Source organism: Thetidibacter halocola (genome assembly GCF_018224955.1).
GTDB lineage: Bacteria > Pseudomonadota > Alphaproteobacteria > Rhodobacterales > Rhodobacteraceae > Thetidibacter > Thetidibacter halocola.
Genome location: NZ_JAGTUU010000002.1, coordinates 344042 through 399673, shown reverse-complemented (window position 1 = coordinate 399673; position 55632 = coordinate 344042). Strand labels below are relative to the sequence as shown.

At 67.0% G+C, this 55632-nt stretch carries 55 protein-coding genes (1 of these 55 running past the window's edge); 29 read left to right on the top strand and 26 right to left on the bottom strand.

What is annotated here, in order from left to right:
- Positions 1–46: 46 nt before the first annotated feature.
- From dctP to KB874_RS06105, 4 genes are read right to left on the bottom strand one after another with little or no spacing between them, the layout of a single operon-like run.
- Positions 47–1045 (bottom strand): TRAP transporter substrate-binding protein DctP, encoded by a 999-nt coding sequence (dctP, locus tag KB874_RS06120; protein WP_212535671.1) that lies wholly within the window; start codon positions 1043–1045, stop codon positions 47–49.
- Between the two features lie 53 nt (positions 1046–1098).
- Positions 1099–1683 (bottom strand): 3-isopropylmalate dehydratase small subunit, encoded by a 585-nt coding sequence (leuD, locus tag KB874_RS06115; protein ID WP_212535670.1) that lies wholly within the window; start codon positions 1681–1683, stop codon positions 1099–1101.
- A complete protein-coding gene (leuC, locus tag KB874_RS06110; protein ID WP_212535669.1) occupies positions 1683–3086 on the bottom strand; it encodes a 3-isopropylmalate dehydratase large subunit in 1404 nt (467 codons plus the stop codon). Before leuC ends, leuD begins: the two co-directional genes overlap by 1 nt.
- Positions 3083–3883 (bottom strand): GntR family transcriptional regulator, encoded by an 801-nt coding sequence (locus tag KB874_RS06105; protein WP_212535668.1) that lies wholly within the window; start codon positions 3881–3883, stop codon positions 3083–3085. The genes leuC and KB874_RS06105 overlap by 4 nt, the downstream gene beginning before the upstream one ends.
- Positions 3884–4024: 141 nt before the next feature.
- Between KB874_RS06105 and KB874_RS06100 the strand changes: the two genes are divergently transcribed.
- The 8 genes from KB874_RS06100 to KB874_RS06065 all read left to right on the top strand — a co-directional run bounded on the left by KB874_RS06100 (position 4025) and on the right by KB874_RS06065 (position 13565).
- Positions 4025–4588: a tautomerase family protein gene (locus tag KB874_RS06100; protein ID WP_212535667.1), complete on the top strand. Its 564-nt coding sequence runs from the start codon at positions 4025–4027 to the stop codon at positions 4586–4588.
- Positions 4585–6279, top strand: coding sequence for a hydantoinase B/oxoprolinase family protein (locus KB874_RS06095; protein ID WP_212535666.1), 1695 nt, complete (start codon positions 4585–4587; stop codon positions 6277–6279). The genes KB874_RS06100 and KB874_RS06095 overlap by 4 nt, the downstream gene beginning before the upstream one ends.
- Positions 6276–8339 (top strand): hydantoinase/oxoprolinase family protein, encoded by a 2064-nt coding sequence (locus KB874_RS06090; protein WP_212535665.1) that lies wholly within the window; start codon positions 6276–6278, stop codon positions 8337–8339. The genes KB874_RS06095 and KB874_RS06090 overlap by 4 nt, the downstream gene beginning before the upstream one ends.
- Positions 8336–8956 carry a cysteine hydrolase family protein gene (locus KB874_RS06085; protein WP_212535664.1) on the top strand — a complete coding sequence of 207 codons (621 nt, stop codon included), beginning with the start codon at positions 8336–8338 and terminating at the stop codon, positions 8954–8956. The genes KB874_RS06090 and KB874_RS06085 overlap by 4 nt, the downstream gene beginning before the upstream one ends.
- Positions 8953–9819, top strand: coding sequence for an isocitrate lyase/PEP mutase family protein (locus KB874_RS06080; RefSeq protein WP_212535663.1), 867 nt, complete (start codon positions 8953–8955; stop codon positions 9817–9819). Before KB874_RS06085 ends, KB874_RS06080 begins: the two co-directional genes overlap by 4 nt.
- Positions 9800–11179 (top strand): FAD-dependent oxidoreductase, encoded by a 1380-nt coding sequence (locus KB874_RS06075; protein ID WP_212535662.1) that lies wholly within the window; start codon positions 9800–9802, stop codon positions 11177–11179. The genes KB874_RS06080 and KB874_RS06075 overlap by 20 nt, the downstream gene beginning before the upstream one ends.
- A gap of 75 nt (positions 11180–11254) precedes the next feature.
- Complete coding sequence (locus tag KB874_RS06070) at positions 11255–12451, top strand: acyl-CoA dehydrogenase family protein (protein WP_212535661.1); 1197 nt, start codon at positions 11255–11257, stop codon at positions 12449–12451.
- A gap of 1 nt (position 12452) precedes the next feature.
- Complete coding sequence (locus KB874_RS06065; protein WP_212535660.1) at positions 12453–13565, top strand: acyl-CoA dehydrogenase family protein; 1113 nt, start codon at positions 12453–12455, stop codon at positions 13563–13565.
- Between the two features lie 233 nt (positions 13566–13798).
- Here KB874_RS06065 and KB874_RS06060 read toward each other — a convergent pair whose 3' ends face one another.
- The 11 genes from KB874_RS06060 to KB874_RS06010 form a co-directional block, all read right to left on the bottom strand.
- Entirely contained in the window at positions 13799–14296 is a 498-nt protein-coding gene (locus KB874_RS06060; RefSeq protein WP_212535659.1) for a hypothetical protein, read from the bottom strand.
- A 305-nt stretch (positions 14297–14601) separates the two neighbouring features.
- Positions 14602–15360, bottom strand: a complete 759-nt coding sequence (locus tag KB874_RS06055; RefSeq protein WP_212535658.1) for a hypothetical protein — start codon at positions 15358–15360, stop codon at positions 14602–14604.
- On the bottom strand, positions 15353–15709 hold the full coding sequence (locus KB874_RS06050; protein WP_212535657.1) for a hypothetical protein: 357 nt from the start codon (positions 15707–15709) through the stop codon (positions 15353–15355). Before KB874_RS06050 ends, KB874_RS06055 begins: the two co-directional genes overlap by 8 nt.
- Positions 15710–15731: 22 nt before the next feature.
- A complete protein-coding gene (locus KB874_RS06045; protein ID WP_212535656.1) occupies positions 15732–16601 on the bottom strand; it encodes a dynamin family protein in 870 nt (289 codons plus the stop codon).
- Positions 16598–18634, bottom strand: coding sequence for a dynamin family protein (locus KB874_RS06040; protein WP_212535655.1), 2037 nt, complete (start codon positions 18632–18634; stop codon positions 16598–16600). Before KB874_RS06040 ends, KB874_RS06045 begins: the two co-directional genes overlap by 4 nt.
- A gap of 44 nt (positions 18635–18678) precedes the next feature.
- Positions 18679–19836: a hypothetical protein gene (locus KB874_RS06035; protein ID WP_212535654.1), complete on the bottom strand. Its 1158-nt coding sequence runs from the start codon at positions 19834–19836 to the stop codon at positions 18679–18681.
- Positions 19833–20744 carry a PP2C family protein-serine/threonine phosphatase gene (locus KB874_RS06030; protein ID WP_212535653.1) on the bottom strand — a complete coding sequence of 304 codons (912 nt, stop codon included), beginning with the start codon at positions 20742–20744 and terminating at the stop codon, positions 19833–19835. The genes KB874_RS06035 and KB874_RS06030 overlap by 4 nt, the downstream gene beginning before the upstream one ends.
- Positions 20737–21741 carry an FHA domain-containing protein gene (locus KB874_RS06025; protein WP_249200289.1) on the bottom strand — a complete coding sequence of 335 codons (1005 nt, stop codon included), beginning with the start codon at positions 21739–21741 and terminating at the stop codon, positions 20737–20739. The genes KB874_RS06030 and KB874_RS06025 overlap by 8 nt, the downstream gene beginning before the upstream one ends.
- A 20-nt stretch (positions 21742–21761) precedes the next feature.
- The gene (locus KB874_RS06020; RefSeq protein WP_212535857.1) at positions 21762–23138 is read right to left on the bottom strand and encodes a serine/threonine-protein kinase; all 1377 of its coding nucleotides are present in this window, start codon (positions 23136–23138) and stop codon (positions 21762–21764) included.
- A 202-nt stretch (positions 23139–23340) separates the two neighbouring features.
- Positions 23341–25839 (bottom strand): sensor histidine kinase, encoded by a 2499-nt coding sequence (locus KB874_RS06015; protein WP_212535652.1) that lies wholly within the window; start codon positions 25837–25839, stop codon positions 23341–23343.
- Positions 25836–26591 (bottom strand): winged helix-turn-helix domain-containing protein, encoded by a 756-nt coding sequence (locus tag KB874_RS06010; protein WP_212535651.1) that lies wholly within the window; start codon positions 26589–26591, stop codon positions 25836–25838. Before KB874_RS06010 ends, KB874_RS06015 begins: the two co-directional genes overlap by 4 nt.
- A gap of 220 nt (positions 26592–26811) precedes the next feature.
- Between KB874_RS06010 and KB874_RS06005 the strand changes: the two genes are divergently transcribed.
- From KB874_RS06005 to KB874_RS05995, 3 genes are all read left to right on the top strand, one after another.
- Positions 26812–27840, top strand: coding sequence for an ABC transporter substrate-binding protein (locus tag KB874_RS06005; protein WP_212535650.1), 1029 nt, complete (start codon positions 26812–26814; stop codon positions 27838–27840).
- A gap of 65 nt (positions 27841–27905) precedes the next feature.
- Entirely contained in the window at positions 27906–30062 is a 2157-nt protein-coding gene (locus KB874_RS06000; RefSeq protein WP_249200288.1) for an ABC transporter permease, read from the top strand.
- 10 nt (positions 30063–30072) lie between these two features.
- The gene (locus KB874_RS05995; RefSeq protein WP_212535648.1) at positions 30073–31134 is read left to right on the top strand and encodes an ABC transporter ATP-binding protein; all 1062 of its coding nucleotides are present in this window, start codon (positions 30073–30075) and stop codon (positions 31132–31134) included.
- A gap of 178 nt (positions 31135–31312) precedes the next feature.
- Here the strand turns inward: KB874_RS05995 and gyrB are convergent, their stop codons facing one another.
- The 5 genes from gyrB to rpsT form a co-directional block, all read right to left on the bottom strand.
- Positions 31313–33742 carry a DNA topoisomerase (ATP-hydrolyzing) subunit B gene (gyrB, locus tag KB874_RS05990; RefSeq protein WP_212535647.1) on the bottom strand — a complete coding sequence of 810 codons (2430 nt, stop codon included), beginning with the start codon at positions 33740–33742 and terminating at the stop codon, positions 31313–31315.
- 73 nt (positions 33743–33815) lie between these two features.
- Positions 33816–34919, bottom strand: a complete 1104-nt coding sequence (gene recF, locus KB874_RS05985; protein WP_212535646.1) for a DNA replication/repair protein RecF — start codon at positions 34917–34919, stop codon at positions 33816–33818.
- Positions 34920–34974: 55 nt separating this feature from the next.
- Positions 34975–36093, bottom strand: a complete 1119-nt coding sequence (gene dnaN, locus KB874_RS05980) for a DNA polymerase III subunit beta (RefSeq protein WP_212535645.1) — start codon at positions 36091–36093, stop codon at positions 34975–34977.
- 156 nt (positions 36094–36249) lie between these two features.
- Positions 36250–37599 (bottom strand): chromosomal replication initiator protein DnaA, encoded by a 1350-nt coding sequence (gene dnaA, locus KB874_RS05975; RefSeq protein ID WP_212535644.1) that lies wholly within the window; start codon positions 37597–37599, stop codon positions 36250–36252.
- Positions 37600–38066: 467 nt separating this feature from the next.
- On the bottom strand, positions 38067–38330 hold the full coding sequence (gene rpsT / locus KB874_RS05970; protein WP_212535643.1) for a 30S ribosomal protein S20: 264 nt from the start codon (positions 38328–38330) through the stop codon (positions 38067–38069).
- A 232-nt stretch (positions 38331–38562) separates the two neighbouring features.
- Between rpsT and KB874_RS05965 the strand changes: the two genes are divergently transcribed.
- On the top strand, positions 38563–38739 hold the full coding sequence (locus tag KB874_RS05965; protein WP_212535642.1) for a hypothetical protein: 177 nt from the start codon (positions 38563–38565) through the stop codon (positions 38737–38739).
- Positions 38740–38745: 6 nt separating this feature from the next.
- Here the strand turns inward: KB874_RS05965 and acuK are convergent, their stop codons facing one another.
- Both acuK and mutM read right to left on the bottom strand, forming a co-directional pair.
- Entirely contained in the window at positions 38746–39522 is a 777-nt protein-coding gene (acuK, locus tag KB874_RS05960) for an acryloyl-CoA hydratase (RefSeq protein WP_212535641.1), read from the bottom strand.
- 64 nt (positions 39523–39586) lie between these two features.
- Positions 39587–40438: a bifunctional DNA-formamidopyrimidine glycosylase/DNA-(apurinic or apyrimidinic site) lyase gene (gene mutM, locus KB874_RS05955; RefSeq protein WP_212535640.1), complete on the bottom strand. Its 852-nt coding sequence runs from the start codon at positions 40436–40438 to the stop codon at positions 39587–39589.
- Between the two features lie 135 nt (positions 40439–40573).
- Between mutM and ubiE the strand changes: the two genes are divergently transcribed.
- Positions 40574–41326 (top strand): bifunctional demethylmenaquinone methyltransferase/2-methoxy-6-polyprenyl-1,4-benzoquinol methylase UbiE, encoded by a 753-nt coding sequence (gene ubiE / locus KB874_RS05950; protein WP_212535639.1) that lies wholly within the window; start codon positions 40574–40576, stop codon positions 41324–41326.
- Positions 41326–42861 (top strand): 2-polyprenylphenol 6-hydroxylase, encoded by a 1536-nt coding sequence (gene ubiB / locus KB874_RS05945; protein ID WP_212535638.1) that lies wholly within the window; start codon positions 41326–41328, stop codon positions 42859–42861. The genes ubiE and ubiB overlap by 1 nt, the downstream gene beginning before the upstream one ends.
- 8 nt (positions 42862–42869) lie before the next feature.
- Here the strand turns inward: ubiB and KB874_RS05940 are convergent, their stop codons facing one another.
- The gene (locus KB874_RS05940; protein ID WP_212535637.1) at positions 42870–43556 is read right to left on the bottom strand and encodes a flagellar hook capping FlgD N-terminal domain-containing protein; all 687 of its coding nucleotides are present in this window, start codon (positions 43554–43556) and stop codon (positions 42870–42872) included.
- Between the two features lie 11 nt (positions 43557–43567).
- Positions 43568–45691 (bottom strand): flagellar hook-length control protein FliK, encoded by a 2124-nt coding sequence (locus KB874_RS05935; RefSeq protein ID WP_212535636.1) that lies wholly within the window; start codon positions 45689–45691, stop codon positions 43568–43570.
- A 111-nt stretch (positions 45692–45802) separates the two neighbouring features.
- On the opposite strand from KB874_RS05935, the gene KB874_RS05930 reads away from it, so the two are divergent.
- The 6 genes from KB874_RS05930 to KB874_RS05905 all read left to right on the top strand — a co-directional run bounded on the left by KB874_RS05930 (position 45803) and on the right by KB874_RS05905 (position 49567).
- Positions 45803–46069 carry a rod-binding protein gene (locus KB874_RS05930; RefSeq protein ID WP_212535635.1) on the top strand — a complete coding sequence of 89 codons (267 nt, stop codon included), beginning with the start codon at positions 45803–45805 and terminating at the stop codon, positions 46067–46069.
- Positions 46066–46407: a hypothetical protein gene (locus tag KB874_RS05925; protein WP_212535634.1), complete on the top strand. Its 342-nt coding sequence runs from the start codon at positions 46066–46068 to the stop codon at positions 46405–46407. The genes KB874_RS05930 and KB874_RS05925 overlap by 4 nt, the downstream gene beginning before the upstream one ends.
- Positions 46408–46609: 202 nt before the next feature.
- Complete coding sequence (locus tag KB874_RS05920; RefSeq protein ID WP_212535633.1) at positions 46610–47902, top strand: flagellin N-terminal helical domain-containing protein; 1293 nt, start codon at positions 46610–46612, stop codon at positions 47900–47902.
- Positions 47903–47979: 77 nt separating this feature from the next.
- Positions 47980–48357 carry a flagellar biosynthesis regulator FlaF gene (gene flaF, locus KB874_RS05915; protein ID WP_212535632.1) on the top strand — a complete coding sequence of 126 codons (378 nt, stop codon included), beginning with the start codon at positions 47980–47982 and terminating at the stop codon, positions 48355–48357.
- Complete coding sequence (flbT, locus tag KB874_RS05910; protein ID WP_212535631.1) at positions 48354–48755, top strand: flagellar biosynthesis repressor FlbT; 402 nt, start codon at positions 48354–48356, stop codon at positions 48753–48755. The genes flaF and flbT overlap by 4 nt, the downstream gene beginning before the upstream one ends.
- On the top strand, positions 48752–49567 hold the full coding sequence (locus KB874_RS05905) for a DUF1217 domain-containing protein (RefSeq protein WP_212535630.1): 816 nt from the start codon (positions 48752–48754) through the stop codon (positions 49565–49567). Before flbT ends, KB874_RS05905 begins: the two co-directional genes overlap by 4 nt.
- On the opposite strand, the gene KB874_RS05900 is transcribed toward KB874_RS05905, so the two are convergent.
- Complete coding sequence (locus KB874_RS05900; protein ID WP_212535629.1) at positions 49564–50955, bottom strand: FliI/YscN family ATPase; 1392 nt, start codon at positions 50953–50955, stop codon at positions 49564–49566. The genes KB874_RS05905 and KB874_RS05900 overlap by 4 nt on opposite strands.
- An 86-nt stretch (positions 50956–51041) precedes the next feature.
- Here KB874_RS05900 and KB874_RS05895 point away from each other — a divergent pair, with 86 nt between their 5' ends.
- From KB874_RS05895 to KB874_RS05855, 9 genes are read left to right on the top strand one after another with little or no spacing between them, the layout of a single operon-like run.
- A complete protein-coding gene (locus KB874_RS05895; protein WP_212535628.1) occupies positions 51042–51419 on the top strand; it encodes a FlgB family protein in 378 nt (125 codons plus the stop codon).
- A gap of 11 nt (positions 51420–51430) precedes the next feature.
- Complete coding sequence (gene flgC / locus KB874_RS05890; RefSeq protein ID WP_212535627.1) at positions 51431–51820, top strand: flagellar basal body rod protein FlgC; 390 nt, start codon at positions 51431–51433, stop codon at positions 51818–51820.
- A gap of 26 nt (positions 51821–51846) precedes the next feature.
- Positions 51847–52140, top strand: a complete 294-nt coding sequence (gene fliE / locus KB874_RS05885) for a flagellar hook-basal body complex protein FliE (RefSeq protein WP_212535626.1) — start codon at positions 51847–51849, stop codon at positions 52138–52140.
- The gene (locus KB874_RS05880) at positions 52140–52409 is read left to right on the top strand and encodes a flagellar biosynthetic protein FliQ (RefSeq protein WP_212535625.1); all 270 of its coding nucleotides are present in this window, start codon (positions 52140–52142) and stop codon (positions 52407–52409) included. Before fliE ends, KB874_RS05880 begins: the two co-directional genes overlap by 1 nt.
- Before the next feature lies 1 nt (position 52410).
- Complete coding sequence (locus KB874_RS05875; protein ID WP_212535624.1) at positions 52411–53124, top strand: flagellar hook-basal body complex protein; 714 nt, start codon at positions 52411–52413, stop codon at positions 53122–53124.
- Between the two features lie 12 nt (positions 53125–53136).
- Positions 53137–53922 (top strand): flagellar basal-body rod protein FlgG, encoded by a 786-nt coding sequence (gene flgG, locus KB874_RS05870; protein ID WP_212535623.1) that lies wholly within the window; start codon positions 53137–53139, stop codon positions 53920–53922.
- Positions 53922–54341: a flagellar basal body P-ring formation chaperone FlgA gene (gene flgA / locus KB874_RS05865; protein WP_212535622.1), complete on the top strand. Its 420-nt coding sequence runs from the start codon at positions 53922–53924 to the stop codon at positions 54339–54341. Before flgG ends, flgA begins: the two co-directional genes overlap by 1 nt.
- 8 nt (positions 54342–54349) lie before the next feature.
- On the top strand, positions 54350–55078 hold the full coding sequence (flgH, locus tag KB874_RS05860; RefSeq protein WP_249200287.1) for a flagellar basal body L-ring protein FlgH: 729 nt from the start codon (positions 54350–54352) through the stop codon (positions 55076–55078).
- 9 nt (positions 55079–55087) lie between these two features.
- Positions 55088–55597: a flagellar basal body-associated FliL family protein gene (locus KB874_RS05855; protein WP_212535620.1), complete on the top strand. Its 510-nt coding sequence runs from the start codon at positions 55088–55090 to the stop codon at positions 55595–55597.
- A gap of 4 nt (positions 55598–55601) precedes the next feature.
- On the opposite strand, the gene KB874_RS05850 is transcribed toward KB874_RS05855, so the two are convergent.
- Positions 55602–55632, bottom strand: partial view of a hypothetical protein gene (locus KB874_RS05850; RefSeq protein WP_212535619.1) — the end only. It continues 395 nt past the right edge of the window; 31 of the gene's 426 nt are visible here — the last part of the coding sequence; its start codon lies off the right edge, out of view; it ends in the stop codon at positions 55602–55604.

Here is a 55632-nt window from a genome sequence, read left to right as displayed (position 1 = left end):
TTCGCAGGTTGCGCGCGGCCCCGCCTTCGGGACCGCGCTGGTCAGGTCACTTGCTGGCGTCGTAGAACAGGTCGACCAGCGTGTCGTAGTTGGCGTCGCCGCCCGGCTGTTCGGCCATCAGGCCCTTCATCCGTTCCAGCGTCTTGTTGCGGGCCTCGGCGAGGTAGTTCGCGGCGGCTTCGCCCTCGAGCGTGACAACCTTCATGCCGCCCGCTTCCAGCGCGGCGAAATCCTCGTCCCGCTTGGCCTGCAGCGCCTCGTAGGACGACTGCTCGTGCTCCAGCGCCACTTCGGTCAGGATCGCGCGGGATTCCTCAGACAGGCTGTTCCACTTGTTGAGGTTCACGATCACGCCGAGGTCGGTCGAGAAGAAGCAGGGCTCGATCCGGTAGTTGAGGAACTCGTTCCACTTGAGGTCGATCAGGCCGATCTGGGTCCAGCCGGTCGCGTCGACCACGCCACGCTCGAGCGCCGAGTAGACGTCGGTCGTCGGCAGGTCGATCACCTGCGCACCCAGATACTCGGTGAAGAAGGCATTGTAGACGGCGTTGCCGCGCAGTTTCAGTCCAGAGACGTCAAGGTTGCCGTTGGCGTCCAGCTGCGGCTCGTCGCGGGTCCAGAGGTTGTAGCAGACACCCGAGTCGAACCAGCCGAGGTATTTCACACCCATCTTGTCCTGGTGGATCTGGTCGATCAGGTCGAGCCCGCCCTTGGCGCGCGCCTCGGGGGCCGACATGTTGGACGTCACCAGCGCGTCCTTTTCCGGCACCGCGCCGCCGTAGAACGAGCCGGGCGTATACACCATGTCGACAACGCCGTCGCGCACCGCGTCCGGCTGCTGGAACATGCCGATCGCCTCGGGGCCGCCGCGCACCTGGATCTGCACCACGCCTGCGCCGCGCTCGTTCACCTTGTCGACGAACTGCAGGAAGCTCTGGGTGTAAATCAAGGTCTCGGGAAAGGCGTGGACCGCGCTCAGCGTGTCCTCGGCCAGCGCCGTGGTGGCCAGCAGCATCGCCGCCCCACCGATCATCGTCATCTTCATCGTGTCTCTCCTTGCTGGGTGCCGGTGGTCCGGCGGTGGGTAATCGGGCCGCGTCAGGTCGACGGAAAGGCCCAGGGGTGGTCGCTCTTCCGTCTGTCGCGGAAGTTGCGGATCTCGCCCGAATGGGCGCGGGTCAGGTCGATGTCGTCCCACCCGTTGATGAGTTTCTCACGCACCGCCTCGGGCAGGGTCAGCGCGATGTCAAAGTCGCCGATGCGCAGCGTGCCGGCTGCAAGATCGGCCGTGCCGGACAGCGTCCCGTCCCCCAGCACCGCCAGGATCGCCCGGGCCTGGTCGGTGGCCACGGTCAGCAACCCGTTGTTCACCGCGTTGCCGGCAAAGATGTCGGCAAAGCTTGGTGCCACGACCACCCGAAACCCGGCGTCGACCAGCGCGTAAACCGCCGCCTCGCGCGACGAGCCACATCCGAAATTCTCGCCCGCGACAAGGATCGATGCCTGCGGGTGCCGGTCCAGCGGGAAATCTGGATCGCCCTCGCGCAGGTCGTGCAGCAGGAAGCGGCCATAGCCCTCGGCCCGGCTGGCGGACATGAAGCGCGCGGGGATCAACTGGTCAGTGTCGACATTGGCGCGCGGCAGCGCGACAGCCTGTCCCTGGTGCCGCGTCCAGCCCGCCATCACACCCGCCCTTCCAGCAGCGGCCGCGCGTCGGTCAGCGTGCCGGTGACAGCGGCGGCGGCGACCATGACCGGGCTCATCAGGTGGGTGCGCGCCCCCTTGCCCTGCCGACCGCGGAAATTGCGGTTGGTGGACGAGGCGCAGCGTTTGCCCGCCGCCACGAGGTCGCCGTTCATGCCGACACACATGGAACAGCCCGCGCCGACCCAGTCGAGTCCCGCCTCGATGAAGATGCGGTCCAGCCCTTCCTGCTCTGCCTGAGCCTTGATCAGCATCGAGCCCGGAGAGACGGTGCCGGGAACCTTGGCCTTGCGCCCCTTCAGCACGGCGGCGGCGGCGCGCAGGTCCTCGATCCTTGCATTGGTGCAGGAGCCGAGGAACACCTGGTCGACTGGCGTTCCGGCCAGCGGTCGGCCGGGGACAAGCCCCATGTAATCCATCGCATCGCGCACCGCCTCGGCCTGCGGGCCGGTCAGGCGGGCGGGATCGGGCAGGGTCGCGTCGATGGGCAGGGCCTGTTCCGGAGTCGTGCCCCACGTAACGGTAGGCGCGACCTCGGCCATGTCAAAGCGCGCCTCGGCGTGGAAATGCGCGCCCGCGTCGGTGGTCAGCGCCGCCCAATCCTCGAGCGCGCGGTCCCAGTCGGCCGCTTTCGGCGCATAGGGACGACCCTGCACATAGGCAAAGGTCGTCTCGTCCGGGGCCACCATGCCAAAGCGCGCGCCGCCCTCGATGGACAGGTTGCACAGCGTCATGCGCCCTTCCATCGACAGCGCGCGCACCGCCGGACCTGCATATTCCACCGCGTGCCCCGTCGCGCCACTTGTGCCCAACCGGGCAATCCAGTGCAGCGCCATGTCCTTGGCGCCCACCGCCGGGCCGGCCTTGCCTTCGAACACCAACCGCATGGCGCGCGGCTTGGCCTGCCAGACCGTCTGCGTCGCCAGCACATGCGCCACCTGCGTCGCCCCGATGCCAAAGGCCAGCGCGCCAAAGGCGCCGTGGGTCGAGGTGTGGCTGTCGCCGCAGGTGATCAGCAGACCGGGCAGGGTCAGCCCCTGTTCGGGCCCCAGCACATGCACGATGCCCTGGCGCGGGTCGTTCAGCCCGAACAGGCGCACGCCATGCTCGGCGGTGTTGGCCTCCAGCCGGTCGATCATCACGCGGATGGAGGCATCCTCGATCCGGTCGCGGTGGCGGGTGGGGGCGTAGTGGTCGACCACGCCAAAGGTCAGGCCGGGTTCCGCCACCGGCAGACCGCGCGCCCGCAACGCGCCGAACGCATGGTGCGAGCCCTCGTGCACCAGGTGCCGGTCAACCCAGAGCAAGGAGGTCCCATCCGCCGCGCGCCGGATCTCGTGCGCGGACCAGAGCTTGTCCAGCAGGGTCGCGGGCGCGCTCATGCCTCGGCCCCCTCGGCGCGACCGATGGCGGGTTCCCAGTGGCGGGTGCTGCCCTCGCCCACGCGCGCCAGCGCCATGTCCAGCCGGAACATGTCGGGCCGGTAAAGGGCTGACAGGAACTCCACCCCGTTGCCGTCCACGTCGCGCACCACGCGGCGCAGCGACAGCAGGGCAGAGCCCACCGCCACCTCCAGCGCCTCGGCCACGTCGGGCCCGGCCAGCGTGGCCGAGACCGATTGCTGCGCCTCGGCGATTCGCACGCCGCTGCGTTCCAGCAGTTTGTAAAGCGGCGAGGTCGCCAGGTCGTTTTCCGAATAGTTCCGCGCGATCGCCTCGGGGACATAGGTAGTCAGGTGCGAGAACGGCCGCCCCTCGGCGCTGCGGACGCGGGTGGCGATCTGCACCCTGTCCTCTGCCATCAGGCCCATCGCGCGCATCACCATCTCGGGCGCGGACCCGTAGGAAAAGGACAGCAGCCGCGCGGTCGTCTGCCCCATTTCGACCAGTTGCGGCATCAGCGTGGTGAAATCCATCGCCACGGGCTTGTCCGCGACACCATTGGCGCGCACCTGCGTGCCGCTGCCCGCGCGGCGTTCGATCAGCCCGTCGGCAGCCAGTGCCTCGAGCGCGCGGCGCACGGTGACGCGGGAGACGCCAAAGGTTTCGGCCAGCTTCTGCTCGCCGGGCAGGTGGTCGCCATCCGACAGGCGGCCTTCGGCGATCTCGTCGCGCAGCGAAAGGTAGACGCGGCGCGCCTTGGCCCCTTCCGGCAGCAGACTGGATCCCCTGATGTTCATGCGTTTCCCCGACCCCGTTGCCCGGATCGTATCGTCGGTTTTTCAGAAATCAAGCTGCTGTATGTTCCAGTCGTGATTTTCTGACTTAACAAACGTCCAAAATCTGTATTACAAAAAATACAGGTTGTGATGGGGGAAGCTGTGCCGATTGTCGAACTCCACCTTCTTCAAGGCTATGACGATGGGGTTAAGGCCCGCCTGGGCAAGGGTCTGACCGATGCCGTGCGATTCGTCCTGCCCGCCGCGCCCGAGGCCGTCACGGTGATGGTTCATGAGATGGCCGCGGCCAACTACTATCGTGGCGGCGAGATGCGCCAGCCCGCGCCCGCCCTGCCCGACCCAACCCGGATCGTGCACGACTATCTTTCCGCGATGGAACGGCGCGACCTGCCCGCAGCGCAGGCGATGCTGGCCGAGGGTTTCACAATGCAGTTCCCAGGCGCGGCCCCGATGACCACGCTCGAGGAACTCATCGCCTGGTCGAAGCCGCGCTATGCCTTCGTGCGCAAGACCTATGAGCGGTTCGATGCGATGCCTGGCAACGGCGGGGCAATCGTCTACTGCTTCGGCACGCTGCACGGCGAATGGCTGGACGGCACCGCGTTCGAGGGCATCCGCTTCATCGACCGGTTCGAGATCGCGGGCGGCAAGCTCATCCGACAGGACGTGTGGAACGACATGGCAGAAGCAAAGGCGCAGGCATGACCGAGATCGACCCGATCACTCTTTCCGTTCTGGCGGGACGGATGGAGCAGATCGCCGACGAGATGGACGCGGCGCTGTTCCGCGCCGCCTTCAACCCGATCATCGCCGAGGCGCATGACGCCAGCCACGGCCTTTATCACCGCGACACCGGCGACACGCTGGTGCAGGGCAAGTCCGGCCTGCCGATCTTTGTCGGCGTCATGTCCTTTGCCGTGAAGGCGGTGATCGAGAAGGCGGCAAGGGATGGCGACCTACAGGACGGCGACATCTACATCTTCAACGACTGCCATATCGGCGGCACGCACCTGTCCGACATGCGGCTGGTGCGGCCTTATTTCCGGGATGGCGCGTTGTTCTGCTACCTCGCCTCGGTCGGCCACTGGCACGACGTGGGCGGCGCGGTTCCCGGCAACTACAACCCCGCCGCGACCGAGGTCTTCCAGGAGGCCTTCGTTCTGCCACCGGTCAAGCTGGCCCGGGCGGGCGTGCTGCAACAGGACATCGTGGACATCCTGCTGCGCAACACCCGCCTGCCGCAATCGGCGCAGGGCGACCTGAACGGCCAGCTGGGCGCGCTGGACCTGGGCGTGCGGCGGATGGACGAGATGCTGGACGAATACGGCGCGGAAACCGTCGCCGCCGCGCTGGAGGCCCTGGGCCATCGGGCCGAGGCGCTGATGCGCGGCGAACTGGCCGAACTGCCCGACGGGCGGTGGGAGGCCGAGGATTTCCTCGACAATGACGGCATCACCGACACGCCCCTGAAGATCAAGGTCGCGCTGGAGATCGCGGGCGACCGGATGGTGCTGGACTTCACCGGTTCTTCGCCGCAATGCGCGGGGCCCGTGAACATCGCCCTGCCGACCACCGTCGCCACAGCCTACGTGGCGATCAAGCACATCTTCCCAATGCTGCCCGCCAACGCGGGCGTGATGCGCCCGATCGATGTGGTGGTGCCCGAAGGCTCGCTTCTGGCAGCGCAGTTCCCGGCGCCCACGGGCGGCTACACCGAGACGATCCTGCGGATGATCGACGTGGTGTTTTCGGCCTTCGCGCAGGCGGCGCCGGGGCGTGTGGTGGCCAATGCCTATGGCACGATCAACGCGCTGTCTCTGGCCGGGCGGCGCAAGGACGGGCGCCCTTGGGTCATGTTCAGCTTCTATGGCGGCGGGCATGGCGGCTCGCCGGAATCGGACGGGTTGAACCACGGCAATGCGCCGATCTCTACCGCGACGATCCCGCCGATGGAGATCCTCGAGGCCGCCTACCCGGTGATGTTCCGGCAATGGGCGCTGCGCCCCGACAGCGCGGGCGCGGGCGCGCATCGCGGCGGCATGGGTGCGGTCTATGAAATCGAGGTGCTCGAGGAAAACGGCGCCGAGGGCTTCCTGTTCGGCGAGCGTGGACGGTTCGCGCCCAAGGGCATCGCGGGCGGCGGTGACGCGGCGCTGAATATCTTCTCCTTCGAGCAGGACAGCGGGTGGGAGCATCCGCCGCTGGCATCCAAGATGCGCGGCATCAAGCTGCGGCAGGGGCAGGCGGTGCGGCTGGAGACGCCGGGGGGCGGCGGCTATGGCACGGCCGCCACGCGGGATGCACGGGCCGTCGCGCGCGACGTGGCGCGCGGCCTGCTGACCGCCGAGACGGCGGACCGCGACTATGGCACGGATTGGCGGGAGGCAGGCGCATGAGCGGGCGCATGATCGGTGTCGACGTGGGCGGCACCTTTACCGATGTCTTCGTCCTGGACGAGGCGACCGGCACCGCAAGCGTGGCCAAGGTGCCGACGACCCGGCCCGATCAGTCTGGCGGCTTCCTCGACGGGATTTCGCGGCAAGTGGACGACCTGTCGACGGTTTCGGTGGTGGTGCATGGCACGACCGCCGGCACGAATGCACTTCTGGAACGCAAGGGCGCCCGCACGGGCGTCATCACCACTCACGGACTGCGCGACGTTCTGGAGATGCGTCGCCGCGACAGGCCCCGCACCTGGGGCCTGCGCGGCGACTTTGAACCTGTGGTCGACCGGCGCGACCGGCTGGAAGTGCCAGAGCGCACGCTGGCCGACGGTACGATCCGCACGCCCGTCGATCTGGACGCAGTGAGCGACGCCGCGCGTCAGTTGCAGGCGCAGGGCTGTGAGGCCGTCGCCATTCTTTTCGCCAACGCCTACGCGAACCCCGCGAACGAGGCTGCGGCGGTAGCCGCGGTGCGGTCGATCTGGCCCAACCCGCATGTCTCGGCCAGCCACGAGATCCTGCCCGAGATCCGCGAATTCGAACGTTTCTCGACCACCGCGCTTAACGCCTACCTGCAACCCGAGGTCTCGGGCTATCTGGGCCGGCTGGAACGCGCCCTGGCGCAAGGCGGTTTTGACGGCGAGTTCATGATCGTGCAGTCGAACGGCGGCGTGATGGCAGTGGATACCGCCTGCCGCCTGCCGGTGCGCACGGCGCTCTCCGGGCCTGCGGCGGGCGTCATCGCAGCGGGCTACATCGCCTCGACCGCCGGGTTCGACAACGTCATCACGGGCGACATGGGCGGCACCAGTTTCGACGTCTCGCTGATCGCCGGCGGGCAGTCGATGCTGTCGCCGCAGACCTCCATCGACTTCGGCATGGTGGTGCGCAACCCGATGATCGAGATCACCACGATCGGCGCGGGCGGCGGTTCCATCGCCTGGGTGGACAAGGGAGGATTGCTGAACATCGGCCCGGAAAGCGCAGGATCGAACCCCGGGCCGGTGGCCTATGGTCTGGGCAACGACCGGCCCACCGTGACGGACGCCAACGTAGTTCTGGGCCGGATCGACCCGGACAATCCCATCGGCGGGAAACTGACCCGGCTGGATGTGGAGGCCGCCGCCAAGGCCATCGACACGCATGTCGGTGCGCCCCTTGACCTGACCACGCTGGAGGCCGCCGAAGCCATCCTGCGGGTCGCCAATTCGCGCATGGCGGGCGCCATCCGCCTTGTCAGCATCGAGCGGGGCTTCGACCCGAAACGCTTTGCCTTCATGCCCTTCGGCGGTGGCGGGGCGCTGCATGCCGGCGCGATGCTGGCCGAGGTGGGCATCGCCCGGGCCATCGTGCCACGCTATCCCGGCGTGACTTCGGCCATGGGCTGCGTGATCGCCGACATGCGGCAGGATTTCGTGCAGACGATCAACGCGCTGGTCGCCAACCTCGACGAGGACGCGCTGGGCCGGTTCATGCAGGACCACGCGGATCAGGGCATGGCCCTGCTCGAGGCCGCCCGAACCCGGTTCGAATCCCGCGACGTGACGTTCGAGCTGGACATGGCCTATGTCGGGCAGACCCACACGGTTCCGGTGCCCGTCACGGTGCGGATCGAGAATGGCCGCGTGACGCCGCCAAACCGCGCTCAGATCGAGGAGGCCTTCGATACGGCCTATGGCGCAGCCTTTGGCCGGCTGCTGAAAGGCGGCGTGCGGCGCATCCTGAACCTGCGCAGCGCCGTGACAGGGCGGCGGCCGAAATTCGACCTGTCGACGCTCGCGCCAACCGCCACAGCGATGCCCGAACCCAAGGCCACACGCCGCGTGCATTTCGGAACCGAATGGCACGACACCGCGATCTACGACCGGCTTTCCCTGCCTGTTGGCGCGGAAATCCGGGGCCCGGCAATCCTCGAACAGCCGGACACGACCGTGCTTATCGAACCGGGGCTGGTCGGCCATGTCGACCGTTTCGGCAACACCATCATCGAACCCGTGGAGGATGCCGCATGACCGCCCCCCAGGACTGGGACCTGTCGCGCACCGCGCTTCTGACCATCGACCTCCAGAACGACTTCATCCATCCCGAGGGCGCCTATGGCCGCGCTGGGCATAGTGCCGCCGCCATCGCCGCCCTGCCCGACCGCATCGCGCCGCTGGTTCGGGCGATCCGGGCACGGGGCGGTCGCTATGTCTCTGCCCAGTTCACGCTGGTCCCCGACCGCGACGGAGAACCACTGATTGCGCCGCATCTGAAACAGCTACGACCCTTCCTGGGCAAGGGCGACTTCGCACCGGGCAGCTTTGGCCACACGCTGGTCGACACGTTGTATCCAGCGGATTTCGTGGTCGAAAAGGTGGCTTATTCCGCCTTCTACCAGACCCGGCTGGAATACCTGATGCGGGCCACCGGGATGAAACACCTCATCGTTGGCGGGATCGTGACCAATGGCGGCGTCGCCTCGACCCTGCGGGACGCACATCTGCGCGACATCGACACGGTGATGCTGACCGACGGCTGCGCCGCCTTCAAGCAAGAGGTGCACGACGCCACGATCCTGTCGCTGGGCACCGTCACGCACCAGATGACCTGCGCGCAGGCGCTGGACTGGCTGGAGGGCGCGGCATGACCCTGCGAGAGCGACTTGCCGCGAAAGAGATCCTTGTCGCCCCCGGTATCTATGACGGGCTGACCGCCGCGCTGGCCTCGCAGGCCGGGTTCGAGGCACTGTATCTGTCCGGCGCGGCTGTGGCCTACACGCGCCTTGGCCGCCCCGATATCGGCCTGACCACCGCCAGCGAGATGGCCGACACGATGGCGCTGATCGCGGATCGCGTCGGCCTGCCGGTCATCATCGACGCCGACACGGGCTTTGGCAACGCGCTGAACGCCCAGCGCACGATGCGCACCTATGAGCGCGCCGGGGCCGCCGCGTTGCAGATCGAGGACCAGACCTATCCGAAACGCTGCGGCCACCTGAAGGACAAGGCGTTGATCCCCGCCGCGGAGATGGCCGGCAAGGTCGCCGCGATGGCGGACGCGCGGGCCTCGGACGAGACACTCATCATCGCCCGGACCGATGCTATCGCTGTCGAGGGGTTCTCCGCCGCCATCGACCGGGCCGAAATGTATCTCGAGGCCGGGGCCGATGCGCTGTTCGTCGAAGCGCCGCAGGATCGCGCGCAGCTGGAAGCGATCACCGCCCATTTCGCCGGGCGCGCGCCGCTGCTCGCCAACATGGTCGAGGGCGGCGCCACGCCGATCACCGGGGCCGATGACCTCGAGCGACTGGGCTATTCCATTGTGATCTTTCCCGGCGGGATCGTCCGGGCGCTGGCCCGCACCGCGCAGGACTATTACCAGAGCCTGCGGCAGAACGGCTCGAACCGGCCCTTTGCCGAGCGGATGTTCGACTTCAACGGTCTGAACGAGGTGATCGGCACCGACGACATGCTGGCCGAAGGCGCGCGCTATGACGGCAGCAAGCGTTAGCGTTGCGCCGCCCCCCAGGGGCGGGTTCGACATCGACTGCCAGACGCTGATCGTCGGCGCCGGGGCCTGCGGCCTGATCGCAGCGCTATCGGCGCAGGAGGCGGGCGAAGAGGTGCTGGTGATCGAGGCCGATCCCCTGCCCTCGGGGTCGACCGCGCTCAGCGCCGGGCTGATCCCGGCGGCGGGAACCGCGATCCAGCGCAAGGCGGGGATCGAGGACGACGCGGCGCTGTTTTCCGCCGACATTCAGGCCAAGGCCAAGGGCGAGAACGACCCCGCGCTGGTCGGCCTTCTGGCAGTCAACGCCGCAGAGGTAATCGACTGGCTGTCGGATCGCTACGCCCTGCCCTTTTCCGTGGTGACGGATTTCGACTATCCCGGCCATTCGCGGCGGCGGATGCACGGGCTTCCGACCCGATCCGGCGCGGAACTGGTCGACGCGCTGCGCAGCGCCTGCGAGACGGCGGGGATCGACATCGTCTGCAACCGCCGCGCCACGGTGCTGCACCACGAGGGGCGGACACTCCGAGGCGTCACCGTGACCCGTGCCGATGGCGGGACCGAGAGCATCGGCTGCGGGAGGCTGATCCTGGCCTGCAACGGGTTCGGCGGCAACCGCGCGCTGGTCGCCCGGCACATGCCCGAGATCGAGAACGGCCTGTGGTTCGGCCATGACGGTAACCGCGGAGAGGCGGTGCTCTGGGCCGAAAGCTTGGGCGCGCAGACACGGCACCTGGGCGCCTACCAGGGCCATGGCAACGTCGCGCACCCGCATGGCATCCTGATCACCTGGGCCGTCATCACCGAGGGCGGCGTTCAGGTGAACCGCGAGGGGCGGCGCTTCTGGAACGAGGCGCAGGGCTATTCCGAGGCGGCGCGCGCTGTGCTGGCTCAACCGGGGGCCGAGGCATTCGCCATCTTCGACGACCGCATCGCCGGGATCGCCCGCCAGTTCGAGGATTTCAAGCGGGCCGAGGCAGTGGGCGCGATCCGCCGCGCCAACACACCCGAGGATCTGGCGCAGGCGCTGGGCCTGCCGCCCGAAACCCTGGCCGAGACGCTAGCGGACCTGCCCTGGGGCGGCACCGACGGGTTCGGGCGGCGGTTCGGCGCGACGCCCCTGGCCGCGCCCTATTGCGGCGTGCGCGTCACCGGTGCGCTGTTCCACACCCAGGGCGGGCTGGTTGTGAACGACCGCGCCCAGGTGCTGCATCATGACGGCACGCCCTTTGCCAACCTGTTCGCCGGGGGCGGCGCGGCCTGTGGCGTGTCGGGATCCGGGGATGCCGGATATCTCTCGGGCAATGGCCTGCTTGCTGCCGCCGTGCTGGGGCGGATCGCCGGGCGCTCCGGCTCCTGACGGCGCGCGGGCTGTGGATGCCCGCCTGCTTTGCCGCTACCACTGGGAATGGTTCCGGCATGGCGGGAGGGAAACATGGACCTGACCTATACCAAGGCGCAGATCGCCTTTCGTGACGAATTGCGCGGCTTTCTGGCTGACAAGCTGCCGCAAGCCCTGTCGGAAAAGGTGGCCCGTGGGTTGCGGCTGACGAAATCCGACTACGAGACATGGCACGCGATCCTGAACGCCCGCGGCTGGCTGGGCGTGACCTGGCCGCGAGAGCATGGCGGCACCGGCTGGGACGCCGTGCAGCGCCACATCTTCGAGGAAGAGGTGACCGCCGCCCATGCCCCGCGCATCGTTCCCTTCGGCGTCAACATGCTGGGGCCCGTGCTGATGAAGTTCGGCAGCGACGCGCAAAAGGCCCTCTACCTGCCGCGCATCCTGAACGGCGACGACTGGTGGTGCCAGGGCTACTCGGAACCGGGTGCGGGATCCGACCTGGCATCGCTGCGGACAGAGGCGGTGCGCGATGGCGACCACTATGTCGTGAACGGGCAAAAGACCTGGACGACGCTGGGCCAATACGCCAACCGCATCTTCTGCCTTGTCCGCACCTCGAAAGAGGGCAAGCCACAACAGGGCATCTCGTTCCTGCTGATCGACATGGACACGCCCGGGGTCGAGGTTCGACCCATCGTGCTGCTCGACGGCGAGGCCGAGGTGAATGAGGTCTGGTTCCAGGACGTGCGCGTGCCGGTGGAAAACCTGGTGGGGCCGGAAAACGCGGGCTGGACCTGCGCCAAGTATCTGCTGACGCATGAGCGCACGAACATCGCCGGCATCGGCTTCGCCCGCGCGGGGCTTGCGGCGCTGAAACGCATCGCGAGCGCCGAGATGCAGGGCGGGCGCCCCCTGATCGAGAACCCGCTGTTCGCCGCCAAGGTGGCGCAGGTGGAAATCGACCTGATGGCGATGGCCACCACGAACCTGCGCACCGTCGCCGCCGCCGCCGAGGGACAGGCACCGGGGCCGGAAAGCTCGATGCTGAAGGTCAAGGGAACGATCCTGCGCCAGCAGATCAACGCGCTGGCCCGGCAGGCGGTCGGCCCCTATGCGCAGCCTTTCGTCTCCGAGGCGCTGGAGGCGGGCGCAAACCTGGACCCGGTCGGTCCGGATTACGCCCTGCCCGCCACGCAGGCCTATTTCAACAACCGCAAATTGTCGATCTACGGCGGCTCGAACGAGGTTCAGCGGCAGATCATTTCCAAGACGATCCTGGAGCTCTGAGATGGAATTCCGACTGACCGAGGAACGCCGGATGTTGCAGGATAGCCTGCGAAGGTTCCTGGCCGAAAGCGTCACGCCCGCCCGCATCGCCGCCACCACGGACGATGCCGCCGGGCACGACCCGGACCTGTGGCGGCGGCTGACCGACCTTGGCCTGCCCGGCGCGATGGTCTCCGAGGCGCGGGGCGGGTTCGGCGGCGACGGATTCGACCTGATGGTGGTGTTCGAGGAATTGGGCCGCGCAGGTCTGCCCACGCCGCTGCTGGACAGTGCCGTTCTGGCGGGCGGGCTGCTGGCCGAGACGGGGCGAGACGACCTGCTGGCCAGGGTGATCGAAGGACAGGTCATCGCCTTTGCCCATGCCGAGCCAGGCAGCCGCTATGACCTGTCCCGCGTCGCCACCCGGGCTCAGCGACGGGCCGATGGCTGGCATGTCGCGGGCCACAAGGCGGTGGTGCACGCCGCACCCGCCGCCGAAGCGCTGATCGTCTCGGCCCGCACCGGCGGCGCGGTGGCGGACGAGGATGGGCTGTCGCTGTTCCTTGTGCCGCGCGATGCCGTGACGATGCGGGACTACCCGCTTCAGGGTGGTGGGCGCGCCGCCGAGGTGCATGTGGACGCGACCCTGCCCGCCGACGCCCTGCTGATGCCCGAGGGCACAGCCCTTGCCGCCATCGAACGCGCGCAGGCCCGCGCCACCGCCGCCCAATGTGCCGAGGCGCTGGGCCTGATGGAGGCGATCAAGACGCTGACCGTCGACTACCTGCGCACCCGCAAGCAGTTCGGCCAGCCCATCGGCAAGTTCCAGGCCTTGCAGCACCGCATGGCGGATGTGCTGATCGAGATCGAGCAGGCCCGCAGCGCCGTCATCAACCTGTGTGGCCATATGGACGCCGAACGCCCGCTGCGCGAACGCCATGTCAGCGCGACCAAGAACCTGGTGGGCCGCGCCGCGCGGCTGGTGGTCGAGGAGTCGATCCAGATGCATGGCGGCATCGGCATGACGCGCGACTATGCGCTGGGCCACCTGGCCAAGCGGCTGACCATGGTCGATCACCGGTTCGGCGACGCGGATTTCCACCTCGAACGCTTCGTCGCGCTGGGCGCGGCCTGATCCGGTTTGCGAACCATCCGGCCAGCCGCCACCGGCAGCCTCAGGTCCAAGCCGTTCAGCTGGATCGGGTTGATAACCCCGGCCTTGCAAGCTTCGGCCGCGTCTGCGGTCAAGTTCCCGGGCGCGTCATTCCCCAAGGTCCGCTTCGTGCCTGTTCCGTCCCACAGCCGCGTCAACCCTGTGACGGGCGCGTTTGCCCCGCCCTTTCCCCTCGGTGTGTGGCACGGGCACGGTCAGGCGATGCGCCGCTCCGGGGCTTCCTCAGGGCTGATGGGATGCGGCGTCGGCACCGGCAATAGCGGCAGGGGCTGCGATGGGGCTGCATTCGCAGGGCCACAGGCATCGAGGATCGCACGGCACGCGGCTGCAAGCCCGTCCCGGTCGAACCGGACTGGCACAGGGCGCAGGTCCATGCCCTGCCGTCGCGCCTGCTCGGACGGTTCCGGCCAGGAGTGTTCCGCAGCCAGCGCAAACACCGGCACCGCCGATAGTTCGCGCCGCGCCGCGATGCATTCACCGAGGCATGTCTCGACCCACGAATCGCGCCCGTCGACAAGGATCAGCGCATCGGGAATGGCGCTGGCCCGGCAGCGCAGAAGGGCCGCGCCCGCGTCGACGACACAGCGAAAGCGCCAGGCCCGCGCGTCGGGATGGTCGTCGACAAGGATTTCGGTCAGCAGGGCGCAGCTGTCTGCGTCCCTTCCGATGAGGAACAGGCGTCTGGATGTCATGTCTTTACCGCTCGATCGCATTGATGCGTTTCTTGTTGATGCGGCCATCTTGTCGCCACCGTGGTTAATGCAAGGTTACGGGCCGGACGAATTCCGTGCGGCATCCGCGACAATGGTCGCGGCGACACCATGCGGAACAGCGGAAACGCAAGGTCGCGCAGCACCCCGTCCGCAAGGATGTTCCGGGTCAACCGGCCGGCGCCGACCAGATCTCCCGGGCTGGGCCCATATCCGGCGCCCCGGAACGGAAGGCCGACGACGACAAGGGCCGATGCGAATGGATCCTGGCGCATCGCGCCGACAGGTCACGTTGCCTTGTCCGGGCAAGAGCCCGCTTGGGGATGTTCGGCAATCGCGGCGATGACGGCGACAATCGCCCCGTCCCGCAAGGTGAGACAGCCGAAGACACCGGGCGCCAGTTCAAGCCGAAGCGACGACCCGGCATCGAGGAGCGAGGCGAGGCGCGGCGCATCGGCGAGACAGGTCTCCATCGTTGCGACCCAATCTTCGACCGCGGGATCTCGATCCGGTTCGATGCGCCATCCGTCGGTCGCGCCGTGTTCCGCCAGTATGGCATCCGGAGGGATGTCGGCGAATGGCGCGGGTGCCGCCTCCGTCTCTGGCAGGCCAAGCGCATTGCGCAACCGGGGCACAGGGATTCCGCTGCCGGTGCCCGGGGGCGCTTCCGGCATCGACCCGGACCGGACGGAAACGCGGCGGCAGTCGGAGCAGAGGGCGGTCAGCCAGTCCGCGATCCCCTCCACCTGAGAGGCGTCAGCCGCGGAAAGCAGCATGCCGGTCAGATCGGGCCGAGCGTCATTGGCGCAGGACACCTGCAACAGCCGGCGCCCGGAGACATCCATCACGATCCGCGTCGAGCCATTCACCTCGACCGTTAGCCGGCGCCCCAACACGCAACTGTCGATCCGGTCGAGAATGAAGGCCAGCGCCTCGTCCGGCGATGCGGTGTCACGCTGCCGTTCCGATGCCAGTCCGGCCGCCGCCGCCCGCGCAAGAATCCGGCGCAGTGCCCCAGTTGACGGATCCTGTCCGAGGTCACGCACCGGCAGCCCCCGGCAAGGCCGCCGCGGCAAAGCGGCGCGCCGCCTCGGTGAAACCGGCGGCGTCGCCCCCCGGCGCAAAGACGCCGCAAAGGATTTCAGGCGTCTCGGCACCAGCGCGGGCGAAGACGCGCAACCCCGTCGGCCGGACCAGCCGCGCGGACAAGATCGAGGGCCCGCAAGACAGGCCGAAGACGGCGGCAGCAAGGGCGCATTCCCGGTCGAAATGCTCTTGCCCCAGCTTGATCGCACTGTCTGCGGCAAGAACGGTCCCGGTCGAGAGATCGGCCAGCACGACAAGCTCGCACCCGGCGAAGCCCGCCCTCAGATCGGTGATGTCATGCCCCGCCATGCCGTCCTGCCATGTCCTTGTCCTAGGCCCTGCCACCAGCCTCGTGCCGGGGACGCTGCGTGCGGGCGCCGTCCATGACGACGCGCCGCGGCATCACGCGCATTTCCTGTCCAGCCCCTGATTCCGGAGCATCCTGCACCAGCGAGGGTTCCGTTCGGGTTAACGGTTGCGCGGCGGCCTCGACAAGCCGCACGGTCTGCTGCCGTGCTGCCGCATCCGCGTCGATCACCTCGGCCAGCCGATCTATCAGCGCGGAAACGCCTGTTTCCTCAAGCACCTGGGGGTCGTCCGCGGCCTTCAGCGCCGGCAAAAGCATGGCGGGCAACACGTCGAGAAAGAGGCCGTCGACCGATTGCTGCACCCGGCGCAGCACCCGCAACCGGTCGCGCTCGGTCAGGATCTTGTCCATGCGGGTGACCACCAGCAGGCTGCGGTCGCGCAGCGGCTGGGCGACGCGTTCCCAAAGTGCGGCCTCGGACTGACGCCAGGCCTGCGTCGCGGGTGTGCACCACAGGACGCAATCGACCTCCGGCAACAGGCTGTCCCAGGTATCCGCCGGCATGTTCGGATCGGACGTGCCCGGCATGTCGACCAGGTCGCAGGCCCGCAGGAAGTCGGCCTCGGCCTGGATGGTGATCATCTTTGTCGTGCCGGGTGTCGCGCTGCGCAGGTCGCCCGGGTCCAGCGGCTCTTGCGTGCCGTCCAGGCGGGTGCGAAAGGCGGCGGCCTCGCCGTGGCGATAGAGGATCGGCGGCACCTGGGTGGCCGTCGCCTGGATCGGCGACAGGGCTTCGCCCAGCAGCAGGTTAGCCAGCGTGCTCTTGCCTGCGCTGAACTCTCCCATCAGGGCGACCAGCGGTTTGCGTGATCGGCTCTTGTTGGTCAGGGTCATGTTCCGGTCCTTGCTTGTGCTTCTGTCAGGCTGTCCCGCCTTGCCTCGGAGGCCAGGCGTTCCGTCCGGCGGGGCGGTGTCGACTCGTCGGCCAGGCCGGTAACGATGCCGCGCTGCGTGGCCAGGAAACCGAACAGTTCGGCCCGGACGGCGGCGGCAAAGGCCTCGGCATTGTCGCGGCGCAGGGTTTCGACAATGGGGGCGGTTTCCTCGTGGATCAGCCGGGCGAAATCGTCGCAAAGCGCCTGGTGCCCACGCCGCTTGCGCCAGAACCGTGTCCACCAGGTGCCGCGCAGGTCCAGCGCGATGGTCTGGCCAAGGGCAATAGGCGGATCGGCCGAGGGCAGCGGCGGCGGCAGGATTGCCGGAGCCCGGCCCCCCATGCCGAACTGGTCGCGGTATAGCCCCGAAATCTCTTGCGCCGCGGCATGCAGGGCCGCCTCGCCCGCCTCGGCCGTCGCCCGGACGAAGACCTGGTAAGCCGAGCGCAGCAGCATCCGCAGACCGGTGGGATCATAGGTCCAGATGTCGTCCTGCCCCCAAGCGTCCAGGTGCTGCACAAGCGCGGCTGTCGCTCGATCCAGGAAGGTGCGATGTGCGCGGTCGACCCGCGACAGAAAGGCGGCATGGCCCGCCGCGATCCGCGCATCGAGATCGGCGGCAAGACGTGTTTCCGCCTCTCGGAACCATGCGGCCAGGTCCTGCGGCGCCGGCAATTTCGCCGGGACGCCCGCCTTGATGTCGATGGCCAGGCCGGCGCCGGCCTCCTGGCTGCGCAACAGGTTGTCGCGCGCGGCGCAGGTGCGTTCGACCAGGCGCGCCCCGGCGCCATGCGCGATCCTCTGGGCGATCGCATCGCCCAGCGCCGGCAGCCCGGACAGGTGCCAGACGGTTTCCAGCGGATCCAGCCCCTCACGGCTGTCCGGCAACTGCGCCTCGGCCCAGTCGAGCAGCGCCTCGGCGCTATCCTCGCCGAGGTCGTGCAGCGTGTCTTCGATGGCGTGTTGCGCCCAGTAGCCGCTGCCGAACAGGATCTCGGCCTCGGTCGGGGCGTCGAACTTGCGCAGGGTCGCGCGGATGCTGGCCTCGATCTGCGGCACCTCGCGCACCGGGTCGGCCAGTTCGTCGATGCGGTTGACGAAGATGACCAGGTCGCGCGACCTCACATTCGAGACCAGTCGGATGAGGCCCATGTCGACCGAGGACAGCGCCTGTTGCGCCGACAGCACCATCACGCAGAGCTTGGCCCCGCGCAGAGCGTTGATGGTGATCTGCTCGCGGATCATGAAGGTGTCGTTGACGCCCGGCGTGTCCTGGATGCACAGGTTCACCGGCAGGTCCGGCTTGCCGATCCACAGGTCCGCCGACCGGGTGATGTCGGCATAGCGACCCTGGTCGACACCGTTCGCATCGTCCTCCCAGAAATCGTCGCCCATACAGACATAGCGCTCAATCAACGCCTCGGTCATCATGTCGTACTCATGGGTCTGGCCGAGCAGCATCTCGAACTTGCGGCCAAGACGGCGGCGGGACTTGGCGCGCATCTCGTCCAGCTGGGCGCGAACCTTTGCCAGCTCGTCCTCGGCCCCGGCGCGGTTCGCCAGTTCTCCGACCCGCCCGCCCCGGGTAATCAGCCGATCCCATTCCTCGTTGCTGAAGAACCGGAAGGCCGAGCGCTGCTCGGACGGCCGGAGATCGGGTTGCAGGTGCAGCGCGGTCACCACCGACGTCCAGGGATTGACGTCGGCGGGCAGCAGGCCCGGACTCCCGACCATCGCGTTGACCAGCGTCGTCTTGCCCGCCTTGACCTGGCCGATCATCGTCACGGTCGGCTCGAACGCGCGCAGGTCCTGGCGCAGGTCCAGAACCGCTGCGGCAATGGCGGGGTGAGCGCCGTCGCCGATCCCGGCCAAGTCGTCGTCCAGGTCGTCGATGCGCGCCGCCAGGTCGTCGAGCCCGGCAAACATGTCGAAGATCGACGCGCCCGGCTCTGCCGGTGCGTCTGGATCAAGGGGTTGCGCTGCCTGTGTCATGTCGTCATGCCTCTTGTCCTGCCTGGCCAGTGTCGGGTCGCGCATCATGCCGCCAGCCGGGTTTCCATCTCCTCGCGCAGCTGCACCAGCAGCATCGCCGCATCCTCGAACCCCTGCGCGCCACCCTCGATCCGAAGCAGAAGCGCCAGGTCGCGGGCCTCGGCGACATCGGCACACAGCTCGGGCCATGCGCGTTCGAGGCTCTGCTCGCCGCAGATCCGATCCGCGAGGGTCTCGAACAGTCCTTCCAGCACCTCGCGGCCATCCTCCAGCGCGGCCAGGTCGCCCGGATCCTCGGGAAGGGCCAGACGCAGCGCATCGGCCGACCCGCGCAAGTGCTGAAACGCACGCCCCAGAGCCTGCCGCGCGGCGGGGTCCATCGCGGCAGGGGTCGGGTGCTGCAAGGCCCCGTGCACGGGTACAGCAGGCGGTGCCGCCGCAACCTCCGGTGCCTCGACCGGACCGCCATGCCGATGCAGGAAGGCCTCGGCGGCCAGAACATCCTGTACGGTCGCCTCGTCGATCGTGGCTGCCAGTGCGTCGGCAATCACAGAAGCCCGTTCTTCGCCCAATCCGTCGGCGCCCATTGCCGCCGCCACAACGGTTTCGAACAGCGGTGGGGCCGAGCGTTCCGCCGTGCCGTCACCAGTCAGCAGCAGGATCGCATGGTTGCGCAGGCTGTCCGGCGCGGCCTGCCAGACCGCCTGTTCGAACCCGGTCCAGTCGCGGGAGCACCAGATCGACACGTCGACCTGCCCGGCGGCCCAATCCAGCGCCGCCGACAGGTCGTCGCGCGATGCCTCGGCTGCGACCAGCAGAACCCGGCAGCCGGCAAGGCGGGGCACGGGTGCACCGATCTCCAGAAACAGCGGGTTCAGAGCGGCGAGACACGCGTCGGGATAGCCATCGATCTCGACCGTATTGCCATCCGGCAGGACGGCCTCGGTGCGGGGCCGGGTGGCGTGCCGCAAGGCAAAGCTGGGCAGGGCCAGTCCGCGCGGCGCGACGTCCGGCCCGACCAGCGCCTCGACCAGCTGCCGCTTGCCGGAGCCCGGCATGCCGAACACGCCGATCCCGACCGGGCTGCGCAACCGCGCCAGAAGCGACTGCCGGGACTGCGCGGCACGTGGAGACAGGCCCTGGGCCGGGCAGGCTTCGAGCTGCGCCAGCGCCCGGGTCTTGTCGCTGCGCATCCCGGTCATGGCCGCGCCTGCCTTGCCCCGGACCGCGCCGGAGCGCGCAGGGCATCGACCAGCCGGCCCAGCACGGCACCGAACCCCTGGCGGCAGGGGCGGGCGGCGGCGGGGGCCGGGCGCGGCTGCGGGTCTTCGGCGGCACGCAAGGTGATCGCCACGACCGAAACATTGTCCTGATCGGGGGCGCTGGCCTCGCGGACCGCCTCGATCAGCGCCTGCGCGGTGCGCTGGCTGCCGACGTCGCGATTGCGCCGGATCACCTCGCCGATCCGCTCGTCCGGCAGGGTGTTCAGCCCATCGCTGGCCAGGATGACGACATCGCCGGGTTGCAGCGCCAGGGCGGATTTCGGACAGTCGACCGCCTGAATGGCGGCGCCCGTCACCGCCGAGGTCAGCCAGTGCCGTTGCGGATGGGTGCGGCCCTCTTCGGGGTCCAGCGCGCCCGCCCGCACCATCAGGTCGATCTGCGCCGCCATGGAATGCGCCTCGTTCAGGCGCAACAGCAGCCCGTCGCGCCAGAGATACAGCGGACTGTCGCCCACCGAGATCCAGTGCAGCGCCCCGTTCACCACGGCGACCGCGATCACCGTCCCGCCCGACCCGTCGCTGACCACGCCCTCGCGGGCATGGGTGCGCAGCCGCCGGTTGGCGATCTCGAGAGCCGAGGGGAAAAGCTGCGGCGCCTCGCGGATCAGCGCGTCAGGTTGCGCACCGGAAAAGAACAGTTCCGAGAACATCTCGGCGGCGATCACCCGGCTGGCAAGGTCGCCGTCCTCGTGCCCGCCCATCCCGTCCGACAGGACCGCAAGACCCAGACGGGCCCCTTGCGAGAAATCGGCGATCACCGAATCCTCCTGCCGGTCGCGACGGCCGACATCCGCAAGCGCCGTCGCTTCGGGGATCAACTCAGCCATGCCGGGTGTCCTCGTCCTCGACCGCATCGCCCCAGTCGAACGTCGCATCGCACAGGGCAACATAGCGCAACGACGTCTTGCCGACCCGGATCAGGTCGCCGTGGTTGAGTTCCTCCGTCGACAGCAGGGGTTTGTCGTTCAGCCGAACGATGTTGGACTTGCCGCCATGGCCGACCCAGGTCCGCTTGTCCTCGGCGTCGTAGGCGATCGAGACATGGCGCTCGCGCGAGATGCTGGTGTCGCCGTAATCCAGCGGCACGGTCTGGTCGGCATCGCGGCCGATGGTCGACAGGCCCGCTGCAAGGGTAAAGGACGCGCCACGCCCGGGCCCGTCGACGACCACCAGCCATCCGATCGGGAAGAACGGCACCGCGCCTGCGCCCCGCTCCGGCGCCGCCTCGAACAGGTCGGCCTCGGCCGCCGCGCCGTGGAAGCCCAGCAGGCGGGTCTTGACCCGTTCCGAGGTCACGCCGCGCGGTGTCTCGGGGCTGCGATCCGGGCGGCGCGGTGCAGCGGACATGGTCGGTTCGGGCTGCACGACCCGCGTGAGGGGCCTTTCGATCGGGGCGGGCGTGGCGGCTGCGGGCCTTGGCCGGTCCCAGATCTTGGCGACAGATTGCGGCGGTTCTTGCGGCGTCTCTTCCGGTGTCTCATGCGGCGCCTCCTGCAACGCGGCCACGGCCTCGTCCAGGTCGACCTCGTCAAGGTCGGCCTCGTCCGGATCGGCCTCATCCGGATCGGCTTCGACGGCGAGGTGATCCAGGACCGAGCGCGTCAGGTCGGATTCCGGGTCTTCGTCGGGCATCGTCCAGCCGGGATGCTCGCCGATCGTCGGACGCGACGGGCGCGGCACGCGATTGCGCGCCTCTCGCGCGGCTTCGTAGAAGAAGTCGTGCGGCGGGGCCAGCGGCGCCGTCTTCGTCGCCGTTTCCGGCTGCGGGGCTTCGGCGCCTGGCGCGCCCGGCTCGGGCTGGCTCTGCGCGGGACGGCGCCGCATGATCATATCCTTGATGTCTTTCATCTGTCCGATCCAAAGCTGAGGGGTTGCAGGCTCTGCGCGTCCCGGGGTCTGGTGAAGAACTTCGAGAACAGCGCCGACAGGAAGGCATGGCGGCGCGGCGGGTCCGCGTCATCCGCCAGGTCGTCGTCCCAGTCCTCGGGCGGGTCGTCCGGCTCGGCTTCCGGATCGAGCGCGGCAAAGGCCATGTCGAAATCGTCGGGGTCCGGCTTCTCGTCCTCGGCGGGTATCTCGCTGAACAGGGTCCGCAGGTCTTCGTCCACGGTGATCCCGTAGACCGCCCGCCTCGGGGCCTCGGCAGCGCGACCATCGTGGCGCGGCGCGCCGGGTGCCCCAGGCGACGACGGGTCGCGGGTTTCCTGTTCGCGGATGGCGAGGATGTTCTGTTCCACCAGTTCGGCGATCCGCAGGTCGATCTGGCCATCGGCCGGGGGCGCCGCCTTGCGCCGCGGCCCGCCCCGTCCGTCGAGCCGATCCAACCAGGCGGTGGCGCTGTCGATCCGGTCCTTCGGGAACAGGCTCAGGCAGCGGTCCACCGTCTCGAGCATCAGAGGGTCGTAGTCCAGGAAGGCGTCGGCCAGCGGCTTCAGCGGGTCAGACTTCTTCTCGGCGACGGCGGCGAGGCGCAGGTTGCTGTTCGGGGGCGGAGAACCGGCGATGATGTGATGAAAGGTGGCAGCCAGCGCATAGAGATCGCTCGACGGTCCCTGCTTGCTGCCCGCCAGGTAGAATTCCTGCGGCGAATACCCGTCCTTGACCGTGTGGATGCGCGACAGGATCCGGCTGGCCCGCGCCGCCCCTTCGCGTGCCGCGCCGAAATCGATCAGCACCGGCACGTCCGCGTTGTCCAGCAGGATATTGTCGGGAGAGATGTCACGATGCAGGATGCCGTTGGCATGGACATGGCTCAGCGCCTCGAGCAACTCGCGCAGCAGGCGCACGGTGCGTTGTGGATCCAGCCGCTCGGGCGTCAGTTCGATAACGTCCAGCAAGTCAAGCCCCTCGATATAGTCGAGCGCCATGTAGGCGGTGCCATTGTCCTTGAAGATCTGGTGCACGCCGACGACGTTGGGGTGCTGGATATGCGCCAGCGCGTGGGCCTCCTTCTCGAACAGTGCGAGGACCCGCTCGAAATCCGTCTGGTGCGAGCGCGAGCGGATGCGCACCGATTCCTCGGTGCGAAAGCACATCGCGCCGGGAAAGCACTCCTTGATGACGACCTTGCGACCCAGGCTGTCGAGCGCGAGATAGGTGATGCCGAAGCCGCCCGAATTGAGGTATTTCTCGATCCGGTACTGGCCGTGGCACAGTTCCGTCCCGCATGGCAGTTCCTCGCGCAGGGACTGCGGCGGGTCCGGATAAATGTCCTCGTTCATCTGTTTCACGGCGGTCGCTCCTTTGGATGTCAGAGCAATGCTGATCGTGGTGCGCACCTGCCTTTGAAGGCCGATACCGTGGCGCCGGGGCGGCGCAGACATGGTCGAAATATGTCCTTCAGGACGATAACATGTTAAATTTAATAAGAGTTTTCAGCCAAATCGCTGACGGGAATCCCGGCCAGGCCAGGCACGGGCTGCATCAGCGCTGGATGCCTGACTGAGGCTCGTCGCCCTGACCCGTCGCGCCAAGTTCTGCCAGCGCGGCGCCCAGCGCCGCCGAGGTCAGGGGTTTTGCCAGCGTTGCGATCCGCCGCGGGAACCGGGCCGCAAGCGGGTTCACCTCGGGCAGGTTGCCGGAAACCACGATGACCAGGGCCTCGGGCCAGCGGGACAGGGCGACCGATGCCACGCGCCATCCCGCGACGCGGCCATGCAACGCCAGATCGGTCACGACCAGGTCGAAAGGCCGTTCCAGGCGGTCCAGCGCCGCCCCGGCAGAGCCGGCAATCTCAAGGCGCCCGGCACATCCGGTCAGAAGCCTTTCGGCCAGCGCCCTGTCGCCGGACTCGTCCTCGACCACGAGGACCGCGCCGAAACCCGGCAAGCCGGATGTGGCGACCGCGGCAAGCGGCAGGGTCAGGCAGACCCGGGTTCCCTCGCCGACAGTTGAATCGATGGTGATGTCGCCACCGGACTGGCGGATGAAGCCGTAGACCATTGCCAGCCCCAGCCCGGTCCCCGCACCATCCGCGCGGGCGGTGAAGAAGGGTTCCATCGCCTGAACCAGAACCTCTGGCGGCATCCCGGCCCCGGTATCCGTGACCTCGATCCGGGCGTGATCGCCGTCGCGCGCGACGCCGAGCGTGATCCGGCCCTCGCCCGGGATCGCCTGCCCCGCGTTCAGGCACAGGTTCAGGATCGCGCTTTCCAGTTGCCCCGGGTCCACCCGCACCTGGAGCGGACCGGACCGGATGTCGATGACAAGCTCGATCTCGTCGCGCAGTGCGAAACCGACCAGATCCGCCATCCCTTCGACAAGCGCGGGCAGGTCCACCAGTTCCGGTTCAAGCTGCTGGCGCCGCGCGAAGGACAGGAGTCGACCCGTCAGCGACATCCCCAGGTCCACCGCGCTGGCGACGGTCTGGCGCAGCATGCCCTGCCGTTCCGGCGGCGCGCTGTCCATCAGGTGCAGGCTGCCCGAGATCGTCGACAGGATGTTCCCGAAATCATGCGCGACTTCGCCCGAAACCTTGCCCAGCGCCTCGATTCTCTGGATCTGGCGCAGGCGGTCGTCCAGTTGCCGGCGCTCGGTGGCGTCCGAGAACAGAGCGACCGAACCGCCACCGGGAAGATCGCTTGACCGGCGCTCGGCATGGGCAAGGCCCGGCAGGCTGAGATTGGCAAAGCCGCCGGGGCCCTCAACGACCTGCCAGCCCGCCGCATCGACGATCTCCGACAGGCGCGGACGGCCATCCAGGCGCGCCGGATCGACGCGCAAGACCTGGGCGAGGCGCTGATTGCTGGCGACGATCTGGCCGTTATCGGACAGGATCGCCACGCCGTCACTGATGCCCGCCATCATCTTTTCGAAAAGCGCGGTGCGTTGCGCCATCTGCCGGTGCGACCGGTCGAGCCGGAGCGCATTGGCGCGGAAGATCCGGAAGGCATGAAACAGCTTGCCGATCTCGTCCCCTCCGCCCTCCCCCCGTGGCAGGCGACTTTGCCGGTCGCCCGAGGCCAGCCGCACCATCGCGTCCGAAATCGCGCGCAGGTTCGCCGTGACATGCCCCGAGACATACAGCGCGGCCATCAGCGCCAGCGCCGCGCTGGCCAGACCCACCGCGAGGATCGTGGACTTGGCCAGCGCGATCGCGGTGGCGGTGCTGGCCCGCTCGGCGGCGATGGCATCGCGGGCAAGGACCGTTGCGGCGGCGGAGTGCCCGGTGACGGCGGCAGCGCCCTGGCGGATGCGCACCAGCGCGGCCTCGGCCCCGATCTGCCGGGCCAGTTCCAGTCGGCGCAGCTCGAACAGCCCGTCGCGCCCCTCGGCGATCGCGGTCATGCGGGCCAGGTCCCCGGCCGCAGAGACCGGGCGGCGGTCACCCAGGTGGGCGGCCAGCCTCGTGTATTCGCGCTGGAACTCGCCGACGCCGATCAGGTTCTCGGCCCGGCCTGCGCCCAGAAGGGCGGCCGCGATGCGTTGCAGCGCCAGCCAGTCCTGCCGTTCCATCAGCGCCGCAGAGGGCCGGGCCGACTGCGCGGCAAAGCGGCGTTCGGCCGCCGCAAGCTCGGCGTTCAGCCGCAGCGTGCGGTCGCGCAGACCGGCGCGCAGCGAGGTTTCGCGCACAAGGTCGGCTATGGCGCGGCGTGTGTCGTCCACCCGGCCGCGCAAGGCGTCGTCCGGGGGCAGTCCCGCGGCGATGGCATCCACCAGCGCGGTCGCCTCGCGCCCCTCCTGGGCGATGCGAAACGGGCTGTCCAGCGTCAGAAGGTAGGGCGCCAGCGTCGCCAGGTCGGCCGCCTGCCGTGACAGGGTCAGCGCCTGGTCCACGCCGCCCAGGGTCTCGCCATGCAACCGGTCAAGCCGGTCCGTGCCGCGCGTCAGCGCCCCCCAGGCAATCGCGCCGACGGTCAGCACCGCGACCGCCAGCAGCGCCAGCGCCAGCAATAGCCGCGCCCGGACGGTCAGCCGCATCATGCGGCACCGCCCATGACAAAGACATAGCCCTGGCCACGCCGGGTCTGGAGGTGGACCGGTTTGGATGGCACCGCCTCGATCTTGCGGCGCAGGCGCAGGATCAGCACGTCGATCGTGCGGTCCATGTATTGCGACAGATCGTTGCCGAGTTCCGTCAGCAATTCGGTTCGCGGGATGATCCGGTCGGGATTGCGCAGGAAATATTCCAGCAGCCGGTATTCGGCATTGGTCAGCGGCACCTCGGCCCCGTCTGCCGCCAGAAGCTCGCGCCGGGTCATGTCCAGCCGGAGCCGTCCGAAGGGCAGGATCGTGCTGGCGCTGCGGTCGGGCGTCAGCATCGCCGGGTGCCCCGCGCGCCGCAGCACCGCACGCAGCCGTGCGATCAGTTCGCGGGGATTGAAGGGCTTCATCATGTAGTCGTCGGCCCCGGTCTCGAGCCCGATGATCTTGTCCATCTCGTCGCCCCGGCCAGTCAGCATGACAATCGGAAGGCCCAGCGTCTCGCGGATGCGGATCGCCAGCGTCAGCCCGTTTTCCCCGCGCAGGCGCAGGTCCACCAGTGCGAGGTCGACGCGCGGCCGCGGACCCAGCGCCAGGAAAGACGCCCCGTCGGACAGCGGCAGAGGAACGAAACCGTTATCCTCAAGCAGCGCCGCCACCGTGCGCCGCAGATCGGCGTCATCGTCGATGATCGCCACAACCGGACCTTCGCCCGTGGCGGTCGCCTGAGCGTCCGTGGAAGCCTCCTCCATCGCCTCCGTCCTCCCGCCGTCCATAATGGAGCAAAGTCACCGCCCTGCAATCGCGATCGGGTTTCATCGATTATCAGGGCGTCCGCATTTTGTAACATTGTTCATCAAAATCCGGGCCGCCGTCAGGTTGTTAACGGGAGCGGGCCTCGCCTCATGGGGTGGCCACGTGCCAGACTTCTACCACGCCGCCCCACAGAGGCGGACGAATGGGAGGAAACCGATGAAAAGAACAATGATCAGCGCGCTGGCGCTGGCTGCTGTCATGACCGCAGGTGCGGCCCAGGCGCAGAGCCTGAACGTGGTCTGCTCGAACGAGCAGGCCTGGTGCGACCTGATGGCCCAGAATTTCAAGATCGATACGGGGATCGATGTCGCCATGGTGCGCAAGTCGACCGGCGAGGTGCTGGCGCAGGTCCGGGCCGAGGCCGGCAATCCCAAGGTCGATGTCTGGTGGGGCGGCACGGGCGACCCGCACCTGATCGCGGCCTCCGAGGGGCTGACGGTTGCGACCGGCGCTGACACGTCGGGCCTGCTGGGCTGGGCGCAGAACATGGCCGAGATGTCCGAAGGCAAGGCGATCGGTGTTCATGTCGGCCTGCTGGGCATGATGTACAACACAGAGGTGCTTGCCGAAAAGAACCTGCCCGCCCCCGCCTGCTGGCGCGATCTCGCCAAGCCGGAATACAAGGGCGAGGTGACGGTGTCGAACCCGCAATCCTCGGGCACGGCCTATACGCAGCTGGCGACGCTGGTGCAGGTCTTCGGCGAGGACGAGGCCTTTGCCCTGCTGGCCGATATCGGCGCGAACGTGAACCAGCACACCAAGTCCGGCTCGGCGCCGGGCAAGATGGCCGCGCGCGGTGAAACGACCATCGCAGTCGGCTTCATGCACGACATGGTGAACCTCAAGAAACAGGGCTTCCCGGTCGAGATCGTGTCGCCCTGCGAGGGCACCGGATACGAGGTGGGCGCGGTCAGCGTCATCAACGGCACGCCCAACATGGACGCCGCGAAACAGTGGGTGGAATACGTGACCAGCGCCGAGGCGCAGTCCCGCGGGCTGGAGGTGGGTGTCTTCAACATCCCGTCGAACCCCGGAGCGTCGGTAGACCCCGATGCGCCCGACATGGCCGCCGTCAAGCTGATCGACTACGACTTTGCCACCTACGGCGCGTCCGGCACGCGCGAGCGCCTGCTGAACCGCTGGGAAGCAGAGGTGAAGTCGAAGGGCGGCAATTTCGAAGAATGATCGCCTGACACCCGGCCCGCGCCCCAACCACCGGGCGCGGGCCGTCATTATTCGGGATGGATGCAATGCGGCGCACGGCGGGGCTTTGGCTTCTGATCGGGTTGGCGGGCTATGCCCTGCTGCCCTGGTACATGGTCGCGGAGGGCTTCTGGTCCTTCGGCTGGCTGGCAGAGCTGGGCGGCGAGGCCCGGTCGGGCCTGCTGTGGTCGCTGGCCGCCCGGCCCTGGCTCTGGCTGCCGCTGGCGGGGTTCGCCGTCGCCGGTGCAGCGCTGCTCGCAGCCCGCGACCAGTTGGCGACGGCCCGCGGGCTGGTCGCGGGCGGCGTGCTGGGGCTGGTCCTGATGGCGGCGCAAGGGCTGGCGATCCTGGGCAACCGCACCAGGTTCGGCTTGTTCGAGGGAGAGACGCAGCCCGGCATGGGCGCCGGGGCCCTTGTCGTGGCGGCGGGTCTGCTGTTCCTGCTGACGACCGGCATCTCGGGGCTGGGTCGCGGTCGGGGGGATGCGTTCATCACCGGGCTGGTCGGCGCGATCGTCGCGCTGGTCGGCATCTTCGTCTTCTACCCGATGTCCTTCATCCTGATCCGCGCCTTCGAGCTGCGCGACGGCGCGGGGCTGGGTCTGTCCGAGTTCCTGCCGCGCTTTCTCGCGCCAGAAATCTGGTCGGCGGCCTGCCTGACCGGGCTGGGCAATTGCGGGGCGGCGATGAATTCGCTTCTGCTTGGCCTGTCCACGGCGACCGGCACCACGCTGCTGGGCCTCGCATTTGCTTTGATCTTCACGCGGACCGCCTTTCCCGCCAAGCGGCTGTTGCGGGTGCTGACGATCCTGCCCATCATCACCCCGCCCTTCGTGATCGGCCTTGTCCTGATCCTGCTGTTCGGCCGGTCGGGCACCATCACCGAGTTCTTCTCGGACGCGTTCGGCTGGGAAAAGACCCGCTGGCTCTACGGGTTCTGGGGAGTCTGGCTGGCGCAGATGCTGTCCTTTACACCCATCGCCTTTCTCGTGCTGATCGGCGTGGTCGAAGGCGTCAGCCCCAGCATGGAGGAAGCCAGCCAGACGCTGGACGCGAACCGCTGGCAGACCTTCCGCTATATCAGCCTGCCGCTGATGCGGCCGGGACTGGCCAACGCCTTTCTGCTGGGCTTCATCGAAAGCGTGGCGGATTTCGGCAATCCACTGGTGCTGGGCGGCAATTTCAACGTGCTCTCGACCGAGATCTACTTTGCCATCGTGGGCACCGTCGCCGACCCGGCGAAAGCGGCGATCCTGTCGATGATCCTGCTGTCGCTGACATTGGGCGCCTTCGTCGCGCAGCGCACCTGGCTGGGTCGCAAGAACTACGCCACCGTCACCGGCAAGGCGGATTCGGGTCAGCACGCCGCGCTGAACCCCGGCCTGCGCTGGACCTGCTACCTGGTCGCGCTGCCCTGGGCCGCCTTTACGCTGGTCCTTTACGTGCTCATCGTCTTCGGCAGTTTCGTCAAGCTCTGGGGCTATGACCACACGATCACGCTGGAGCATTACAAGCGCGCCTTCGGCATCGTCGTGCGAAACGGGGTGCATTTCACTGGCGCGGCCTGGGACAGCTATTTCACCACGCTGACCATCGCCGCGATCGCCGCGCCGCTGACCGCCGCCGTCGGTCTGGCCACCGCCTACCTGCTGGTGCGCCAGAAATTCGCCGGCAAGGACGCGTTCGAGTTCTCGACCATGCTGTCCTTTGCCATTCCCGGCACGGTGATCGGGGTGGCCTATGTCATGGCCTTCAACTTTCCGCCGATCGAGCTGACCGGAACGGGGCTGATCCTCATCGTCGTCTTCATCTTCCGCAACATGCCGGTGGGCGTTCGCGGCGGCATCGCCGCCATGAGCCAGCTGGACAAGTCGCTGGACGAGGCGTCGATCACGCTCGGCGCGAATTCGGCGACCACGCTGCGCCGGGTGATCCTGCCGCTGATGGGACCGGCGATCCTGGCTGCGCTGACCTATTCCTTCGTCCGCGCCATCACCTCGGTCTCGGCCGTCATCTTCCTGGTGTCCGCCCGCTACAACATGGCGACCAGCTTTATCGTCGGCCGGGTCGAGAACGGGGAATACGGCATCGCCATCGCCTATGCCGCCGTTCTGATCGTGACCATGCTGGCCGCCATTCTTGCCCTGCAACTCGTGATCGGTCGGCGCACCCTGCGCCGCGCCGACCGTCTGGAAGCCCATTGAGGAGAGGACCATGAAAGGTTCCGTCCGGTTCGAGAACGTCACAAAGCGCTTTGGCGAGGTCGTGGCCCTCAAGCCGCTGTCCCTGGACATCGCACCGGGAACGCTGTGCACCCTGCTGGGGCCTTCGGGCTGCGGCAAGACGACGACGCTGCGCCTGATCGCGGGCCTGGAAAGCGCCAGCGAGGGGCGCATCCTGATCGGCGGGCAGGACGTCACGCACCTGTCAGCCACCTATCGCCGGGTGTCGATGGTGTTCCAGTCCTATGCGTTGTTCCCGCACATGACGGTGCTCGAGAACGTGGGCTACGGCCTGGCCGTCAAGGGTACGCCGAAGGCCGAGGTCAGGGACCGCGCCGAGGCGGGGCTGGACCTGGTCGGGCTCAAGGGCTTTGGCGCGCGCCTTCCGTCCGAACTGTCAGGTGGCCAGCAGCAGCGAGTCGCGGTCGCCCGCGCCATCGTTCTGGAACCGGAGGTCCTGCTGCTGGACGAACCGTTGTCGAACCTCGACGCCAAGCTGCGCCGCCACGTGCGCGAGGAGATCCGCCAGATCCAGCAGCGGCTTGGCCTGACGGCGGTCTACGTCACGCATGACCAGGAAGAGGCGATGGCGGTCAGCGACCGGATCATCGTGATGAAGAACGCCGAGATCGCGCAGGAGGGCACGCCCGAGGATCTGTACGACCGACCCGCCTCGGCCTTCATTGCGGACTTCATCGGGGATGCAAACGTGATCCCGGTCGAGGTCGCAAAGGCCGGGCCCGAGGCAGAGATCCGGCTGCTTGACCGCACCTATGCCCTGCCCCTTGCCTGGCCCGCGACCGGCCCGGCGCAACTGGTCCTGCGCCCGCATCAGCTGCGCCTGTCGCGCGATGCCGGCGACGGCATGCTGCCGGCGGAGGTGTCCTACGCGGCATGGCTGGGCAACAGCGTTCAATACACGCTGACCACGCCGGCGGGGTCGCTGTTCGCCATTGCCTCGCCCCAGTCAGAGGGGTTCCGCAAGGGAGACAGCCTGCACGTGGCGTTCCGGGCGACGGATGCGCGCCTTGTCCCCGCGGCTTCCGGCCGCTGACCGCGCAACGCCGACATCACTGGCGCGGTGACGGAGCCGGAGCGGCTCCAAATACGGCCCCAAGCGCTTTGACCAGAAGTCGCCCCGCCGTGATGGCGCTGATCCTGTTCGGCTGGCCATGATGACCTGCAACCAGTTCAGCGAGGATTTCAAACGAGAGCCGGGCGCCTAGAAAAGCTCAGAAATCCAGGTTTTCGACACTCAGCGCATTCTGCTGGATAAACTCGCGCCGCGGTTCCACGACATCGCCCATGAGCTTGGTGAACAGGTCATCCGCTTCGGTCATGTCGTCGATCTCGACCCGCAGCAAGGTGCGCGCGTTCGGGTCCAGCGTAGTTTCCCAGAGCTGGCCGGGGTTCATCTCTCCCAGGCCCTTGTAGCGTTGCAGGGTGAGGCCCTTTTCGCCTTCGTCGAGGATCGCCTTGAGCAGATCCAGTGGGCCATGGATCAACTGGCGGCGGTCCTTGCGTTCCAGCGTGGCAGCGGTGCTGTAGACTGCCTGCAGGGCCTGGGTAAAACTGCCGGTCTTGCGCGCCTCGCCCGAGCGCAGCATCGGTCCGTCCAGTGTGCGCACTTCTTCGACGCCGCGCAGAATTCGCGCCAGGCGCAGACCCTTGTCCTGCGTGATGCGCCCCGTCCAGCCGCGTTCGTATTCCAGCGCGATCAGGTCCAGCCGCGCCGCCACGATGTCTGCGACACCCTGAAGGTCGGCATCCACCGCCCCGGGCACAAAGGCCCCGGCGATGGCTGCCTGTTCCAGGATGTGACGCGGGTAATGGGTCGGGAAGGCATCCAGAACGCGCTTCAGTTGCCTGGCCTCCTCGACGACGCGGATCAGGTCCTGCCCAAGGATCACCTCTCCGGTGCCCAGGATCAGCTGCGCGCCCTCGATGCCCTGCTGGATCAGGTAATCCTCCAGCGCGGCCTGGTCCTTGAGATAGACCTCGGACTTGCCGCGCGTCACCTTGTAGAGCGGCGGCTGCGCGATATACAGGAAGCCGCCTTCGATCAGCTCGGGCATCTGGCGGTAGAAGAAGGTCAGCAGAAGCGTCCGGATATGCGCACCGTCCACGTCGGCATCCGTCATGATGACGATCTTGTGGTAGCGCAGCTTGTTGATGTCGAACTCGTCCCGGCCGATCCCGGTGCCCAGCGCCATCACAAGGTTGCCGATTTCCTGGCTGCCCAGCATCTTGTCGAAACGCGCACGTTCCACGTTCAGGATCTTGCCGCGCAGCGGCAGGATCGCCTGCGTGCGCCGGTCGCGCCCGGTCTGTGCCGATCCGCCGGCCGAGTCGCCCTCGACAAGGAACAGCTCGGTCTTGGACGCGTCCTTTTCCGCGCAATCCTTCAGCTTGCCAGCGAGGAAGTTCACGTCCATCGCCGTCTTGCGCCGCGTCAGCTCGCGCGCCTTGCGCGCCGCCTCGCGGGCCAGCGCCGCCTCGACGATCTTGCCGACGATGATACGGGCCTCGGTCGGGTTTTCCTCGAACCATTCGGCCAGCTTCTCGCCCACCAGGTTCTCGACCGCGGGGCGCACCTCGGAGGACACCAGCTTGTCCTTGGTCTGGCTCGAGAATTTCGGATCGGGCACCTTGACCGACAGGACACAGGACAGCCCTTCGCGGGCGTCGTCACCGGTGAAGTTGATCTTTTCCCGCTTCGCGATGCCCGATTCCTGGGCGTATTTCTGCAACACGCGGGTCAGCGCGGCGCGAAAGCCCGCCAGGTGCGCGCCGCCGTCGCGCTGCGGGATGTTGTTGGTAAAGGGCAGCACCGTCTCGTGGTAGCTGTCGTTCCACCACATCGCCACCTCGACGCCGATACCGTCGCGTTCGCCGGTCATGTAGATCGGGTCCGGCATCATCGGCTGCTTTGAGCGGTCGATATATTTCACGAATTCGCGCACACCGCCTTCGTAATGCAGCTCGATCTTGAGCGGCTCTGCCGGGCGTTCGTCCTCGAGGATGATGCGGACGCCGGAATTCAGGAAGGCCAGTTCGCGCAGGCGCTTTTCCAGCGTGTGGAAATCGTAGTCGAGATTGCTGAACGTGCCGGTCGAGGCGAGAAAGCGCACCTCGGTGCCGCGCTGGCCGTTCGCATCGCCGACGACGCGCAGATGCTCGACCGTGTCGCCATGCTCGAACCGTGCGTAATGCTCCTTGCCGCCGCGCCAGATGCGCAGCTCCAGCCAAACCGACAAGGCGTTGACCACCGAAACGCCGACCCCGTGCAGACCGCCCGAGACCTTGTAGCTGTTCTGGTCGAATTTCCCGCCCGCATGCAGCTGGGTCATGATGACCTCTGCGGCGCTGACGCCTTCGCCGGTGTGCAGGTCGGTCGGAATCCCGCGCCCGTTGTCGCGGACGGAAACGCTGTTGTCGGCATGGATCTTGACCTGCACGAAATCGGCATGACCGGCCAGGGCCTCGTCGATGCCGTTGTCCACGACCTCGTAAACCATGTGATGCAGACCCGAACCATCGTCGGTGTCGCCGATATACATGCCCGGGCGCTTGCGCACCGCCTCCAGGCCCTTGAGAACCTTGATGGATTCCGCGCCGTATTCGCTTTCGCTGCTGGCCTGGGTGCCTGCGGGTTCGGACATGCCGCCTTCCTTTGTTCTTTTGACCGTTTCTATAGCGGTTTCATGGGGGAATGTCACGCGATGGACACAAGATTTAGGGGTTTAAAGCGACCGTCGAAACACGGGATTCGCCCGCCTCTTCCGTGACCTCCAGCGCCTGCGCGCGACCGCCCAGACCGTCGAACAGCGACCGCTCCGTTCCGGTCATCCAGGCCTGCGCCCCAAGCGCGCAGATCTCGTCATAAAGGGCTGCACGGCGGTTCGCGTCGAGATGCGCGGCGACCTCGTCCAGCAGCACCAGCGGCGGCTGACTTTCATCCTGCGCCAGCGCGCGGGCATTGGCCAGGATCAGCGAAATCAGCAGCGCCTTCTGCTCTCCGGTCGAACACTCGGCGGCGGGCACGCCCTTGGCGGCAAAGACGCCGTGCAGGTCGGCGCGGTGCGGCCCCACCAGCGTGCGCCCGGCGGCGATGTCGCGGAACCGGCTTTCGGCCAGGGCCTCGCGCAGACCGGCCTCCGAACCCGGCATCTCACCCTCGGTCTGGGTCAGGTCCAGCTCTGCCACGGGAAAGGCCGTCTCGGCCTCCCGCTGCGCCTCGGTCAGCCGGTCGACGGCTGCTAGCCGGTTGGCATGGATCGCGGCCCCGCTACGCGCCATCTGCGCTTCCAGCGCGGCATACCAGTGCGGATCGCGTACCTGCTCCTTGAGCAGGCGGTTGCGCTCGCGCATGGCCTTCTCATAATCCAGCACCGCCTGCGCGTGGTCCGGGTAAAGAGACAAAACCGCGCGATCGAGGAACCGCCGCCGCCCCTCGGCCCCCTCGATCCACAGCCGGTCCATGGCCGGGATCAGCCAGACGACCCGTGCGATCCGGCCAAGCCCCACCTGGCTTGCCACCTTGCCGTCAACCTCGACCTGACGTGCTGCGCCGCCCTCGGACGAAAAGGCGATCTCATGCGTCGTCGTGCCATGCAGGATGCCCGTGACCTTCCAGCCGAGGCTTTCCGGTCGCCGCGCCATCTCGGCCGCCGCCGCCCGTCGCAGGCCCCGGCCCGGCGAGAACAGCGACACCGCCTCGATCAGGTTGGTCTTGCCGGCGCCGTTCGGGCCGAAGATCGCCACTGGCCGCGCATCGACTGACAAACGCACCAACCGGTGCGACCGGAAATGCGAGAGCGTCAGGGATGACAGATACACCCCGTCCTCCCTTCATCTTGCCCAGTAAACTCCCGCCGGAGGCTCCCGATGGGAATCACACGCGCATCGGCATGACCACGTAGACCGCGCTGGTGTCGTTTCCCTCGCGCATCAGCGTGGGATCGCCGGACGAATTGAACAGGAAGACAGCGTTCTCGCGATCCACCTGGGATGCGATCTCGAGCAGGTATTTCGCGTTGAACCCGATTTCCAGCCGCTCGTCGCCATAGGCCACGGCCAGTTCTTCCTCGGCGGCGCCGCTGTCGGGAGCGTTGACCGACAGGATCAGGCGATCCTCGTCCAGCTGCAACTTGACTGCGCGCGAGCGTTCCGAACTGACCGTTGCGACGCGATCCACCGCCTTGGCGAATTCGCTGGCGTCGACTTCCAGCTTCCGGGTGTTGTTCTGCGGGATCACGCGAGTATAGTCGGGGAAGGTGCCGTCGATTACCTTCGACGTCAGGGTGATGTCAGGGGTCGCGAAGCGCACCTTGGTCTCGCTGACCGACACGGCGATGTCCATGTCGTCCTCGTCCAGCAGCTTGCGCATCTCGCCCACCGTCTTGCGGGGCACGATCACGCCGGGCATGTCCTCGGCAGCCTTGGGCAGGTCGGCGTCGATCCGGGCCAGGCGGTGGCCATCGGTCGCCACGCAGCGCAGCACCTTGCCGCCATCGGCATCGGCGACGTGCATGTAGACGCCGTTCAGATAGTATCGCGTCTCTTCCGTCGAGATGGCGAACTTCGACTTGTCGAACAGGCGCCGCAGCACCTGCGCCTTGGCGGTGAAATTCGTCGCGTATTCCGACGAGGCCATCACCGGGAAATCCTCCTTGGGCAGCGTTGCCAGCGAGAAGGTCGACCGCCCGGCCGAGACCGTCAGCCGGCCCGACGCGCTGTCCTCGGACAGCGCGACCAGCGCCCCGTCGGGCAACTTGCGCACGATCTCGTGCAGCGTCACCGCCGACACGGTCGTGCCCCCGGCGCGCTCGACCATCGCGGGCGCCTTGTCCAGCACCTCGATATCCAGGTCGGTGGCGCGGAAGGTGACGGTGTCGCCCTCGGCCTCGATCAAGACGTTGGCGAGGATCGGAATGGTGTTGCGCCGCTCGACCACGGACTGTGCCTGCGCCACGGCGCGCAGCAGCGCCGCCCGTTCAATGCTGATCTTCATCACCCATCCTCCGCTAGGCCGGACGCGCAGGTTAGCCACAAGCCCCTGCGGCTCCAAGCCCTGTTTTCGCGTTTTGTCCGATGGAAACCCTGTGCCGTCAAGGCAAACGGGCCCACATGGGCCCGTCGCACCGTCGGCTGTGTCCGAAAGGCGCGATCACGCCTCGAGCGCGCGGCGCAGCAGCTCGACATCCTCGTCGATCTGCCCATCCTGCAGGCGCAATTCCTCGATCCGCTTCACCCCATGCATGACGGTCGTGTGGTCGCGCCCGCCGAACCGGCGGCCGATCTCGGGCAGCGAGCGCGAGGTCAGTTGCTTGCACAGATACATCGCCACCTGGCGCGGCCGGGCAAAATTGCGCACGCGCTTGGGCCCGATCATGTCGGACAAGCGGATGTTGTAATGCTCGGCCACCTTGCGCTGGATCTCGTCGATCGAGATCTTGCGCTCGGACGCGCGCAGCACATCGGCCAAGCTGTCCTGCACCAGGTCCATGTCGATCGGCTTGCCCACCAGAGAGGCGAAAGCGAACAGCCGCGTCAGCGCGCCTTCCAGCACGCGGACATTCGTGCTGATGCGATGGGCGAGGAACTCCAGCACCCCATCAGCGATGGACAGGCCCGGATATTGCGCGCGATACATCTCGGCCTTGGACAGCAGGATGCCCAGGCGCAGTTCGTAGTCGGTCGGGTGCAGGTCGACCACCAGGCCGGATTGCAGGCGCGACCGGATGCGGTTTTCCAGGTCCTTGATCTCGTCCGGCGCGCGGTCGGCCGAGATGATGATCTGCTTGTTCTGGTCGACCAGCGCGTTGAAGGTGTGAAAGAACTCTTCCTGCGTGGAATCCTTGCCGGCGATGAACTGCACGTCATCGACCATCAGCACGTCAACCGAGCGGAACAGCTCCTTGAAGTCGATCATCTTGCGCTCGCGCAGCGCCTGCACGAAGCGATACATGAACTGCTCGGCCGACAGATACAGGACGGTCTTTTCGGGATGGCGCGCGCGCAACTCCCACGCGATGGCGTGCATCAGGTGCGTCTTGCCCAGACCCACGCCGCCATAAAGGAACAGCGGGTTGAAGGTGACGACCCCGCCCTCGGCCACCCGGCGCGAGGCGGCGTGCGCCAGTTCGTTCGGCTTGCCCACCACGAATGTTTCGAAGGTGAACCGCTGGTCCAGCGGCGCGCCGGGCAGGTCCTCCCGGGGGGTGGGGGCGGGTGCTGCGGGCCTAACCGCCGCAGGCACATTGGCGGCGGGGCGGGTGCTGGTGCGGAACATCACGCGGCAGACAGACGAATTCACCTTGGACAACTGCGACAGCAGCAGGTCACCGTAATTCTGCGAGACATAGGTACCGAAGAAGTTCGTAGGCGCGCCGAAGACCGCGACACCGCCATCTTCGAGACCGTGAAAGGACAGGGGCGCAATCCAGGTCTTATAGTTGTTTTCGCCGACCGTCTTGCAAAGTGAATCCTGCAATGCGCCCCATTGTTCCTTGGTCATTTGTCCCTACGCCCGTTCTGTTTTCAACGCGCCCCGTTCGTTGCGGAGCCAATCCTAGCCAGGACGTCGCCGGGACGCAGAAACCAGTCCCGCGCCCCCCGGCGCAGGTTGATTCCGCTTGTCGTCACGATCGGCCAGCTTTGCTCTACCCCCAAAGCACAGCCGCCAAACCGTTCGATCCAATAATGGACAAGGCGCAATCATCCGCGCTCCAACCAACCGGTTTCCCGGCCCGGACCACGAACGGAACCGTCAGCAAACCGATTCCGATGCGTGCCTCTGTCCCCCCAGCGAGTCACTCGCCGGAGGAAATTACCAACCTTCGCGCAGCCCGAGCAACCGAACTTACAGCTTGACTCGAACTTCCCGGCAAAAGAATCTCTGCGGCCCGAATTGCTGTATAAGACACGAAAAAGGGCACCACATGATGTGGTGCCCTTCGTCACATTTACCACATGTGAGAAAAATCAGGCCAGCGCTTTCACCCGTGCCGAAAGACGCGACATTTTCCGCGACGCGGTGTTCTTGTGGAAGACACCCTTGGTCACGCCGCGCATCAACTCGGGCTGCGCCTCGCGCAGGGCGGCGACGGCAGCATCCTTGTTGCCCGATGTGATGGCCTCTTCGACCTTGCGGATATGGGTGCGGATGCGCGAACGGCGTGCCTTGTTGACCGCGTTCTGCTTTTCGTTCTGGCGGGCGCGCTTCTTGGCTTGGGGCGAATTTGCCATGTCGATTCGTTCCTTTGGTTCGTCCGGTTGTTTCAGGTGTCAAAACGCAATGCCCACCCGAACCGTTCGTCGGAGCCGAATCTTGCCTGAGCGGGCATCACGCGCATGTCTGAGGGGCGCCTATAGTGGCTTTTTCCTCGGTTGCAAAGGGGGTTTGCCGCGCTTTGGCCAAAGCGGCGGGATATGCTATGGTAAACGACCACGGCAAATTGGCAGAAAAAGGGAGTCAGCCATGCTCGAAGCCGAAAGGACATCCGAATTGGCCCATGCGCTGTATCGCGCCCAAGGCGACAGGGCCGAGGCCTTTGCCGCGCGGCGGGAACGCGAAAGCACTGACAGCCGCGAGGCCGAGAACTGGCGCGTGGTCCGCGCAGCGATCCGCCGGATTCGCGGCGCCAACCAGGGCTGAGCGGATTCAGCGGTCGCGGAACTGGGCGGTGCGCTTTTCCATGAAGGCGGCCATGCCCTCTTTCTGGTCTTCGGTCGCGAACAACGCATGGAAGGCGCGCCGCTCGAACAGCAGGCCCTCGGTCAGCGTTGTCTCGTAGCTGCGGTTCACCGCCTCTTTTGCGGTGCGCACGGCGATCATCGACTTTTCGGCGATCTTCTGGGCGGCGCCCATCGCCTCTTCCATCAGCTTCTTGGCTGGCACCACGCGGCTGACCAGGCCGCAGCGTTCCGCCTCGTCCGCGTCCATGAAACGCCCCGTGAGGTTCATGTCCATCGACTTGGACTTGCCCACGAAACGGGTCAGGCGCTGGCTGCCGCCCATGCCGGCGATGACGCCCAGGTTGATCTCGGGCTGGCCGAACTTGGCGGTATCGGCGGCGATGATGAAATCGCAGGCCATGGCCAGCTCGCAGCCGCCGCCCAGCGCATAGCCCGACACGGCGGCGATCACCGGCTTGCGAATCTTCTGGATGCGGTCGCCGAAATCGGCGAACAGGTTCGACGCGTTCACGTCGACATAGCTCATCTCGGACATTTCCTTGATGTCCGCCCCGGCGGCAAAGGCCTTGGCCGATCCGGTCAGCAAGATGCACCGGACCTTCTCGTTGGCATCGGCCTCTTCCAGCGCGTCCGCCAGTTCGCCCAGCAACTGCGTGTTCAGCGCGTTCAGGGCATCGGGCCGGTTCAGCCTGATGGTTGCGACGTAGTCTTCCAGTTCGACGATGATCGTCTCATAGGCCATGACTGCGGGCTCCGCTCGTTTCCGTCAGGGCGTCAGGCTTAGCAGCAAATTCACCCTGTTCAAGCTATCTTTGACAAGACGGGCAGTAGAAGGACGACCGCCCCGACTGAACGATGCGTCGGATCGTATCGGTGCACCCGGGTGTCCGGCAGGATTCGCCCTCGCGTCCATAAGCATCGAAACTGTGCTGGAAATAGCCAAGTTCGCCATCGGCCTGCCGGAAATCGCGCAGGCTCGACCCGCCCGCCTCGATCGCCTCGGTCAGAACCTGCCGGATGATCGGCACCAGCGCTGCGATCCGGGTGCCGGCAACCCGGCGGGCGCGGCGCGCGGGGTGGATGCCCGCCCGATAGAGCGCCTCGCAGACATAGATATTCCCCAATCCGGAAACGATCTTCTGGTCCAGCAGCGCCGATTTCATCGGCGTGTTCCGCCCCCGCAGCGCGGCGACCAGATGGGATTCGCTGAACGCGTTGCCAAGCGGTTCCGGCCCCAGGTGCGCCAGCAGCGGGTGGCTATCCTGCGCGTCGGTGGGCATCAGGTCCATCGCGCCGAAACGGCGCGGGTCGTTGAAGGTGATGCGAGCGCCATTCTCCATCTCCAGCACGACATGGTCGTGCTTTTCCGGCGCCGGGTGATCATGCACGAAGCGCCCCAGCGGGTCGCCCGACACCAGCATCCGGCCCGACATGCCGAGATGAATCAGCAGCGTCTCGCCGGTATCCAGATCGACGAGAATGTATTTCGACCGCCGCCGCAGGCGGTCCACTCTCGCGCCGGTCAGCCTTTCGGCCATGCGGTCGGGAAAGGGCCAGCGCAGGTCGGGTCGGTTCACCTGGGCACGAGCGATGCGCGCACCTTCCATCGCGGGCGCAAGGCCACGACGCACGGTTTCGACTTCGGGCAATTCGGGCATGGCGATCCTCTCTGGCCGTCGTAATGTCGGCGTGTCGCCCCGGCTTTCAAGTGAAATCGGCCGCGCGCAATTGCCTGTTTGTCCTTTGCCCACCTTGCCTCTATGTCTCGCGGTGATCTGGAAAGGGTGTTCGGCATGAGTGACGAGCAGGAGCGCAAAACGCATTTCGGCTTCTCGGAAGTGCGCGAAGAGGAAAAGGCAGGCCGCGTACAGGGCGTGTTCCGCTCGGTCGCGTCGAAATACGACGTGATGAACGACGCCATGTCCCTGGGCATCCACCGCTTGTGGAAGGACGCCATGATGGACTGGCTGGCGCCCCGCCCCGGCCAGCGGCTGCTTGACGTGGCGGGTGGCACGGGCGACATTTCCTTTCGCTTCCTCAAGCGGGCCGGTCACGGCCACGCCACCGTTCTGGACCTGACCGAACCCATGCTTGTCGAGGGGCGCAAGCGCGCCGAGGCCGAGGCGCTGTCCGGCAGCCTCGACTGGGTGGTAGGCGACGCGATGGCCCTGCCCTTTGCCGACAACAGTTTCGACGTCTACACGATCTCCTTCGGCATAAGGAACGTGACCCGCCCGCAAGAGGCGCTGAACGAGGCGTTCCGCGTGCTCAAACCCGGCGGGCGCCTGATGGTGCTGGAGTTCAGCCAGATTCCGAACGAGATGATGCAGAAGGTCTACGATCTGTATTCGTTCAACATTATCCCCCGCATGGGTCAGATGATCGCCGGCGACCGCGACAGCTATCAATACCTGGTGGAATCGATCCGCCGCTTTCCTGACCAGGAGACGTTCCTTGGAATGGTGCGGGCCGCCGGTTTCGACAATGCCAAGTACCGCAACCTGACCATGGGCGTCGCCTGCCTGCATTCCGGCTGGAAGATCTGATGCGCGGGCCGCACAACCTCTGGCGGCTGGTGCGCACCGGCGCGACGCTGGAACGCACAGGCGCGATGCGTGTCATCCTTGACGCCTTCGACGCGCCCGCGCCGTTGCGGGTGGCAGCGCGGGTGCTGGGCTGGCCGTTCACGTGGCTGGGCGACGAGGGCGACCCGGCCCTGCCGCCCGCGGTGCGCGCGTTGCAGGCGCTGGGCCCCGCCTATATCAAGTTCGGCCAGATCCTATCGACCAGGCCCGACCTCGTGGGCGATGACATGGCACGCGAGTTGCGCGTGCTTCAGGACAAGCTGCCGCCGTTTTCTGTCGCCTTGGCCAAGTTGCAGGTCGAGGAGGAACTGGGGCGGCCGGTGGACAATCTGTTCTCGACCTTCAGCGAGCCGGTCGCCGCCGCCTCGATCGCGCAGGTGCACAAGGCAACGCTGGCCGAAACCGGCGAGACCGTGGCGGTCAAGGTGCTGCGGCCGGGCATCGAACGCGCCTTCCGCAAGGATATCGATGCCTTCTACTTCGCGGCCTGGATCATCGAGGTGCTTTCACCCGCGTCACGACGGCTTCGGCCGACCGAGGTGATCGCGCATTTCGAAGGCGTCGTGATGGGAGAGCTGGACCTGCGGCTCGAATCCGCCGCCGCCAGCGAATTCGCGGCGAACACCCAGAACGACGCCGGCTTTCAGTTGCCAACGGTCAAATGGCCCTATTCCGGTCGCAGCGTGATGACGCTGGGCTGGGCCGAGGGCGTGCCGCTGGGCGACAATGACGCGCTGGACGCGGCGGGGCATGACCGGGTCGCGTTGTCGGAACGGGTGCTGCAACTTTTCCTGAACCACGCGCTGCGCGACGGCTTCTTCCATGCCGACATGCACCAGGGCAACCTGAAGGTCGCGGCGAACGGCGACATCATCGCCTATGATTTCGGGATCATGGGCCATATCGATATCTACACCCGCCGGGTCTATGCCGAGATCCTGTATGGTTTCATCCGCCGCGACTACCAGCGTGTGGCCGAGGTCCATTTCGAGGCGGGCTACGTCCCCGCCGACCGCGATGTCGACGAATTCGCCCGCGCCTTGCGCGCCGTGGGAGAGCCGATCTTCGGCATGGACGCCACCAAGATCTCAATGGGCAAGCTGCTGGCCTACCTGTTCGAGGTGACCGAGCGGTTCGGGATGGAGACACGGACCGAATTGATCCTGTTGCAACGGACGATGGTCGTGGTCGAGGGCGTCGCACGCTCGCTGAACCAGCACATGAACATCTGGACGGTCGCAAAGCCGGTGGTCGAGGACTACATCAAGACCTCCCTCGGGCCGCGCGCCGCGCTGAATGACCTGCGCAAGACAGCGGTGGTTCTGGCGCGGTTCGGTCCGCGCCTGCCCGGCCTTGTAGAGGCCGCGCTGATCCGTCAGGCGGCGCCGGCCGCGCCCGCGCGTGTCAATCCCTGGCCCACGCGCCTGCTATGGTCGGCGCTGGGCGCGGTTGCGGGTGGTGGGGCCGTCGCGCTGGCCCTGGCACTGGCAGGGTGAGCGCCCGCTCACCCCGGATTGCGCAGACCCGCGACCATCGCCGCCGTCGTCTCTGTCCCGTCCGCAAGACGCAGCATCACGGCGCCCCCCTCTGTCCGGATCTCGTCGACGCGGGCATAGGCCGGCGGCATCCGCGTCTCGAGCAGGGTCTTGTCGGCATAGCTTTCGATCTCGAACCGGTAGACACCGGCGGGCAGGACCGCGCCGCTCTCGTCCCGGCCGGTCCATATCACGCTGTCCTCGTCGGTCGAAACCGGTCGCCGCTCGACCAGCGCTCCATCTGGTCCCCGAATGACCAGGACGGCCGAACTCGCCTCGGCGTGGTAATCGGGGCGCAGGACCACGGGCTGCCCCTCGAACCGCACCGGGGCCTCGACCAGAACCTCCTTGCCGATCCATCCTCCGAATTGCTGGAGCGCGCCGCTGCCCGCCTGCCCCATCATCTCGCGCAGCAGGTCGTTCGTCTTGATCTGCTGCTCGACGCTCGAAAACGAGGCGAGCTGCGTCGCGTATTCGGTCGAATCGACCGGGTTCAGCGGATCCTGGTTCTGCATCTGCGTCGTAAGCATGGTCAGGAACATCTGAAAATCGGCACTGAGATTGATCGCGTCGCTCTTTGTCTTGCCGGCGGCGCTGTCGCCGCGGGGCGCAAGCGCCGCCGCGGTCTGGGTGTTGGTTGTCGCTGTGGTCACCATGCTGGACTCCATCAGAGAAGAATGTCGATGCCGTCGGTCGGTTGATCGGGTGCGGGTCGTCCCTGCGTCACGGCCTGCTCGGGCCCGGTTCCCGCGCTCGGGGTCAGGCCGATGCCGCTGGAACCACGCTGTTGCCCGCCCTTGCCATCCGAGAAGGTGAAGCCGCTGGCGTCATGCCCGGCCTCGGCCAGGTTGCGTGCCAGCTGGTCGATATGCCGCCGCAAGAGGTCCAGCGTTTCGGGCCTGTCGGCCTGGACATGCACCATCATGCCGCCATCCGTCTGCATCAGGTGCATGCGGACCGGGCCCAGTTCCTCGGGCGAAAGCCGGATTTCGATTCCGAATTCGGAGAGGCCGGGCAAAGCCTCGGCCACCTGGCGCAGGATCGCCTGCGGATCGGCGCGCATCGGCGTCGCCGGCTGGGTCGGCACCGTGGCCATGCCGGGAACCAAGCGCGCGTCGCCGCTTGCCGTCAGCCCGAAATCCGCATCCTCACCCTCGGGATCGGCGATGAACGGATCGATGACGCGCGTTGGAATTGTTGTCACAATCTGGGGGGGAGGCGCGCCGGCAAGGGTGGACTTCGCAGCGGTGTGCGGGCCACCGCCGGCACGGAGAACTTCGCCGGAGCCTGCGCCCTGGGCCCGGCCCGGGCCTGCGGTTTCGGCATCAACGGGTGCCTGACCCTGTGCCGACCGGGCATCTGGCCGGTCCACCTTCTGCGTCACGCGCCCGATTGGCGGGAAGACAGCCGTCGTGGTTTCCGCCTGCGCCATGCCCGCCGCGCCCCTTGGCGCTTCGGACGACCGGCCAACCTCTTGCGGCAGCTCGGCGCCCCGTCGCCCTACCAGCCTGCCAGCCCCGGCAGGGACAAGGGATTCGGGCACGGCCGGCTCGGGCCCTGTCCAGACGCCGTCCGGGCGTGTCGCCATCGCCGAACCCTCGCCGCCAGACACGGACGGGACCCGGCCGGACGCCCCCGGACTGGCGGTGGCAAAGGCGGGTTGGCCGACTGATGCCGGGGGAGATTCGCCGGGCGATACGATGCGGGCGGCCAGCGGCGCGAATTCCGGCAGGCGCGCTGCAAGTGCCCGCTGGCGCGCGTCAGCAAGTGGTTCCGGCCGGGCGGCCACAGGAGACTGCGCGGCATCGCTTGGGCGCGCTTCAGCCACCCTCTTCAGAAGGCTTTCCGGTAGCGATATGCCCCCAGAGGGTTGGCCCACTGACGCCACACCGCGGTCAGGGTCCGGCTGACCCCGGCCCGCAGACCAGCCGCGCGGTGCCGTCGCCAACCGATCCGGGCCGGGTTGTGCCGACTCCGCGGCATGCAAGACCGGTCGCCACGTGGAGAGCCTTGCAGTCGACGCATCGCCAGCCATGCTGGAAAGGCGTCGGTCGCCCTGCGGCGTCTCACCCTCGGCCCGGCGTTCCGACCGCATTGCAGGCGGACCGGCCATCGCCTTCCCGCCTTCCGCGAACACCGCGGAAGGGCCCCGCCTGCCCGAACCATCGGAACTGGCCGCGGTTCGATCCCCGTCCGTCGTAACCGGATCCGTCGCTATCCGTGCGATAGCCACCGCCGCAGCTTGAGGAGGCAGCACACCAGGCTTCGGCTCTGCCACCAAGCCGAAGGGAAGATGCCGAACGCGATTCCCCACCCGCCCGGGCCACGTCATTCCATCGGCCGAATCGGTGGCCCCTGCGCGATCCCGCCGAACCGTGCCCTGCCCCGTTGCCGATGGCTCCACGGCAATTCGGGCATTCGTGACGGTATCGGACTGATCGTCGGTCCTGCCTTTCGGAGGCTCTGCCCGTTTCTGCCGATCCGGCGACGCCGCCACGAGCGGGGGTTCGGCCAGATCGACCTCCCGCGGTGCATCCAGCGCGCTGTCCGAGGTCATCTCGGCCTCGCTTTCTGCTGCCTCGCCAGGCTCTCCGGCGGCTTCTGTTTCTGCGGTGGAGGCGCGCTGGCCAGAAACCGGATCACGTTCCGTGTCGGGCCGATTTCCCGAGTCGCGTCCGGCGACCTCCGCCAGAACCTCTGAAAAGTCGGGGGTGTCGCCCTTGGCATCTGTGGTCCCGCCATGCCTTTGCGGCACCGTCAGTCCCAGAAGCGCAGTGATCTGGCCAAGCATGTGTTCACTCCGGATTCTTCCGTCGAGCACCATCTAGGACAAAGATCCTTACCGCATCTTTACTCCGACCCCGGCACGGTCGCGGAAGTGAGTCGAATTGGAGACACCCGAATGACGATCACACCGCTTCAAGGGCCTGTTCCGGCACGGATCCAGGCAGAGATGAAGACTGCGGCGCAGGAAATGGAGGCCACATTTCTTGCCGAGATGCTGAAATCGGCCGGCGTGGGAAAGACGCCTTCGGAATTCGGCGGCGGCGCCGGAGAGGATCAGTTCGGCTCGTTCCTGCGCCTCGAACAGGCGCGCGCCATGGCCCGCGCCGGAGGAATCGGCCTGGGCGAAGCCATCTTCAACGCCATGAAGGAGCGCGGCGCATGACCAGCATCGCGGATCGTCTCGCCGACCTGCTGGAATCCGAACGTCAGGCGCTGCTCGCCGGCGACTTCGACCGGATTGCAACGTTGCTGGAGGAAAAGCAGTCACTCGCGAAGGCGCTGGGCGACGACCCGGTCTCCGTCGAATCGCTGCAACCGCTGCAAGGCGCGCTGCGGCGAAACCAGGCGCTGTTCGATCGGGCCCTGGAGGGTGTGCGCGCCGTCGTCTCGCGTCTGGGCAGCGTTCAGGCTCTCGGACGCTCGTTCGACAGCTATGACGCCAAGGGTCGCCGGTTCTCGATCGACAATCCGGCGACGAACCAGCTCGAGAAGCGGGCCTGAAACGGATTTTCGTAAAATCGACGTTTTCGGACCGTGCGCGATTAGGAGGACGTTAGGACTCGATGATCATGGTGGCGCTGCATCCGATTGGATGGCGTGGGGTCCGAACCACGGGCCCCACACACGTCAGAAAGACGTCTGAGATGCCGCAAGGCAAGACAAACCGGCGCTGAATGCGCCTCCAGACATCAAGGACACACATATGTCTAGCATCCTGACGAACAACGGCGCCATGGTGGCGCTGCAGACCCTGAAGTCGATCAACTCGAACCTCGCCACCACGCAGCAGGAAATCTCGACCGGCAAGCGCGTTGCTACCGCCAAGGACAATGCCGCCGTCTGGGCCATCTCGAAGGTCATGGAAGCCGACGTGAAGGGCTTCAAGGGCATCTCCGACAGCCTCAACCTGGGCCAGTCCACCGTCGCCGTTGCCCGCCAGGCTGCCGAGACGGTGACCGACCTGCTGACCGACATGAAGGGCAAGATCGTCGCCGCGCAGGAATCGAACGTCGACCGCGACAAGATCCAGACCGACATCGACGCGCTGCGCGACCAGATCGCCTCTGTCACCGGCGCTGCCCAGTTCAATGGCCTGAACCTGACATCGAACCTGGATACGACGGCGGGCACGGGCACCGTCAACGTGCTGTCCTCGCTGGACCGGTCCGGCGCAGGCGTGACCTCCAGCGACATCAGTGTCCGCAAGCAGGACCTCACCACGCAGACCGCGGCATTGACCGGCACCTGGACAGCCACGGCGGGCGACAACGGCACGCTGAACGCGACCCAGTCCGACACGCTGACGATCACCGCGCCCACAGCGGCCGGCCGGGTCTACTCGCTGTCGGTCTTCGGCACCGACGCCGACAACAGCTCGTTCACGCAGGCCGACCTGCGCACCGGCGCGGCCATTACCCCGGCCAACGCCGGCGAACTGGACGAGATCATGTATGTGACCAAGGACGGCGACACCGCCGCCGACGTCGCCAAGGGCCTGGCGCAGGCCTTTGCGATCTACGCTGCCAACAATTCGATCGATCCCGACGTGCTGACAGTCACGCAGAATGGCTCCGGCCTCGACATCGCATCGACGGTGAGCAACGCGACCGACACCATCCAGGTGCAGGTGAATACCGGAACGGCTGGCGCCGGCGCCAGCGCAACCATCGGCGGCGGTCTTGCTGAAGTGTCGAACATCGATGTCACCACCGATGCCGGTGCGGACGCCGCGCTGGTCGCGATCGAGTTCATGATCCAGAATTCGATCGATGCCGCAGCTTCCTTCGGTTCGGTGCAGGGCCGTCTCGAAACCCAGCAGGAGTTCGTGACAAGCCTGTCCAATGCGCTGAAGTCCGGCATCGGCACGCTGGTCGACGCCGACATGGAAGAGGCTTCGGCCCGTCTCCAGGCCCTGCAGGTCCAGCAGCAGCTGGGCGTACAGGCACTGTCGATCGCCAACCAGGCGCCGCAGTCGCTGCTGTCGCTCTTCCGGTAACATCCGGATGACAGGGGGCCGGAAAACCGGCCCCCTGGTTTCGTCTTCTCCCGAAACCGCCGTCGGAAGGTTCTGAAGTGAACGCCCAGACTCTCGCAAAACGCGCATATGCGGAAACCGCAACCACAACACGCACCGCCCGAGGCATCGAATACCAGTTGCTGGCAAGCGTGACCCACCGCCTGAAATCCGCCGCCGAGGCAGGGCCAATGGCATTCCCGAAACTCGTAGAGGCGCTGTCAGACAACCGTCGCCTCTGGACCGCACTGGCGGTCGATGTCGCCGACGCTCAAAACCAGTTGCCGCCGGATCTTCGCGCACAGGTCTTCTACCTCGCCGAGTTCATCCAGAAGCACACCTCCAAGGTCCTGAACCGCGAAGCGCGGCTTGGTCCTCTTCTCGAAATCAACGCTGCGATCCTGCGCGGCTTGCGTAACAAGGCACCCGAAAAATGAGCGGTCTCGTCCTGAAACTCGGACCCCGCGAGCGGGTCCTCATCAATGGCGCCGTCATCGAGAATGGCGACCGGCGCAGCCGTCTGTCGATCATGACGCCGAACGCAAACATCCTGCGCCTGCGCGACGCGATTCACCCCGAGGAGGCAAGAACCCCGGTACGTCGCGTGTGTTATGCCGCTCAGCTGGTCCTGACCGGTGACACCGACCCCGAGGAAGCGCGTCAAAACCTGCTCCGTCGGATCGAGGAACTGAGCCGCGTACTGATGGATTCGGACAGCCGCTCGCTTCTCGCGCAGGCGACCGAAGCACTGCTGACGGATCAGCACTACAAGTGCCTCAAGGCCCTGCGCGCCCTGATCCCGCGCGAGGATCGGCTTCTGGCGGCCGCGAAATGACGTTCCGGCCCATCGTCGTCGGCACCGGTCTTGTCGCGTGGCAGTTCCTGAAGACCACACAGGGCAATCAGAAGGAAGTCTTCGACAAATCGCCGCAACTGGCACGCGACACGGACTACTTCGCCGCCAAGATCGCCGAGGTGACAACGGCCGAACAACTGGTCTCGGATCGACGCCTGCTGCGCGTCGCGCTCGGCGCCTTCGGCCTTCAGGACGACATCAACAACCGAGCTTTCATCCAGAAGATCCTGGCCGAAGGCACGACGGACCGCGAGGCGCTGGCCAACAAGCTGACGGACGACCGCTACAAGGCGCTCGCGAAGGCGTTTCAGTTCGACAATCCCATCGCGCCAAGAACGCAGAGAACCGCATTCCCGGCGGAAATCATCGACCGCTTTCGCGCACAGGAATTCGAGATCGCGGTGGGCGAACAGGACGATGCGCTGCGTCTCGCACTGAACCTGCAACGCAGCCTGCCTGAGGTGGCCGAAGGCGAAGGCGGCGATGACGCGAAATGGTTTCGCGTCATGGGCACCCCCCCCCTGCGATCAGTGTTCGAAACTGCCCTGGGTCTGCCGAAAGGTTTTGGACAGCTCGACATCGACCAACAATTGGGCGTGTTCCGCGACAAGATGCAGTCCCGCTTTGGTGTGAAGGAAGTGCGCGACATCGCCTCGGATCCTGCGATTCTCGAAAAGGTGGTGCAGACCTACCTTCTCCAGACCGAGGTCCAGCAGTTCTCACAGGCAAGTTCCGGCGCGGTGGCCCTGTCCTTGCTTCAGGCCATCCCCCGCACGTCGCTGCTGGGCTAACGGCCTGCCACACGCGGAGCCGGAGCCGGGCCGCGTCGTGGCTGCTGGCCGCCCGGCCGCTGCGCCACCTGCGCGCGGGCCAGCAACGATGCGAGCTTGCGGAAGGCCGAGTCGGGCCCCCGCGGCGAGGCTTCCGCCAGGAACAGATCGAGATCGTTCCAGACCCGCACCGACTGGTCGAGAACAGGATCCTCACCCTCGCGATACAAGCCGGCGCGGATCATCGTTTCCGAGCGATCATACGCCCCCAGCAGCCGGCGCACGTCGGCGATCTGCGCGTTCTCGGCGGCGCTGGCCGCTTCGGGCAGGCTGCGCGACACGGATCGCAGCAGGTCGACGGCCGGGAATCGACCCCTTTCCGCAATCTGCCGATCCAGCACGACATGCCCATCGAGGACCCCACGCAGGATATCGGCAATCGGTTCGTCCATGTCCGACCCGGCAACCAGAACGCTGAAGACCGCCGTGATGTCGCCGGCCGACGCCGTGCCGGGCCCGGCACGCTCGGCTAGTCTCATGATCTGGTTCGCGACCGAGGGCGGATGGCCGCGCAGCGCCGGCATCTCGCCCGCGGCGATGGCGACCTCGCGGTGAGCTTCGGCAAAGCGCGTGATCGAATCGGCCAGGAACAGAACGTGCCGTCCCTGATCCCGGAAATGCTCGGCCACCGTCATGGCCGCCAATGGGCAGCGCCGCCGCTCCATTGCGGACCGGTCTGACGTGGCCGCGACGACGACGCTGCGCGCCATCCCCGCGGGGCCAAGGACGCTTTGCACGAATTCCTGCACTTCGCGGCCCCGTTCACCGACCAGGGCCAGGACAACCACATCGGCCTCCATCCCGCGGGCGAGCTGGGCGAGGAGGCTGGATTTCCCCACGCCCGATCCCGCGAAAAGACCGATTCGTTGACCCTGGACGATCGGCAGCATCGTGTCGAAGACCGCCAGGCCCGTGCCGAGACGCGCCCCCAGGCGGCGGCGGGCGGCAGCGGGCGGCGGGCTGGCGCGGAACGGACGCGGGTCGGGCCCAGGCAGCAGCGGAGCGCCGTCCAGCGGCCGGCCATAGGGGTCGATCACCCGGCCGATCCAGGCGTCGCAGGGGGCCAGCGTGGGCGCACCCAGAACGGCGACGCGATCATCGCGGGCCACGCCCTCGGGCGGTTCGTCCGGCAGCATGGCGACCAGGTCGTCGCGGATGCGCAGCACCTCACCCTCGAGCGGCAGGCCGCCCTGGCGGATTAGCCGCAGCCGGTCACCGATGCAGGCGGAATGCGCAAGACCGCGCAGCCAGATTGTTGTTCCGTCGACCGATTGCACGCGGCCGACCGCCCGCACCGGCTGGACACCGGCAATCTGCGCGCGCAGCGCAGCGAGGTTCTCCTGAGGCATCGTCCGCTCCGTTCATGGATCCGCAAACCGTTTCTAAAGGAATCACCGTTAAGCCTTGATTGAAGCCAATCGAGGGAGAAGCCCCGATGTTCCAGAACCTGGACGTTTTCAGAACGGCGATGGCCATGGCCCGCCACGCGGGTCACGCACAGGCCGTCAGCGCTCAGAATATCGCCAATGCGGATACGCCCGGTTACCGGGCGCTCGATCTGCCCGATTTCCGCCAGACGCTGCGCCAGGCGGCGGCAGGGCAACGCGCCACGCGCCCCGAACATCTGCATGGCGGCACCGAACGCGCCACCGTCGCAGAGGAACGCCGCGATGCGATGGACCCGAACGGCAACACCGTCTCGCTGGAGCTGGAGATGGTGAACGCCGTCGATGCCCAGCGCCAACACAGCCGCGCGCTGGCGATCTACAAGTCTTCCATGACCATCCTCAGAACCAGTCTCGGCAGAAGCTGAAGGAACCTGACATGAGTGCCTTTTCCGAAGCGCTTGGCGTCACCGCCAGCGGCCTGAAGGCGCAGGCCACCCGCCTGCGCATCGTTTCCGAAAACATCGCCAACGTGGACACGCCCGGATATCGTCGCAAGATGATCCCGTTCGAGCTGCAACGCGGCGCGAACGAGGTGGCGCAGGTTGAACCCGGCCGCGTCCGGCTGGACCAGAGCGAGCTGGAACGGGTGTTCGACCCTTCCCATCCGCTGGCCGACGAGAACGGCAATTACGACGGGTCCAACGTCAACCTGATCCTCGAGATCGCCGACGCCCGCGAGGCGCAGCGCAGCTACGAGGCCAATCTCAAGATGTTCCAGCAGACCAGGGAAATGGCCAGTGGCCTGATGGAACTGCTGCGCCGCTGACCCGACCCCACAGACAGGAAACCAGAATGGACATCCAATCGCTCATGGCCGCCCAGCGCTACACGGCGTCGAAACCGGCGCTGCAACCCGACCCGGCCAGCGCCCAGGACGTGCAGGGCCGCTTTGCCCAGGCGGCGCGCGACTTCACCGACACCGTCCGCCGCGGCGAGGACGTGGCGCAGGCCAGCATGATCGGCGACGCCGACCCGCATGCGCTGGTCGAGGCGCTGGCGCAATCCGAACTGGCGGTCGAAACGGTCGTCGCCGTGCGCAACAAGGTGGTCGAGGCCTACCAGGAAATCCTGCGGATGCCGGTCTGATGCTGACCGAAGCCATCTTCTTCGACACGCTGCGCCAGGGCCTGTGGATCGCCACGATCACCTCGGTCCCGATCCTGACCGCCGCGCTGGTGGCGGGTGTCGGCGTCGGCCTGTTCCAGGCGCTGACCTCGATCCAGGAAATGACGCTGACCTTCGTGCCCAAGCTGATGGCGATCGTCGCCGTGTTCTGGCTGTCGATGAGCTTCATGACCGAAACGCTGGTGGATTTCTTCCAGAACCACATCATCCCGATCATCACCGGAGCCTGACATGGAAGCCGCAGGATATGCCGCGCTGGCCCGCCAGACCGGCCTGATGCGCGAAATGCGCATCATCGCCAACAACATCGCCAATGCCAGCACCTCCGGTTTCCGGCAGGAGGGCGTGGTCTTCTCGGAATATGTCCGGCAGGCCGACGGAGGCGCCTCGGTCGCGATGGCGACGCCGCGGGTGCGCAACACCTCTTTCGAACAGGGGGTTCTGCAACAGACCGGCAGTGCCTTCGACTTCGCCATCGAGGGCGAGGGCTTCTTCCTGGTCGACACGCCGCAGGGCCAGCGCCTGACCCGCGCTGGCGCCTTTACCCCCAGCGCCGAAGGCACGCTGGTGACGCCGGACGGCAACCCGGTGCTGGACGCGGGAGGGGCGCCCATCTTTCTGCCGCCCGGGTCGACCAATGTCGCCGTCGGTCACGACGGCACGATCTCGACCGAGGGACGCCCGATCGGCCAGCTGGGCGTGGTCCGCCCGCTGGATCCCGGCGCAATGGTGCGCGAGGGCGGCGTGATGTTCCGCGCCGACGACGGGTTCGAGCCGGTCGAGGCGCCGCGCGTCATGCAGGGCTTTGTCGAGGCGTCGAACGTCGACCCGATCCTCCAGGTCGCCCGCATGGTCGAGGTCCAGCGCGCCTACGAATTGGGCCAGAGCTTCATGGACCGCGAAGACGAGCGCATCCGCACCGCGCTCAAGACATTCATCAAGTAAAGGAGTTACCCGATGCGCGCCCTCCAGATCGCCGCCACGGGCATGAGCGCCCAGCAGATGCGGGTCGAGGTCATCTCGAACAACCTCGCGAACATGAGCACCACCGGCTACAACGCCCGCCGCGCCGATTTCGCCGACCTGCATTACCAGCAGATGGCGCGCCCCGGCACGGTCAGCGCGTCGAACGGCGCGGTCCTGCCTACGGGCATCCAGCTTGGCCTGGGTGTGCGTCCTGCCGCGGTGTCGATGCAACTGGCGCAGGGTGCGCTATCCGCCACCGGAGGCGACCTGGATGTGGCCATCGACGGCGAGGGTTATCTCGAGGTCACGCTGCCCAGTGGCCAGCCGGCCTATACCCGCGACGGCGCGCTGAAACGCTCGGGCGAGGGGCTGATCGTCACCTCCGACGGCTATCCCGTCTCGCCCGAGATCGTGATCCCGCAGGACGCGCGCAGCCTCTCGATCAACAAGGATGGCGAGGTCTATGCCTATTTCGACGGCACCGTAGAGGCGCAGTTGCTGGGCCAGTTCACCATGACCGGCTTCACCAATCCCAAGGGGCTGGAGGCGATCGGTTCGAACCTGTTCGTCGAGACAGAGGCCTCGGGCCCCGGCATCCAGTCCACTGCCGGCGCTGATGGCCTGGGCCAGCTCCGGCAGGGCTATCTCGAGGAAAGCTCGGTCGACGCAGTCAAGGAGATTACAGACCTGATCGAGGCCCAGCGCGGCTACGAGCTCAACTCCAAGGTGATCTCGGCCGCCGACCAGATGCTGGCCGCCACCAGCCAGGTGCGTTGATGCGGGGTCTGGCGGCACTCTGCCTGTTCCTCTCGACCGGCCCGTTGGCCGCCGAGACGGTCATGGCAACGCGGACGATCCGGCCGCAGCAGGTGCTGACGGCCGAGGATATCCGTATCGATCAAGGCCGGATCGAGGGCGCGTTTTCCGACCCGATGGAGGTCATCGGCATGGAAGCGCGCTTTGCCATCTATCCAGGTCGCGCCGTGATGCGGGGCGCGCTGGCCGAACCGGCCCTGATCGACCGCAACCAAGCCGTCGAACTGGTGTTCGAACATGGCGGCCTGCGCATCGCCGCCGAGGGCCGTGCACTGGGCCGGGGCGCGGTGGGCGACCGGATTCGCGTGATGAACGAAACGTCGCGGACCGTCCTGTTCGGCACGGTCGCGCCGAACGGCAGCGTCGTTGTATCGAAATGAGGAAATCCATGCTGAAGAACATCGGCCTGATCGGCCTGCTGCTGATCGTCGCCGCCTGCGGGCGCGCCAAGCATATCGGGCAGGAACCGGAATTCACCCCCGCCCTGCAAAGCCCCGAACGGGTTGCCATGATCGCCGCCGGCATTCCCGACGGCGTGCCATCAGCGCGCAGCACGGACCGGTCCTCGCTGTGGTCTGGCGGGCAGGCTTCGCTGCTGGGCGACCGGCGCGCGATCAAGCGCGGCGACATCCTGACCGTGGCGATCGAGATCGACGAAGAGGCCGAGATCAGCAATTCGTCCTCGCGGTCGCGGTCAGGGTCGGAAAGCCTGGGCGTTCCCGGCCTTTTCGGCATCCCGCAGCGGATCAACGAGAACCTGCCCGAGGGCGCCAGCATGGAAGCCGCGGTCGGGATCAACAGCAGCAGCAACGCGCGCGGCGATGGGTCGGTTCGGCGGTCGGAATCGCTGACCCTGCGCATCGCCGCCACCGTGATCGACGTGCTGCCCAATGGCATCCTCGCCATCGAAGGCAAGCAGGAAGTGCGCGTGAACTTCGAACTGCGAGAACTCCTGGTGTCAGGCTACGTGCGCCCCGAGGACATTTCGCGCCAGAACGAGATCACCTATGACAAGATCGCCTCTGCCCGGATCTCGTATGGCGGACGCGGGCATATCAGCGACATGCAGCAACCCAGGGTCGGCCAGCAGGTGCTGGACATGGTCCTTCCGTTCTGAGGAGGCGACATGCGCAAGCTTCTTCCCATCATCCTCGCCCTCGTGGGCACCGGCGCCGGGGTCGGCGCCGGGATGGCCCTGATGCCGTCCGGAAAGACCGAGACGGCAGAGGCGGCCGCCATCGTCTGCCCCCCGCCCGGGTCGGAGGTGGCACACGAAACCGCGCCCATGGCTGCCGCCGCCGAGCCGCTTACCAACCGCGAATACATCAAGCTGAACAACCAGTTCATCGTGCCGATCATAGCGTCCGACCGGGTCAGCTCGCTGGTGGTCGTGGCCCTCAGCATCGAGGTCGGCCGGGGCGAGGGCGAGATTGTCTATTCCCGCGAACCCAAGCTGCGCGACGTCTTTCTGCAGGTCCTGATGGATCACGCCAATGTCGGCGGCTTCGACGGCAATTTCACCGATGGCGAACGGATGCGCGTCCTGCGCCGCGCCTTGCTCGAGGCTGCCCGCCCGGTGCTGGCCGACACTGTCAGCGACGTTCTCATCACCGAGATCGCGCGCCAGGACAACTGACCGCTCAGATCTGATCCGTCCAGGATCGCATGGCC

Excerpts from the sequence above, each read along its gene's own strand:
- KB874_RS05900 (WP_212535629.1), bottom strand. The coding sequence starts at position 50,955 with ATGCCTCAGGAGAACCTCGCTGCGCTGCGCGCGCAGATTGCCGGTGTC.
- flgA (WP_212535622.1), top strand. The coding sequence starts at position 53,922 with ATGCGGGGTCTGGCGGCACTCTGCCTGTTCCTCTCGACCGGCCCGTTG.
- flgG (WP_212535623.1), top strand. The coding sequence starts at position 53,137 with ATGCGCGCCCTCCAGATCGCCGCCACGGGCATGAGCGCCCAGCAGATG.
- KB874_RS06045 (WP_212535656.1), bottom strand. The coding sequence starts at position 16,601 with ATGACCCTGACCAACAAGAGCCGATCACGCAAACCGCTGGTCGCCCTG.
- flbT (WP_212535631.1), top strand. The coding sequence starts at position 48,354 with ATGAGCGGTCTCGTCCTGAAACTCGGACCCCGCGAGCGGGTCCTCATC.
- leuC (WP_212535669.1), bottom strand. The coding sequence starts at position 3,086 with ATGAGCGCGCCCGCGACCCTGCTGGACAAGCTCTGGTCCGCGCACGAG.
- ubiB (WP_212535638.1), top strand. The coding sequence starts at position 41,326 with ATGCGCGGGCCGCACAACCTCTGGCGGCTGGTGCGCACCGGCGCGACG.
- KB874_RS06005 (WP_212535650.1), top strand. The coding sequence starts at position 26,812 with ATGAAAAGAACAATGATCAGCGCGCTGGCGCTGGCTGCTGTCATGACC.
- KB874_RS06075 (WP_212535662.1), top strand. The coding sequence starts at position 9,800 with ATGACGGCAGCAAGCGTTAGCGTTGCGCCGCCCCCCAGGGGCGGGTTC.
- KB874_RS06060 (WP_212535659.1), bottom strand. The coding sequence starts at position 14,296 with ATGACATCCAGACGCCTGTTCCTCATCGGAAGGGACGCAGACAGCTGC.
- fliE (WP_212535626.1), top strand. The coding sequence starts at position 51,847 with ATGGACATCCAATCGCTCATGGCCGCCCAGCGCTACACGGCGTCGAAA.
- KB874_RS05875 (WP_212535624.1), top strand. The coding sequence starts at position 52,411 with ATGGAAGCCGCAGGATATGCCGCGCTGGCCCGCCAGACCGGCCTGATG.
- KB874_RS06090 (WP_212535665.1), top strand. The coding sequence starts at position 6,276 with ATGAGCGGGCGCATGATCGGTGTCGACGTGGGCGGCACCTTTACCGAT.
- mutM (WP_212535640.1), bottom strand. The coding sequence starts at position 40,438 with ATGCCCGAATTGCCCGAAGTCGAAACCGTGCGTCGTGGCCTTGCGCCC.
- KB874_RS06030 (WP_212535653.1), bottom strand. The coding sequence starts at position 20,744 with ATGGCTGAGTTGATCCCCGAAGCGACGGCGCTTGCGGATGTCGGCCGT.
- KB874_RS05930 (WP_212535635.1), top strand. The coding sequence starts at position 45,803 with ATGACGATCACACCGCTTCAAGGGCCTGTTCCGGCACGGATCCAGGCA.
- KB874_RS05965 (WP_212535642.1), top strand. The coding sequence starts at position 38,563 with ATGCTCGAAGCCGAAAGGACATCCGAATTGGCCCATGCGCTGTATCGC.
- dnaA (WP_212535644.1), bottom strand. The coding sequence starts at position 37,599 with ATGACCAAGGAACAATGGGGCGCATTGCAGGATTCACTTTGCAAGACG.
- acuK (WP_212535641.1), bottom strand. The coding sequence starts at position 39,522 with ATGGCCTATGAGACGATCATCGTCGAACTGGAAGACTACGTCGCAACC.
- KB874_RS06070 (WP_212535661.1), top strand. The coding sequence starts at position 11,255 with ATGGACCTGACCTATACCAAGGCGCAGATCGCCTTTCGTGACGAATTG.
- KB874_RS06015 (WP_212535652.1), bottom strand. The coding sequence starts at position 25,839 with ATGATGCGGCTGACCGTCCGGGCGCGGCTATTGCTGGCGCTGGCGCTG.
- dctP (WP_212535671.1), bottom strand. The coding sequence starts at position 1,045 with ATGAAGATGACGATGATCGGTGGGGCGGCGATGCTGCTGGCCACCACG.
- KB874_RS05925 (WP_212535634.1), top strand. The coding sequence starts at position 46,066 with ATGACCAGCATCGCGGATCGTCTCGCCGACCTGCTGGAATCCGAACGT.
- KB874_RS06095 (WP_212535666.1), top strand. The coding sequence starts at position 4,585 with ATGACCGAGATCGACCCGATCACTCTTTCCGTTCTGGCGGGACGGATG.
- flgH (WP_249200287.1), top strand. The coding sequence starts at position 54,350 with ATGCTGAAGAACATCGGCCTGATCGGCCTGCTGCTGATCGTCGCCGCC.
- rpsT (WP_212535643.1), bottom strand. The coding sequence starts at position 38,330 with ATGGCAAATTCGCCCCAAGCCAAGAAGCGCGCCCGCCAGAACGAAAAG.
- KB874_RS06085 (WP_212535664.1), top strand. The coding sequence starts at position 8,336 with ATGACCGCCCCCCAGGACTGGGACCTGTCGCGCACCGCGCTTCTGACC.
- KB874_RS06020 (WP_212535857.1), bottom strand. The coding sequence starts at position 23,138 with ATGAACGAGGACATTTATCCGGACCCGCCGCAGTCCCTGCGCGAGGAA.
- KB874_RS06040 (WP_212535655.1), bottom strand. The coding sequence starts at position 18,634 with ATGACACAGGCAGCGCAACCCCTTGATCCAGACGCACCGGCAGAGCCG.
- KB874_RS06105 (WP_212535668.1), bottom strand. The coding sequence starts at position 3,883 with ATGAACATCAGGGGATCCAGTCTGCTGCCGGAAGGGGCCAAGGCGCGC.
- KB874_RS05905 (WP_212535630.1), top strand. The coding sequence starts at position 48,752 with ATGACGTTCCGGCCCATCGTCGTCGGCACCGGTCTTGTCGCGTGGCAG.
- KB874_RS06065 (WP_212535660.1), top strand. The coding sequence starts at position 12,453 with ATGGAATTCCGACTGACCGAGGAACGCCGGATGTTGCAGGATAGCCTG.
- KB874_RS06010 (WP_212535651.1), bottom strand. The coding sequence starts at position 26,591 with ATGGAGGAGGCTTCCACGGACGCTCAGGCGACCGCCACGGGCGAAGGT.
- KB874_RS06080 (WP_212535663.1), top strand. The coding sequence starts at position 8,953 with ATGACCCTGCGAGAGCGACTTGCCGCGAAAGAGATCCTTGTCGCCCCC.
- dnaN (WP_212535645.1), bottom strand. The coding sequence starts at position 36,093 with ATGAAGATCAGCATTGAACGGGCGGCGCTGCTGCGCGCCGTGGCGCAG.
- KB874_RS05855 (WP_212535620.1), top strand. The coding sequence starts at position 55,088 with ATGCGCAAGCTTCTTCCCATCATCCTCGCCCTCGTGGGCACCGGCGCC.
- KB874_RS05995 (WP_212535648.1), top strand. The coding sequence starts at position 30,073 with ATGAAAGGTTCCGTCCGGTTCGAGAACGTCACAAAGCGCTTTGGCGAG.
- KB874_RS05940 (WP_212535637.1), bottom strand. The coding sequence starts at position 43,556 with ATGGTGACCACAGCGACAACCAACACCCAGACCGCGGCGGCGCTTGCG.
- KB874_RS05895 (WP_212535628.1), top strand. The coding sequence starts at position 51,042 with ATGTTCCAGAACCTGGACGTTTTCAGAACGGCGATGGCCATGGCCCGC.
- KB874_RS06000 (WP_249200288.1), top strand. The coding sequence starts at position 27,906 with ATGCGGCGCACGGCGGGGCTTTGGCTTCTGATCGGGTTGGCGGGCTAT.
- KB874_RS05935 (WP_212535636.1), bottom strand. The coding sequence starts at position 45,691 with ATGCTTGGCCAGATCACTGCGCTTCTGGGACTGACGGTGCCGCAAAGG.
- KB874_RS06035 (WP_212535654.1), bottom strand. The coding sequence starts at position 19,836 with ATGACCGGGATGCGCAGCGACAAGACCCGGGCGCTGGCGCAGCTCGAA.
- ubiE (WP_212535639.1), top strand. The coding sequence starts at position 40,574 with ATGAGTGACGAGCAGGAGCGCAAAACGCATTTCGGCTTCTCGGAAGTG.
- KB874_RS06050 (WP_212535657.1), bottom strand. The coding sequence starts at position 15,709 with ATGGCGGGGCATGACATCACCGATCTGAGGGCGGGCTTCGCCGGGTGC.
- KB874_RS05880 (WP_212535625.1), top strand. The coding sequence starts at position 52,140 with ATGCTGACCGAAGCCATCTTCTTCGACACGCTGCGCCAGGGCCTGTGG.
- gyrB (WP_212535647.1), bottom strand. The coding sequence starts at position 33,742 with ATGTCCGAACCCGCAGGCACCCAGGCCAGCAGCGAAAGCGAATACGGC.
- flgC (WP_212535627.1), top strand. The coding sequence starts at position 51,431 with ATGAGTGCCTTTTCCGAAGCGCTTGGCGTCACCGCCAGCGGCCTGAAG.
- KB874_RS05920 (WP_212535633.1), top strand. The coding sequence starts at position 46,610 with ATGTCTAGCATCCTGACGAACAACGGCGCCATGGTGGCGCTGCAGACC.
- KB874_RS06025 (WP_249200289.1), bottom strand. The coding sequence starts at position 21,741 with ATGCGGCGCCGTCCCGCGCAGAGCCAGCCCGAGCCGGGCGCGCCAGGC.
- leuD (WP_212535670.1), bottom strand. The coding sequence starts at position 1,683 with ATGGCGGGCTGGACGCGGCACCAGGGACAGGCTGTCGCGCTGCCGCGC.